Below are 57,671 nucleotides of genomic sequence, written 5' to 3' on the forward strand. Positions count from 1 at the left end.
TTTTCTAATTTACGAATTAATTAACTGAATTACAAATGTTTATTTACTTCTGAAAGTGCCTAAGATAATCCCTATTCGGATGCAACGGTGTCCTTTTTCTCAAGTTTTTTGATCTCCTCTATATATTTGTTCAGTGCCCTGCCGTATTTGGAGGCGGCAACTTCGGGAGATAAAGAGTTGTTTATGGTGTCCAGGTATTTTAACCTGGCATTGGGTGCATCTGCAAGTGCTATGTAAGGTGCTATATAAGAATCGCGGTTCCCCAGGGCAAAATTCAGGGTGTACAGGTAGCTCCTGGTAGTATTTTTGCTGGCTACTCCGGCCAGAGAATCCCTTCGGAGAGAATCGTTTCCGGCTCTTAACTGTGCTGCAACGAGTTCCAGGTTTTTCTGACGGAAACGCCGCATCATTTTTTCATATTCTTCGAGTTTCTCATGGGTCTCGGAACCTTCTACCCTGGCTTCGGCAGAAAAATAATCCCAGCTTGTCTGGATGTTGATCTCTCCCTTTTCTCCGAAAAATAAGAGGCTGGTATCTTTGTTCATACTGTTATGGCGATTGACGGAGAGGTAAAATACTTCAGGTTCGTCTATTTCCGTAGTGAAATCAAAATTACTGTTACCATCAATAATAAGAGAATCGAGGGTAACAAGGGTAGAATCCTGTATTTTCTGCAGGAATATTTTTCCTTTTTTCAACCCTTTTACCTGTCCGGTCAGGTGCATGATGTTTTCGTCGCGGTTACAGGAAAAGAGCAGCAGAAGGCCCGCTGCAACGGCTATGGTCTTGTTTACGGATATCATATTTTTTTTACAAGATTAGATTAGAGCTGCAAATATCTTTATTCTGTTTCATATACACTATACCGTAGAGGCAAATTCCATCAGCCATGCACATAACATGGCCCCGTATGTTCCCACAGCATATCCGAATACGGCCAGAAGTACTCCTACAGTGGTGAGGGAAGGATGAAATGCGGCTGCCACCACCGGAGCAGATGCCGCCCCTCCTACATTGGCCTGGCTGCCTACGGCCAGGAAAAAATATGGGGCCTTGATCCATTTGGCTACCAGGATAAGAAGTCCGGCATGTATGGACATCCATACCAGTCCTATAGCGAGTAATCCCGGATTGTCGAAAACAGTGCGGAGGTCCATTTTCATACCTATGGTAGCGACAAGGATATAAATACATATACTTCCCAGTTTACCCGCACCCGCGCCTTCATAATTTTTGGCCCTGGTGAAGGATAAACATATACCTATGGCAGTAGCTATGGTAATCATCCAGAAAAACTGAGACCCGAAAGAGGATAGGGCACTTTGTTTATCCCGGACTGCCTCGAAGGTAGAGGTGAGAAACGTTGATATTTCAGAAGCCCCCCAATGCGATATTCCCACTGCGGTGAAAGCTATGGCCAGTATGATCATCAGGTCGGTCAGTGAGGGAGTCCTGGATATTCTTTCCGCAAATGCGGAAACTTTATGCTTTAGTTCTTCAATGGCAGAATCATCTGCTTTGAACCATCGGTCTATTTGCTTGTTTTTTCCGATACCGAAAAGTATCACGGCCATCCAGAGATTGGCAACCACAATATCTACAAGTACCATGGCCCCGTATTTTTCGGGGTTGTAACGGAAAATTTCCAGCATAGCAGCCTGATTGGCTCCGCCACCTATCCAGCTTCCTGCAATGGTAGCCAGTCCTCTCCATGTTGCGTCAAACCCCGCACCGCCAACCGTTTCCGGAGACACCAGTGAAATAAGCAGGATGGCCAGGGGGCCGCCTATGACAATACCCAATGTTCCGGTGAAAAACATGATAAGTGCCTTTGGTCCGAGGTTAAAAACCGCTTTAAGGTCTATGCTCAATGTCATCAGTACCAAAGCGGCGGGGAGCAAATACCGGCTGGACATATAGTACAAACCGGAGACCCGGTAATCGATCAGTCCGGTGGAATTGAAAATGGCCGGAATGAGGTAACACATTAACAGCGAAGGAATAATTTTATAAAATTTATTCCAGAATCCCGCAGTCCGGGATGAGGTGTAAAAAACAAAACCAAGTGCCAGCATCAACAATGCAAATACTATGGTGTCGTCCGTAAAGACAGCAGTCTTTTCCATATAAGGTGTGGTTATTTCGCGGCAAAATACAAAAATACCACAGAATGAGGCCGAAGATTTATATTTTTTCCGGAGCTGTATGCCGGGGTGTAGGTTTATCCGGGACCGTTATCCCTCTTTTAACTTTTTTATTTAGAATAATTATAAGTAATGCCGTAATTTCGCTTTAAACCTTTGAAAAATATGGCAAGTATTAAAAATGAAGCTTTGAAAGGCGTGCTATCCGTAAAGAGAAAGGAATTTATAACCCCGCATTATATCAGGGTTGTACTTGAGGGAGAGGATGTTTCTCAATTTGCGGATACCACGGTAGGTGTCAATAATAAAATACTGATCCCACCTGAAGGGACCGGTGAAATTCACTTTCCCGTATACGATAGGGAAGAAAACCGGTGGATACATCCGGAAGCACATCTGCGTCCCATTGTGCGTACGTATACCCACCGGGGAATTGACCTGGAAAAGCAGGAAATGATAATAGACTTTGCATATCACGGTGATTCCGGCCCTGCATCACGGTGGGCGGGGAATGCAAAAGTAGGGGACAAACTCGGGATTCTGATGAAAGCAGGTAAAAAAGAGCTGTTCCCCTTGGCTGACTGGTACCTGCTGGTGGGGGATATGACAGCCATTCCCGTACTCGGAGCCATCCTGGAGCGTTTACCCGCCACGGCAAAGGTCATGGCACTACTGGAGGTCCCCGGCAGGGAAGATGAACAGGAACTGTATACCCCGGCCCGGCTGGAAATTCACTGGGTGCACAATTCGTTCCCGGAAAAGGGAGGAATGCTGGCCGATGCGGTTAAAAAAGTACAAATGCCGGAAACCGGTACCAAATTTGCTTACGTAGCCGCGGAATTTTCTGCTGTAAAGGAGATACGGCGCTTTTTGCGTAAGGACCTGGGATGGAATACGGATGAACTTTATGCGTATTCCTACTGGAAAGCGGGAATGGCCGAGGACCAGTCCGTCACGGACCGGCAACAGGAAAAGAGCAGTGTCTGAATGTTTTTCCCGTTGCAGCGGGAATCTCAGAACACCTTTCGGATATATTGGGCTACACCGTCCTCTTTGTGATGGACCGTTATTGCTTTTGCAACAGCCTTTACTTCGTCCCTGGCATTGGCTACGGCCACACCGTGACCGACTGCGGCGATCATTTCCGTATCGTTATAGTTGTCACCGAATGCAATGGCTTCTTCCAGGAGTATATTGAAATGCGCCAGCAGTTTTTGTATGCCGGTTAGTTTGGAGACCTGCTTGTTGGCGATCTCAATATAGGTGTCTTTGGAACGATAGAGATGCAGGTCTTCTCCGAGGTGCTCTTTAAAATACCGGTAGGCCTTTTCTATCAGCGCCGCATCTCCCATACACGTTATTTTGTGCGCTCCTTTTTGTATGGCTTCCCATTCCTTTATCACCTGCCTGTTGGATTTTATTTCCGGGCTTATCTTTGTATTGTTTTCCTCCCGTTGTGCCCAGTAATCATACGCTTCCACATACCATGAATTGGTGTTGAAAAGGTTGATGTGAAATTTTCCGTCCGGGTTGTTCTCATTAAAGTCCACAATCTGTTTTATGGCATTCAGCGGGATCTCTGTGGAATGAATGGGATTGTCATCCACCAGTACCAGGGCACCGTTATAGCAAATCAACGGTGTATTGCGTATTCCCAGTTTGTCCTGAAGGTGATACATCTGTTTGGGCATCCTTGCCGAAACGAGAATTACGGGTACCTGTTCACGAATCCTGCTGATCTCACTCACAGTGAGTTCGGATAAATCTCTTTCGGCATTCAGTAAAGTGCCGTCTATGTCAGAAAAAAGTATTTTGTAAGCCATATGGATAGGAATACTTGCAATTTTTGCGGCGCAAGAAAGTGAATATATCCCGGATATCAAACTTCCGGAATATGATTTTTATGATATTTTCCCTATGGCCATTGGTGTTTTTAATTTTTAATGAGCAATATTTCCTGCCCGTTTTGTTGCAGTGTGAGGCCTACTACAGTACCGTTTTCATCTGTTTCGAAAAACAGCCTTGCAAGGACGTTTTTATAAAAGAAATGATGATCCCCGTAATAATATACCGGAAGTTCAGGTTGTCCGGGGAGGCGGGCATGCAAGGTACCGTTCTTTACAGTGATCTGCATGTGCAGCCCGAGGCCATTGTTTTGATAGTTCCCCGCATATTCCTGTAACATTTCGGGATCTATGTCCCTGGCTTCCGGGGTGACCGGGGGCTTTTGTTTCTCAGGAGCTGCCAGATACATGCCCATATCGTCAACAGAATTACTGCCGGTATTGGTTATCATTACCACAACCCTTTTTCTTTCGGGGTTCAGGGCAATAAAGGAGCGAAAGCCGCCGGTACCCCCATTGTGATAGGCGATCCCTCCCGAGTAATGCCAGGCAAGGCCGTATTTTTTATGAGTTCTGTCCGTATAATGCGTTTGCAGGGTAAGCCCGGCAGCTTTTTTCAGGGGGCTTTCCGGGTCCAGATAAGATTTGCCGTAATGCAGCAGGTCGGTAATATTGGTTTTTAAAGCCCCGGCAGCTGCCATCGCCTTGAAATCCCATTGACTTACCGGACGGTTGCCCAGATAGCCGGTAGCTATGTCGGAAGCCTTTTCCTTGGGGATTTTTACATAAGTATATTCCAGTTTTAAGGGAGACAATATATGCTTCCGGAGGAGAGAAGCATAATCGGTTTTACCTTGCATAGCGAGTAGTTCCCCAAGCATACCCATTCCCAGGTTGGAGTATCCGTACCGTGCTCCTATATGTGTGGCCTGGTATTGTTTTAAAAATGTCAGAAGGTCTTGCCTGCTATAATCCCGGTAAGGGTTATCCGCAGATCCGGGGGCCATATTTCCCGGAAGGCGTGGTAAACCGGCTGTATGTGTGGCCAGCTGCTTCAGCCGTATCGGGTTCCCTTTGCGGTCTCTCAGCCGTATGCTGTCCGGGAGAAGTGTATCGGCAGGGAAATCAAGGGCCAGTTTCCCTTCCGTTACAAATTTTGCAAGGAGCAGTCCCGTATAGGTCTTGGTAATTGAACCTATTTCATACAAGGTGTTCCTGTCTGCTTTCTCTTTTCGCTCAGTATTTTTAAATCCGTAGGCGAAATAGCTTTCTTTTCCTTCTTCCCATACGCCGACAACTACGGAAGGGTAGACGCCGTTATTTACTCTTGTTTTTATTTCATTCTTTACAGGTTCCGGTATCTGGGCAAGACACCATTGCCCGGTGAGAGCCAATAGTGCAAAGGTGGACAGATGCCTCATCTTTTTTGTCCGTATCATGAATCATTGTTGTTGGTAGTAATCAGGTTTGCCGGCAAAGTTAAGAATGTTAAAGTTGTGTTGGAAATTCCGGTAACTTTATTTAGGGGCATATGGCAGGAATTCATTCATTTCGCCGGGATTTTCGTCTTTTAAGGGGCAAATCTCCCTGTTTTGTTCCGTTTTATGGCTTTTTCCGGGGTTATCCGGAAAGAACACTACGTGATTTTAACTCTTCCCTGTCTCTCTCCTTTGATAAAGATATCTTACTTTTGAAGTCTTTCAAACAACATATTTCAAACAACAGAACATTATGAGGAGAGCAGTTATCTTACTCTTATTATTTATAGGGAATATAGCCTGGGCAGATAATGTGGTCTGGGGGCCTACGGGGCACCGGGTGGTCGGTGAGATCGCAGAACAATATCTGAATGGCCGGACCAAAAGGAAGATAAATAAATTACTGAAAGGGGAGAGCCTGGCCGTTGTGGCAAACCATGCGGACGATATAAAATCGGATAGCCGTTTCCGGGAATACAATGCCTGGCATTATGTAAACATTACCCCGGGAAAACAATACGGGGAAGAACCTGCAACTGAATACGGGGACCTGGTCACTGCAATAGGAAAATGCGTTGCCGTAATAAAAGACGATAATGCCGATGAGAAAGATAAAGTGTTTTACCTGAAACTTCTGATCCATTTTATAGGGGATCTGCACCAGCCGTTGCATGTGGGCAGGGCGGAAGACAAAGGGGGGAACGATATACAGGTGCGCTGGTTTAACAGCGGTACCAACCTGCACAGTGTCTGGGACTCCAAAATGATAGATCATTATAAAATGAGTTATACGGAAATCGCAAACAGTTATCCGGATATTTCAAAACAGGAAATAAGGCATATACAACAGGGAACCGTTCTGGATTGGGTAAAAGAATCGCGAAGCCTTGTCGATGAGGTGTATGCTTCGGTTGAAACGGGGGAAAAGCTGGGTTACAGATATATGTATGACCATTTTCACACGGTGAAGGAGCAATTGCAAAAAGGCGGGCTTCGCCTGGCAAAGGTGCTGAATGAAATATTCGGGTGATCTCCCGGATTTAAAGGAAATTCCCGAAAACGATCGAAATCCCGGAAAGCGGTGTTTTGACTAAGAAAATGAGTGTAATCTCGACTTTGGCATGGAGATTGCATTATTATAGGTGAAGGCTAAAAGCAAGGAAATTAATACCGATATCCCGGTCGTATTAAAGGCAGTGATTAGTTTTCTTTTCCAGGGAATAAAACATACAACGTCCGCTTCCGGCGGACGGTTTTTTTATATTTTGGTGTTTCCGGGCACGAGGATATTTCTGAAAGTGAGGTTTATCCTCGGCTCCGTTTTTCTCATGGTTTTAGGGATCTGGTGCAGCCAGTGGTGCTGTGTACTTCCTTTCATAAGCAACAGGCTTCCGTTTTCCAGGAGAAGCTTATGCCGGAGTTCCTTTTCTTTTTTATGTTTAAAGTGAAAATAGCGTTCTCCTCCCAGGCTTACGGATGCTATTACAGGGTTTATACCGAGCTCGCGTTCATCGTCCGCATGCCATCCGTTACTGTCCTTTCCGTTGCGATAGAGGTTTAGCAGGCACGAAGTAAAACTTTCCCCGCATACGGACTCCACTTTTTTCCTGATCTCAGCCAGTTCCGGAAAAAAGGGATGTGGGTGCATGGTAATGCCCGAATAGGAGTAAGGGGCAAGGTTATCGGCATACAGGGCAGTGAGCCTGGGTTGCGGATAAGTCTTCCCGAAAAGTGTTATCTCGTCCTGTTGCCAAAGGGTTTTTTCCATCAGCGATCGATAGTAATCAAGAGATTCTTTCCCGGAGAAGATTCCCGGATAATACAACACTTCGGCATCTTTGAGCGGAAGTCGGTATGTGGAATTTTTATACAAAGCTACGGGTATGGGTTACATATTTTCTCATAATGTTTTACCAGCTGAACACAGCCTGGAGCTCATGCCTGTAGTCGGAAGGGCTCTTGCCGGTAAATTCCTTGAAAGACTTATTGAAGTGCGAAAAATTGTTAAACCCGCTTTCAAAACATATTTCTGTAATGCTCATGGGTTTTTCCGCCAGAAGTTTCGAGGCATGTACCAACCGGTATTCGTTGACAAACTTGGTAAATGTTTTATTATTTATTTTTTTGAAGTAACGGCAAAAGGAAGGTACGGTCATACTTACCAGTTCCGCGACTTCGTCCAGGGATATCTGTCGTTGATAGTTGTCTTTTACAAAGTTAAAGATCCGGTTTATTCTTTCGTTGTCCTGGACTTCGGTTTCCATGGAAAAACTTTCCGCATTGAGGATTTTGTATTCCTTGGAGTCCTGGAGGTCGTGCAGTACGCTCAGAATGGTTAGCAGCCTGTTGAATTGCGACTGCATGGACATGCTTTCTATTTTTTTTCCGATCTCTTTTTTCGTATCCCCGTAAAAAGCAATTCCTCCCTTGGCCCGGTCAAAAATGGTCTGTATGTTTTTTATCTCCGGCCTTTCCAGGAAATCATTGCCCAGGAAATTGGGCTTCATCTGTATTACGGTTTCGCTTTTGTTACCGGTAAGTTCATTCGTAAAACCACAATGGGGGAGATTACTCCCTATGAGTATGAGATCTCCTTCCGTATAATAGGATATATGGCTGCCTATCTGCCTTTTTCCGGCACCACCGTTTACATACACCAATTCTATCTCCGGATGGTAATGCCATATCCTGGCCTTGTTGTTTTTCTTCTGGCTATATCTGGTATAGGAAAAGGAATTCCCAAAAGACGGGTGTATAACCTCAAATGACGGTTTTAGATTCTTTAATTCCATAGTTATGCCTTTTTAGAGTGAAAATATACTAAAAATAAATCGCCGGTTTTGATGATTTCTATGCAAAGTTAACAATAATATATGAAATATTAACCTTAACATTGGCTTAACATTGGTATTGGGTTAAAATAGCGCATATATTGGAAAATTTAAGAGTAGTGAGATCATTGTGCCCATAGTACTTTTACATCGTCAACAAAACCTAATCTGTTTAATTAAAAAAAATTGCTGCTATGAAAAAATTAACCAAGATCAGTATCGTTGCCGCTTTAATGTTTATGGTGGTGACAGCCGGAGCTAAGACAGGAGAACTTGACTTCTCTTTGGAAGTAAAAGGATATGAGGGAAAAACTGTGAGTTTTGTTGTTAACAACGTGCAGAAATCCGTAGGACTCTCTCTTATCGACAAAGACAACAGGGTATTGTATGCAGAGAACATTGAAATTGACGGAGAATACAAAAGGACCTATAACTTCGACAGATTGCCCGAAGGACGGTATTTCCTGGAAGTGGAAAGTGCTACCAAGGTAAAAAGATATCCTATCGTAGTAGACGCTTACTCCGCCAGATTGTACTACAATGAAAACAACGAAATGTACAAGCCTATTGTGTCCGTAAGGAATAAAATGGTATATGTTAACCTTTTGAGCCTTGATAAATCCCCGCTTCATGTAGAGGTTTACGACGTTAACAGTAACCTTCTGTATGAGGAAACGCTAAAAGGCGGTTATGAGCTGGGCAAAATGTATGATTTCTCAAATGTAGGCAATGGTACATATACCCTGGTAATGACCCATAAAAACAAAACCTTTGTGGAGAAAGTAAAACCTGCAAAGTCCTAAAGAAACAGAAAAAGAAAAAGATTAATAATATTGGGTTTTTTAATAGATTGATTGATTTTAAAGCGAAAGGGGCTGCAAGTTATTGCGGCCTCTTTTCGTTTTAAGGAATTGTTACTCCAACTTTATGTAAGGATCAACTTTACCGATATAGAGTAAATACCGGGACAGCCACAGTAATAAATTTTTCTAAATGGTGAGCAATTAGGAGAAAATATGCCGGGAAAAAGAATATCCGGTTTTGCAACACACTTTTTAAGAAGTAGCGGAAGTGTCCGGCCGGATACCTTTGTCTTCCATTTTGGCAGCGTGGTGATTATTATGTCCGGAACGAATATATTCCAGTTTTCTGAAGCGCAGCGCCTCCCAGTCTTTATTGATTGTCAGGCTTTCCACACTGTCATACGAATTTCTGGTAAGCGGTGCCCAGTCATAGGCATTTGTAATGTCGGTCGAGTAATTTTTTGAAATGGTCCTGGGGTGTGCTACCCACAGCACAACATCATCTTTTAGTTTGGGTCCGAGAGTAAGCATCTGCTGCTCAAATTCTTTGATAGTAGTCACAAAAACCAGGGCGAATTCTACTTTATTCACCTGTATCAGGGATTCGTATACTTCAATATCCACCAGTTGAGCCAGTTGTTTCGCAAATCCTTTCGGTTCGTTCAATACCAGGATTTCCTTTTGGTTTTCCAGTTTTAATTTTTTAAACAGGTTTGTCATCTCTTTCGGAATTGCAGAAGTTTTCAGGTAAAAGACCGTGCCTTATAAAGATACGAAAAAATACGATTCCTGCAAGATGGTAAATAATACGCATGGCGTAAGGGAAGAGGATGTATTAAGATATTCTGGAAAATATACGGTCCAGGTCTTTTTTGCAGCTTTCCGCGAGTAAAGGGTGGGCTATGATCTGTGGAATATGGCCCGGAACCGGTTTGTAGAGCAGGGAGAATACTTCCTGCAGGCTAAACCGCTGTGTGTCCTGTTCTATAATTTCCACAGGGTCTCCTGCTTTAACGGCACCCGGCGTAAGAACACGCAGGTAAGCCCCGGGATGCTCATAGGTAATAAACTCTTTGAGCACTTTTTGATCACCGAATTTAATGCCCAGTTTGAAGCAGGGTTGCCTGGGTTGTGTAACCTGTACCGTAGCATTCCCTATTTTCAGGACATCCCCGATGTGTAAACGGGATTCATCCAAGCCTTCTATGGTGATGTTTTCCCCGAACATGCCCCAATTCCATTCCAGATCAGGGTAATGTTGCTTCCAGTACGGATAATGGTCTGCGGAAAAAGCATAACAGGCTTTGTCCGCACCGCCGTGATATTTCCGGTCGATCACCGCATCACCCCGGACATCTTCCTTTTCCAGGAATATCGATGAAGAGACCGGATATTTATAGATACCGGTAAGTACCTCTTTTCCTTTCCATCGAACAACTGTGGGTTTGGCGATATTAACGGCAATGACTTTCATACTGTAAAACTACGCTGAAAAAGTGAAAAAGCCTGGGAAATTTTCAGTGAATTTATCGTAATCGGGAAATACAAACAGCCGCTCCGGGAATCTCCCGGAGCGGCTGTTTGTGTGGGCGGCAAAAAAAGGAGCGCAGACCGGAAAATTCCCAACGGTCCGGCCCCGGTGGCTGCGTGTTTACTTTATCATCTCAAAACTTCTCCTGATGAAATTGGTAAGCTCTTCACCTTTCAGAAGCCCTTGGGACAACCGTGCCAGGTCCAGGGATTGCCTGATGAGCCTTTCCTGTTTCGGTTTGGTTTTGGTATTCAGTATCTGCGATACCAGTTCGTTATTAGTGTTCACTACAAGATTGTACATTTCGGGCATGTTGCTCATACCGAACATACCGCCTCCGCCGGTGGCACTCATTTCTTTCATTCTTCGCATAAACTCCGGCTGGGTGATAAGGAAAGGAGCAGCATTACTGTCCATGGTCTCCAATTGTACCGTGTATTTTTCTTTTGGAACAGCCCCGGTGATGATCTCTTTCAGCTTATCTTTTTCTTCATCCGAAAGCTTGGATATCTTTTCCTCGTCCTTTTTAATGATATTGTCAATAGGTTCGGCATCTACCCGTACAAAAGAAATATTCTCTTTCTCGGTTTCCAGTTTTTGTATCAGGTGTGCTACGATAGGCGAATCCAGGAGCAGGACTTCATATCCTTTCGCTTTGGCTTCTTCTATATATCCGTGTTGTTCTTCCTTGTTGTTGGTATAGAGGATAACCAGTTTGTCATCTTTGTCCGTCTGGTTGTCCTTAATCTTTTCACGCAGTTCTTCAAAAGTATGGAAGGTATCGTCTACCGTAGGGTACAGGGCAAATTTATCGGCTTTTTCGAAAAATTTTTCTTCGGAAAGCATACCGTATTCAATAACGATCTTGATATCGTTCCATTTTTTCTCAAAATCTTCCCGGTTGTCCTTGAACAGGGAATTGAGTTTGTCCGCAACCTTCCTGGTGATGTAGTTGGATATTTTCTTGACATTACCATCGGCCTGAAGGTAACTTCTCGATACGTTCAGCGGAATGTCCGGAGAATCGATAACTCCTTTGAGCATGGTGAGGAATTCCGGAACAATACCTTCTACATTGTCCGTAACAAAAACCTGGTTCTGGTAGAGTTGGATTTTATCTTTCTGAATGCTGATATCATTGGTCAGTTTCGGAAAAAAGAGGATACCGGTCAGGTTAAACGGGTAGTCCACATTGAGGTGGATATGGAAAAGTGGTTCTTCAAACTGCATCGGGTACAACTCGCGGTAGAAATTTTTATAATCTTCTTCCTTGAGGTCCGAAGGTTGTTTTGTCCAGGCGGGTTCCGTATTGTTTATAATGTTGTCTACTTCTTTGGTAGGTGCCGGATCGTCTTCTTTCGCATCTTCCGGTTTCGGCAGGGTTTCCGTCCTGGTACCGAACTTGATCGGGACAGGCATAAACTTGTTGTATTTAACCAGGAGTTCGCGTATTCTGCTCTCTTCGAGGAATTCGGTAGAGTCGTCCGCTATGTGCAGTATAATTTCGGTTCCCCTGTCTTTCTTGTCCGCTTCTTCCAGGGTGAATTGCGGGCTGCCGTCGCATGTCCAGTGTGCTGCGGGAGCATCGGTATACGACTTGGTTATGATCTCTACTTTTTTGGCAACCATAAAAGCAGAGTAGAACCCGAGACCGAAATGTCCTATGATCCCCGTGTCCTTGGAGTCTTTATATTTTTCCAGGAATTCTTCAGCCCCGGAAAAAGCTACTTCATTAATGTACTTCTGCACTTCGTCGGCGGTCATACCGATACCCTGGTCCAGGATGTGAAGCTTTTGACCTTCCTTGTCAATTTTAACTTCAATAACGGGATTGCCGTACTCTACCTTAGCTTCACCGATACTTGTAAGGTGTTTTAATTTTAAGGTAGCATCCGTGGCATTGGAAATAAGTTCCCTTAAAAAGATCTCATGGTCGCTGTACAAGAATTTCTTGATCAGCGGAAAAATGTTCTCTACAGATACATTGATATTTCCGGTTGTCATTTTGTAAGAATTTTAATAATGGTTTTCCTTAAACGGCAGTTTCAAAAAAAGTACCAAGACAGAAGGGGGTGACAAAGTGACATTTTAAAATAGAAAGTTAAAGGCCGGGGAATCGGATGGTATGATAATTTGATAATGAGTCGGTAAGTTGAAAACTGAAGCAGGATCAGAAGAAGGTCTGAAAAAAATTTTAACCACAAAGTCAGCAAAGAATATGCAGAGTTCACAAAGAAATAAATAGTTGATTACGACACATTCAATGCTTTGGTTCCTTTGTGCCTACTTTGTGCGCTTTGTGGTTTTGATAGAACTTCAAGATTTTTTTGACACCTTCATTCCCTTTTTTGGGAAATACCTTCTGAAACCGGGAACTCTCCGACTAAAAAACTAAACGACAGTAACCATGATTCCCTGGTCCCGTAATTTCTTGACCAGAGCTGGAGAAATGCTTTTGTCGGTAATGATGTGATCTACCTGGTCCAGTTCGCATATTTTCCCGAAGCCTTTCTTTCCGAATTTTGTAGCATCGGCAAGGACAATGACCTCCTGTGCGGAGCGTATCATCTTCTGGTTGAGGTGCGCTTCGGTAATATCAGTGGTCGTCAGCCCGAAATCCAGGTCTATGCCGTCCACACCGATAAAGAGTTTGTTACAGGAGGTTTCTTCCAGTATCATTTCCGCATAATGCCCGGTTACGGAAGAAGAACTGTGTCTGGTATATCCACCGAGCTGTAAGACTTCAATATTCGGGTGCCTCAGCAACTCCATGGCCACATTAAGTGCGGAAGTAATGACAATCAGTTTGTCTTTGGGTTGAATGGCCCTTGCAAAAGCAAGTACGGTAGTGCCCGACGCGATGATGATGGATTCGGCAGTATCCACCAGCCTGGCTGCTGCGGCCGCTATGGCATCCTTTTCTTCGGTTTGTACCTTTTCTTTTTCATGGACATGCCTGTCGTTCACGTACGGATTTTCGAGCGAAGCCCCTCCGTGGGTACGGAACAGAAGTCCCTTTTCCTCCAGCAGACGCAGATCCTTACGTATGGTTACGGCAGATGTTTGAAGTTCTTTGCTGAGTTCCAGAACTTCCACATGCTTTTCCTTTGCCAGTTTATCCAGTATCTGTTTGTGCCTGTTCATCATAAAAAGCCCGTTTGCAGCGGTAAAAATACATAAAAGTTTGATAAAACCGTAACATGAACAATAAATCGAAATGTAATATGAATTAAAATGAAATAAAAGGAAATAGTGACTGGAACACGATTTTATAGGCCTACAGGGCATAATCTTACTGAGAAATGAGGCTGATACTGCCTGTAAATATTTTGATGAATAAAAAGCAAAGGATTTTTTTGGGGAATTAATAAATATCGTTTACTTTTGAAAAGTTTCGTTTTTGTATAAATTTATGTATAACGAAACTTTTTTGTGAAAAATGAAAAGAAAAAGATGGGTAATGAAACTACACGGTTCCAAAGAGAAAAATTACTGAAGGAACTGGAAAAAAATGAAAAATGGGATGTTATTGTTATCGGCGGCGGAGCAACAGGACTTGGGGTCGCTCTGGACAGCGTAAGCCGTGGATACAAAACCCTGGTACTGGAGCAGGCAGATTTTGCCAAAGGAACATCCAGTCGCAGTACCAAACTCGTTCATGGCGGTGTCCGTTATCTCGCACAGGGGAATATAGGACTGGTTCGGGAAGCCCTGCACGAAAGGGGATTGTTGCTTAAGAACGCGCCGCACCTGGTGAAGAACCAGTCGTTTGTTATCCCTAATTACCGGTGGTGGGGAGGTGCCTTTTATACTATAGGACTGAAAGTATATGACCTTCTTGCCGGAGGCCTTAGCCTGGGCGCTTCGGTATATATCGGAAAGGACGAAGCGCTGCGGAGGGTGCCTACCATCAAAGAAAGAGGACTGCGAAGCGGTGTGCTTTATCACGACGGACAGTTCGACGATTCGCGCCTGGCGGTAAACCTGGCCCAAACCTGTGTAGAACACGGGGCAGTAGTGCTCAATTACACGGAAGTTAAGGGGTTGCTGAACAAGAAAGGTGAAATAGCCGGGGTTATAGCTATGGACAAGGAAAGCGGACAGGTACATAATCTCCGGGGGGACGTGGTGGTAAATGCCACGGGGATCTTTGTGGATAACATTCTGCGTATGGAGAAACCCGAAAGCAAAGACCTGGTGCGTCCCAGCCAGGGAGTACATCTCGTACTCGACAAGTCCTTTCTCCCCGGTGAGGACGCAATCATGATACCGAAAACGGATGATGGCAGGGTGCTTTTTGCCGTGCCGTGGCATAATAAAGTAGTGGTGGGGACTACGGATACCCCTCTGGATGAACATAGCTTGGAACCTCGTGCACTGGAAGAAGAAATAGTATTTATACTGAATACGGCCGGGCGGTATCTCACCAGAAAACCTGCCAGGGAAGATGTGTTTTCCGTGTTTGCAGGCCTAAGGCCACTTGCAGCTACCGAGGGAGGTCCCGATAACTATCGGGACGGGAAAACGAAGGAAATTTCCAGAAGCCATAAGATATTGGTGTCGGAAGCAGGGCTTATTACCATAACAGGGGGGAAATGGACAACTTTCCGGAGAATGGGAGAAGATACTATCGATAAGGCCGTGGCATTGGGGAGGTTGCCGAAACGTAGCAGTAAAAGCGATACAATGACTATCCACGGAGCGAAACCTTCGCCGGACTTTAATGATCCTTTGTATGTATACGGAAGTGACCGGGAAAATATTCTGGCGCTGATCAGGGAAAATCCCGCATTGGAGGAAAAACTCGATGATGCTCTTCCTTACCGGAAAGCCGAGGTAGTATGGGCTGCCCGCTATGAAATGGCCAGAACAATAGAAGATGTACTGGCCCGGCGTACCAGGGCACTCTTCCTGGATGCCAGGGCTGCGGTGCGAATGGCCGGGGAAACAGCAAGGTTACTCGCTGTTGAACTCGGAAAAAACGAAGAATGGCAGCAAGAACAGGTACAGGCTTTTGAAAAAGTAGCCCGAAATTATATTTTAGAATAAAGATCAATATAATCTATCCTAAATTACCCGATACTATGAAACAATATATTTTAGCTTTAGACCAGGGCACTACCAGTTCCAGGGCCATCCTGTTCGATGAGAAGGGACAGATCGTTTCCGTGGCACAGAAAGAATTTACCCAGATATTTCCCAAGCCGGGGTGGGTAGAGCACAATGCACTGGAAATATGGTCTACACAGGCCGGAGTAGCGGCAGAAGCAGTGACTAAAATAGGTCTGAACGGTAAGAGTATTGCTGCCATGGGTATTACCAATCAGCGGGAAACCGTGATCGTCTGGGACCGGAATACCGGTACTCCCGTGTACAATGCTATCGTATGGCAGGACCGGAGGACTGCCGGGTATTGTGCAGAACTGAAAAAACAGGGTAAAGAAGACCTCATACGCCGGAAAACCGGACTGATCATAGATTCGTATTTCTCCGCCACCAAAGTCAAATGGATACTGGACAATGTTCCCGGGGCAAGAGAAAAGGCAGAAGCGGGCGAGCTTGTATGCGGTACGGTGGATAGCTGGATCATCTGGAACTTTACCAAGGGTGAACTGCATATAACCGATGTGACCAATGCGTCCCGGACCCTGCTCTTTGATATCCATGATATGGAATGGGATGACGAACTACTGGAGTTGTTTACCATTCCGCGGAGCATGTTGCCCGAAGTAAAACAGTCCAGTGAAGTATACGGAAATTCCAAAACCACCGTATTTGCAACCCCTATTCCCATTGCCGGGATAGGAGGGGACCAGCAGGCGGCACTTTTCGGACAAATGTGCATTACCCCGGGTATGGTAAAGAACACTTACGGTACCGGGTGTTTTATGCTGATGAACATAGGAGATAAACCGAAACTTTCCGAAAACAACCTGTTGACTACCGTAGCATGGAAGATTAACGGTAAAACGGAATATGCCCTGGAAGGGAGTATTTTTATTGCCGGTGCCGTTGTGCAATGGCTCCGGGACGGTCTGAAGTTTATCCGGTCGTCAGATGAAATTGAACAGCTGGCCACACAGGTGAAAGATACTGACGGCGTATATTTTGTTCCTGCCTTTGCCGGACTGGGGGCACCGTACTGGGACCCGGATGCCCGGGGTACCATGGTAGGGCTGAGCCGGGGTACGACATCCGCCCATATAGCCCGTGCGGCACTGGAGTCCATAGCGTATCAGACGGCCGATGTGCTCAATGCCATGCAGGCCGATGCCGGACTGGAAATTCGGGAACTCCGCGTAGACGGTGGTGCCGCCATAAATAATTTGTTGATGCAGTTTCAGTCCGATCTCCTGCAATGCGAAGTCATAAGGCCTAATATTGTGGAAACAACGGCGCTGGGGGCTGCTTATCTGGCCGGACTGGCAACAGGATACTGGAAAGATGTCGATGAGATACAGCAATTATGGCAGGTGGAAAAAAGATTTACCCCTGATAAGGATAAAGATATGGAAGAGGGGATAGCAGGCTGGAAAAAAGCGATCAGGGCCACACGAAGCTGGAGCGAATGAAATACCCGTAACCGTGGCTGTTTATGTCTGTAATATATAAATAGTGTTTAACCCAATAATATAGTTGTAATATACATGACACCATTTGTGGCTGAATTTTTAGGGACCATGCTCCTTATCCTTTTAGGAGACGGAGTTGTTGCCAATGTAGTGCTGAAGAATACCAAAGGAAATAACGGGGGATGGATTGTCATTTCCACCGCCTGGGCACTGGCAGTTTTCGTAGGAGTAATGGTGGCAGCGCCCTACAGCGGTGCCCATATAAACCCTGCGGTGACCATTGCGCTTGCCGTCGCAGGACAATTTGCCTGGAGCAGTGTAGCATCTTATATAGTGGCCCAGATGTTAGGGGCTATGACCGGGGCTTTCCTGGTATGGCTTATGTATCGGGATCATTTTAACCAGACAGAAGATAAAGGAGCGGTACTTGCCGTTTTTTGTACCGGCCCGGCAATCAGGAGATATTCTTCTAATTTTATCAGTGAAGTGGTGGGGACCTTTGTTTTGCTTTTTACTATTTTTTATATCACCGGAGCGGAAATAACATCTTCCCGCGAACCCATAGGGCTGGGATCTGTCGGTGCTATCCCCGTTGCTTTTCTGGTATGGGCCATCGGTTTGTCGCTCGGAGGTACCACAGGCTATGCCATTAATCCGGCCAGGGATCTCGGGCCCAGGATTATGCATGCCCTGTTACCTATAAAAACAAAAGGAGGGAACGACTGGTCTTATGCCTGGGTCCCTGTGGTTGGTCCTGTGGTCGGATGTATCCTGGCCGCCGTTCTGTTTATGGGGCTTCAGTAAAAGCCGGAGCCCAGGAGATATACCGTTTGTCTTTGGTATATTCCCGGGCTCCGGCCGGAATGACAGGTCCATATTCCTGTTTACTCTTTATTCTTTACGTATTTTTCCAGCCACTGGTCCTGTTCCCATAAAATATGTAAAATAGATTCTATGGCAGCATAACCATGGCTTTCTTTAGGGAGCATTACCAGTCGGGCCGGGGCACCGAAGCCTTTAAGGGCATTGAAATAGCGCTCGCTCTGCATAGGGTAAGTACCGGAATTATTGTCTGCTTTCCCGTGAATGAGCAATAGGGGCGTTTTCATTTTGTCCGCATGCATAAAAGGGGACATACTGTTATAGATTTCCGGTGCTTCCCAGTAATTCCGTTCTTCGCTCTGGAAGCCAAACGGGGTGAGGGTACGGTTATAAGCTCCGCTACGTGCTATTCCTGCGGCGAACAGGTCAGAGTGTGCAAGCAGGTTGGCTGTCATAAAAGCACCATAAGAATGCCCGCCCACAGCAACTCTTTCCCGGTCCACATAGCCCAGGGCATCCACGGCATCTATGGCCGCCTTGGCATTGGCTACGAGTTGTTCCCGGAAGGTGTCGTTCGGCTGTTTGTCACCTTCTCCTATGATGGGAAAGGCAGCATCATCGAGAACAACATATCCTCGGGTCACCCAATATACGGGAGAACCATAGGAAGGGAAGGTAAAGGAGTTGGGATTGGATGTTGTCTGGCCTGCACTGCTCTTGTCCTTGTATTCCCTGGGATAGGCCCAGAGGATCATCGGCAGTTTTTCTTTTTTATTCATGTCGTAATCCGCCGGCAGGTACAGGGTGCCGCTGAGCTCCAGGCCGTCGTCCCTTTTGTAGGTGATAACTTCTTTATGTATATTTTCTATACTTTGAAAAGGATTCCGGAAATTGGTTACGGCTATGGGAGCTATCCGTTTTTTCAGGTTCCGGAGGTAATAGTTCGGGTATTCGTTTTTGGATTCGATACGCACCAGTATTTCTCCTTTTCCGGCATCGATTACGGAGTGAATGTTTTCCAGTTTGTCTGTGAATTGCGATTGGTACAGGCGGTTCTTTTTAAGACTGGCCAGGTTGATTTCGTCAAGAAAGGGGAACTGACCTTTGTCGGAGTACCCGTCACCGATAAGAAAGGCACTGTTACCATCCAGTTTCAGGGCATATTGCCCGTATTCGTTTTTCTCCGTTTCGAAGTTCCCGGGATCGCTGTACCGGTCCTGGTAGTTCCGGTCAAAGATGATTTTAGCTTCTTTTCCGGGTTGGGAAGGGGTAAATACATAGGTTTTCGTATTCCGGTTGTTCCACCACCTGTCTGTCAGTACGGCCACCCGGTCATTTCCCCAGATTATTCCCGAAAACCTGTTGATGGTCTTTACCAGGGATACCGGTTTTCCTTTAAAAGGTGCCTGTAAAGTGAATACTTCATCCCGGAAAGGAACTTCTTTTTCCGGATCGCCACCATCCAGGGCTTCCACCCATACTATCGTTGCGGGTTTATCTGCCCGCCACGAAATACTTCTCTTTCCCTTTTGTGTTGCCATAAAGCCTTTGGGAAGATCTTCTATAAGAGGGGTCTCTTCTACGGTTTTTATCAGGTTGCCGTTCAGGTCGTATATATTGGTAGTAGAAGGGAAGCGGTATAACGGCACTATATAGGAAAACGGACGGTGAAGCGTAGTTATCATTACATATGCTCCGTCCGGGGAGAAACGTTCGCCAGAGTACATGGCCTTTTCTTTCCAGAGAGACTTGTTGCCCTCCAGGTCTACTTTGTAGAGTTCTGAGGTAGTAAGTGTTTCAAAGTTGAATTCATCGTCCTTGCTTTTCAGCAGGTCCTGGTATGTCCGGTTCTGGGCAAGGATGCCGCTGCTCACTGTTACCGTAGGCCCGGTAGGCACTGCTTCTTCTGTGTCTACCAGTGCCGGCCTGTCTGTCGGGAGCATCCGCACCAGCAAGGATTTACCGTCTTTAAACCAGCTGAGGGGACTGCCCATATTGGCATTGACATTGGCACCTGTCAGTTTTTTTGCCGTTCCGCTTGCCATGTCCAGTACCCATACCTCCACGCCGGTATCGGTAGTGTTGGTAAAGGCTATTTTCTTTTCGTCCGGTGAAGGGGTGAAATACGATAAACGCGGATTTGACGGAAGGCCCGTAACCTGTTGCGGTTCCGGATCCTTTAGTTTCTTATACTTTATATTGTTGATAAATACGGCCCTGCTGGATATATTGGTTTTGGGATTGATACGCAGACCGGCAAGACGAAGTTCGTCTTCGGACAGCTCTGCTATGGTTTTATAACTGTTGCGGTATAGCAGCAGCATGTTTTCTTTGTTATTGTCCATCATTACGGAGGGAGGCCGTTGAATGTCTACCAGTTCCAGAATTTCTTTCGGAGGTTTTTGATACGTCAGGTTCTCCTGTGCCGGGGAGAAAAAGGAGAACCCGGCACAAAGAAGTGCAGAGAGGAATAGTTTTAGTTTCATTAGTGGAATTTTTAGAATTCCGGTAAAGTTGCTAAAAAAAGCCATAAATAAACTTAAATATTTCTTAAAAAGAAAGAAATATACTGGCCAGTAAAACAAAAAGAGGAGGATTGCCGTATTGATGTACTATGGCTTTGCTTTTTACAATTTCAAGCGAATCCCGATCTTGTACACTACTCTCGCGAAGTTTATCATAGCCAGCCGGATTATAGAACCGGTGACGGCAAGGGGCGGGGAATGTTCTTTTCTGTATATTACTAAAGAAAATAAATATAATGGTTTTTGGCAGATTGATTTATACCCCCGCAAACCCTACCATGAAATATGCTGTTTAAAGACGGGGCATTTTTCTAAGTTGTAAGTCATACATTTTCACTAAATTTAAGTTAAATTGCACGCCTGATCTTGATTTTAATAAAAAAAATACCTTAAAAACAGAAAAAATGTATAACTCCAAAATTTCCGGCCTTGGGTATTATGTACCGGCGAATGTGGTAACCAATGACGATCTTTCCAAAATGATGGATACTAATGATGAGTGGATACAGGAACGTACAGGGATACGGGAAAGACGTCATGTGGTACGGGGAGACGGGGACACTACGGCCACTATGGGAGTGAAGGCGGCGAAAGTGGCTATAGAAAGGGCCGGGATAGATAAAGAGGATATAGATTTTATTGTATTTGCTACCCTGAGTCCGGATTATTATTTTCCGGGCCCCGGCGTAATGGTACAGAAGGAGCTCGGCATAAAAACGGTTGGGGCCCTGGATGTAAGGAACCAGTGCTCCGGTTTTATATATGCCCTTTCCGTGGCCGATCAGTTTATAAAAACCGGAGTGTACCGGAATATCCTCGTTATCGGGTCCGAACTGCATTCTACGGGATTGGACATGACCACCCGGGGAAGGGCGGTGTCCGTGATCTTCGGGGACGGAGCGGGGGCTGCTGTAATCACCAGGGAAGAAGATAATACAAGGGGAATCCTGTCTACACATCTGCATTCCGAAGGAGAGCATGCGGAAGAGCTCGCACTTACCGCCCCGGGAATGGGAGGGCGTTGGGTAAAGGATATCCTCGAAGATAACGATCCGGACGATGTTTCGTATTATCCGCATATGAACGGCCAGTTCGTCTTTAAGAATGCTGTCGTGAGGTTTAGCGAAGTAATCATGGAAGGATTAAAGCAAAATAACCTGCAGCCGGGGGATATCAATATGTTGATCCCGCACCAGGCTAACCTGCGGATCTCGCAGTTTGTTCAGCAGAAATTCGGGCTGTCTGACGATCAGGTGTTTAATAATATCCAGAAATACGGCAATACCACTGCCGCCTCTATTCCGATTGCCCTTACCGAAGCATGGGAAGAAGGGAAGATAAAAGAAGGTGATATCGTAGTACTTGCGGCCTTCGGTAGCGGATTTACCTGGGGAAGTGCTGTTATCAGGTGGTAAAGTATCGGCCTTTGTCCCGACGGGATCAGATATAAAAGTTGAGATCCCTTCCTCCGGCGGATGAGCCCGTAACGGAAAACCGGCAATAAACTTCAAGACCAGCAAAGCGTATCAGGCAGATATAATTTGCGGAGCCTCTATAGTGTTGTTGCAATCCCGAAAAATCTTTGCTGTTAACCCTTTTTTAAAAGTTCCGTTGGCCGGTTTATAGTCCTTGTCAAGGAGTAGTTTCGCCGGTAGTTGCCGTGTATGTACCGAAAGCGGCACTTTGTCCGAGGAGCCTTTCTTCATTGGCATTTAACAGGATCATTTTCTGGAAGTTGATCTGGTGTGAAAAACCTGTTCTGTCGCTCGTTTCTGTCGTAGCGATGGTTATTTCACCCTGAATAGCTTCATATCTTGCTATTTGTACCGGGGTTTCCGGTTTTTCCTCCAGGCAGAAATAGTTGTCGGGTACTTCCCCGTCAAATACATAAAAGAATACTCGCGAACCTTCTTCCCCGATGGTGCTGATAATGGGGCTGTCCTCCTCTGTCTCTTCATTGAGGAACAGGCCTTCTTCGAGGTCGAGTACCAGGGCTATCCCCCTGTCCGTATTATCGGTACCCGCCCTGTACAGAAGAGTATCATTACAATGTATGACATTGCCCAGCTCGGCACCGATTGCGGCATTCGGAGGAGAAGTAGTGAATGTCCCCAGAGGAAACCTGTTCTCAATAACCCGTTCCCCGGCATCATTCATCAGTACCGCTCCGTGTATAACTATTCCGTGATTGAAACCACTTCCGTCCGATTTGGGAGTGGAGAGGGCGCGGATAACACCTCCTGTGGCTACGACCTCCTGTAGTACTGCGGGAGTTGAAGGAGGAACGGTATTACAGAAATAGGTATTTGTTACGGCATCGTCAAAAAAACGGTAATATAACTGGGAGTCTCCGGGGATGTTACTTTCAATACTGTCCGCAGTGACCCGGTTCCCTAGAAAATTGGATTCCAGCTGCAGTATGAGAGCCTCATTTTCTGCAATTTTGAATAAGAGCCCGGTATCTTCGAAATTAGTGCAACCTGTAATACTGCTTTCGGAAAAATCCACACGTTCTATTTCCAGGTCGCCGTCGTTACAACTGGCGAGTAATAAAATGGCGGGCAGTATTCCAAAGAAAGTATTTTTCATAAAAGTGGATTTCATGGTAATATTATCTCTTTCTGACAGGTCTGTATTTTTTAATAAATACGCATTCCTGTGTTTTCCGGGCAAAACGCTTAAATTTGCACCGGTATTTCCGGAACAAAAGTAGTGGAAATGTATGTATAACGGATAATATTCCATATAATTTTAACAGCCAATGGATAAGATATACCTGGATAATGCTGCGACCACAAGGACACGGGACGAGGTGCTGGAAGTGCTTAATGCATCCCTGAGGGAAAACTACGGCAATCCTTCTTCTACACATAGTTTCGGACGTTCGGCCCGGACATTGATCGAAAAAGCGCGTAAAACCATAGCAGGATATCTCAATGCCTCTCCGTCTGAGATCATTTTTACTTCGGGCGGTACCGAAGCAGATAACATGGTACTTCGCAGTGCCGTTCGGGATTTGGGGATACGTACTGTCATTACGTCTAAAACAGAGCATCATGCCGTGTTGCATACGGTAGGACAACTGCAAAAGGAATATGGTATTGCGGTAAAATATGTAGTGCCGGACCCGGATGGTACACCAAACAATGAACATCTGGAATGGTTGCTTCAGAATGACGACAGTAAAAAGCTGGTGAGCCTGATGCATGTGAACAACGAGATTGGGAACAAAATAGATATTGATGAGGTTGCACGGATATGCAAGGAGAATAATGCCTTGTTTCATTCGGATGCCGTACAGTCCATAGGGCATTGGGAATGGGATACTCAAAAGACCCGGGTAGATTTCCTTGCTGCTGCTGCACATAAATTCCATGGCCCGAAAGGGGTGGGTTTTGCATATATCCGCAAAAAATCCGGACTGGCTCCTCTTATTTTCGGAGGTGAGCAGGAAAGAGGATATCGTGCCGGGACCGAGAGTGTGCACAATATTGTGGGAATGGAAGAAGCCTTGAGATTAGCATATGGCCACCTGGAAGAAGAAAGAAAATATATAGGAGGACTTAAAAAATATTTTATAGAACAACTGCGGGAGAAAATACCTGGTGTGGAATTTAACGGAAGCTGTGCGGACGATAGCAGGAGTACCTATACGGTAGTGAACGTACGTTTACCATTCAGTAAGGAAAAAGCGCAAATGCTGCTGTTTCATCTCGATCTGAAAGGGATAGCCTGTTCCGAGGGCAGCGCCTGCCAGAGCGGTAGCCTTACCGGTTCGCATGTGCTCAGCGCCATACTCAGCGATGAGGAATTACAAAAACCTTCTCTGAGATTTTCATTTTCTTCCTTTAATACGAAAGAAGAACTGGATTACGTGGTAGAAACCCTGAAAGAATTCCGGGAAAGCTGATTTTCTTCCGGAGATCAGACAAAAATGGCATATATACCCGACGTCGTTATATATGCCATTTTTATTATTTATTTACATCCTGGTGAATATCACTATTTATCGTAAGGGAATTTCCTCGAAGCTTTTTTCATAATAGATTCTATGATGTCCTGCGTGTTTTTCCCGGATTTTCGCGTGATGGTTTTTTCGAATTTCCATAGTAATTTTCCCGTTTTTCCGTCACTGAGTTTTATGGCGATCCTGCCGTAATCGCTTTTACCGCTGATTATATCAAAAAGGCTCGGGCTTTCCACGCCTTTGGATATTAATTTGCGCAGCGTGAGGTTGCCGCTTATGATACCGTCAACACCCAGTATTTCCGACAATTCTTCTGAAGTATGAATGTCAAGGTTGTTAATGGAGATATTATTCTTATTGAGAATGGCGTTGGTGTTTTTGATATTCTGGAAGTTTACGCGAAACCCCTTTCGGCTTTTCTTTTTGGAAAAATAGCTTTCCAGGGCATTCTGCACCGCATATCCTTCTTTGGCCTCAAGTTTTTCCAGTTCCTCTTTTGAGAGACTTTCCATGTGTTCCAGTTCCAGGGTGGCCAGGAAAGGAAGGATAGCCAGGGTTTTGTGGTCTTTCGTCAATTCGTCAAATTTCTGACTCTCGTAAATAGTCTTTTGAGCCAGGACAGGGACCGAGCATATGACAAATAATAAAAACAGTGCTTTTTTCACTCCTAATATTTTTAAATGACTGACTCAATGTATGCCGCAAAACCGCGAAGGTATGCGGTCGTGCGGGACTTTTCCATGTGTTCGCCTCGTTGTTTGGGGTACGGGGTAACGGCGGTGCAAAGTTACTGTTTTTACTTTGTTGCCCTGTAAAATGTAGCGTTAAATGTGCTGCTGTTCCCTACGTTGTCCGTAACAGAAAGTTCCAGCTGATGTTTACTCTCGTTAAAGCGTATATCATTAAAATCATAGGTCAGGGTATTGTTCTTAGGTTCATATTCCATCAATATCCACCTGCCGTTTATCGTGGCCCGATAGGAAGCTATGCCGCTAAGATCGTCCGAGATTTTTACTTTCAGATAATGATAATTGGAAAGCCACTGGCCTTCTTTAAAATTGATCGGGGTTATTTTTGGGGCTGTGGTATCTTTTTCCAGTGTAAAAGTGCCGAGATTCCGGGTGTGTGTGGAAAATATGTCACCTCTTTTGTATGTGGTTTCATAGGAAGGCCGTTTCCTGCGATCGAGGTACGCGATAAAAAGTTGTTTCCGTTCTTCCTGGGGATAGTCGGAAACATCAAACGACAAAGTAAAATTCCTTTGGACAGGAACTTCGTCATTATGAACTTCATAAGTCCCGTTCCCGTTATCCCTCAGGTCAAAATAGAGGTCGTCGTAAAACGTATATGAAGGAAAAAATACGGTAATGTCGCCGGCAGCATATATATTGTCCCTGTTGGTGCGCAGGTAGTTCCGGGTGATCTTTTTTTCTTCTTTATGTACAATCTCCTGCTTCTTGCCTGTTACCGGGATTTGCAGGACGCTTTTGTTTCCGTCGAAGTCGCTCACTTCTATGATTACATTGTAGTCCGAATTGTCTTTTATGTCGATAATCCCTTCGTTGAGCCTTTTTCCATAAATACTCAGGTTATTTCCGGGAGTTATAAAACATTTTTGTATTCGCTGCCTTTCGCGGACATAATGGCCGTAATCGATCAGTGTATTTATACCTCTGCTTTCGGCAAAGGAAAAGGTTTCAAAATTGTAGTAGAGTTGTGTTGTTCCGTTAACGGACATCTGCATGGCATAGGCGCCGTTTTTGTTATAGGCAAGGTCCTGCCTGTCGTAAGCGCGGATACCGAACCCGATTGGCCCATAGGCATCGATTTTGCCAGCCAGCAGTGTACCGTCTGCCTGACGGGTAAATGGTATGGGGAGCGGCTCCCCCGACCGGTTTACCTGCGAACTGTCACTTAGCGGATATGCATAGAGTTCCTGTATCTCGGGAGGTTGGGAGTCTTTTACCGGGAGGCCGAAAAACAAGGGGTTTATAGGTTTCTCCGTTTTCGTATCCCGTATTTCAAAATGCAGGTGCGGACCGCCGCTGCCCCCGGTATTTCCTGTGTAGGCGATAACATCTCCTTTTTCTACCGGTAATTCTGCGGATGCCGGAAAAAGCTCTATGTCAAAAGCTTCCTCACGGTATTGCCTTTCTTTAATGTAAGCCTCTATTTCCGGGGCGAATTTCTGTAAATGAGCATATACCGACGTATAGCCGTTGGGGTGGGTAATATAGAGGGCCTTACCGTATCCCCAGGGAGAAATCTTTATCCGTGATATGTACCCTCCGGCCGTGGCATAGGCTTTTAATCCCTCCCGTTGCTGTGTTTTTATATCAGTGCCGGAATGAAAGTGATTGGAACGCAGTTCGCCAAAAGTGCCGGAAAGCAGGAGCGGAATGTCCAGCGGAGCACGAAAATAGTCTTTAGGATAAGTTGCCTGCCCGGAAACGGTGATGAATGTCAGGGAAGCAAAAAGGATGTGGAGTAAACGCATGAATCTTTTCAGTTATGTGGCGCTAAAATAAAGAATAAGTATTTACGAGGCAAAGGGCCCGTCACATGAAGTTCCGGTGTGTAGCCGGACGGTCTCCTTTCACGGCACCTTCCGCGATAAGCAGCGTTGGTCCGGGCTTTATGCGCAGTATCTTCCCCGGGGTAACAAGAGAGGGAGACATCTTAACGTAATTTTTAGAAACCGTACCGCAAAGAATTTTATCTTTACCCATTCAAAAATTCGTATTTAAACTATGCCCGCAGAGTGTCTTTCATTCAGGAAAACCGGATATTTTTCTAAACTGATATGCGATTATACGGAAAAAAACCAGGCTCTGACGCCTTTTTATAACCGTTTTCCGGAAATCAAAGCGTTCCGTGACCAGATCGAAGAAAAACATGTTTCTTTTTCCGCCGGAACACGGCGTGTGCTGGTTGAAGCTTTGGAAAGACAGTATGAAGGGGTAGATTCGTCAAGGGAGACCTTGTTTAACCTGCAGGCACTGTCCTCTGATAATACATTTACCGTCACCACAGGTCACCAGTTAAACCTGTTTACCGGCCCGGCCTATTTTATATACAAGATCATTACCACAATAAATCTGGCGGGGGCATTAAAAACCGAATATCCGGACTATCATTTTGTACCGGTGTACTGGATGGCGACGGAAGACCATGATTTCGAAGAGATCAACCATTTCAATTTGCACGGCAAAAACTTTCGCTGGAACAGATCGTCCGGAGGGGCAGTAGGTACATTTTCCACAGATGGGCTGGAAGAAGTATTCCGGCTGTTTGCCGCAGAACTAGGACCGGGAGAGCATGCGGAATATCTGAAAGACCTGTTTCGGCAGGCTTACCTGGAACATACCGGCCTGGCCGAAGCCACCAGGTTTCTGGTGAACAGGCTTTTCGGTGAATACGGGCTTGTTATTATAGACGGAAATGACCCGGCGCTTAAAAAGCTGTTTGTCCCGTATGCGGAAAATGACTTGTTTAAGAACACGGCCTATAACAGTGTCTCCGAAACTTCCGAAGCTCTCAAAAAAGCGGACGGTGATTACGGATTGCAGGTGAACCCCCGCGAGATCAATCTTTTTTATCTGGAGGAAGGCCTGAGGGAACGCATAGAGAAAAACGGGGATATATATACTGTACACGGTACGGATATAAAGTGGGGGAAAGACGAACTGCTGGAACATCTCCGCAACATGCCGCAGAAATTCTCCCCGAATGTTTTGCTCCGTCCGTTGTACCAGGAGGTGATACTGCCCAATCTTTGTTATATAGGTGGTGGCGGGGAAATAGCCTACTGGTTACAGTTAAAAGGCTTTTTTGAAGAGGAAAAAATACCCTTTCCCGTGTTGCTGGTGCGCAATTCCGTGCTGTTAATAGATGCTGTACAACAGGGAAAACTGGAAAAACTGAATATTACCCCGGCCACATTATTTCTGAAGCGGGATGCTTTTATCAATAAAAAGGTCCGTGAGATCAGTGATATCGATATCGATTTTTCGCCGCAAAAGAAATATCTTCAGGAGCAGTTCAAAGGCATGTATGAACTTGCTGCAAAAACCGACAAAACTTTTCTGAATGCGGTCAGAGCCCAGGAAGAAAAGCAGCTTAAAGGTTTGGAAAAACTGGAAAAACGTCTGTTAAAGGCACAAAAACGCAAATTATCGGACCAGGTGGTCCGGATGACCGATATACAGAACGAATTGTTTCCCGGGCAGTCCCTGCAGGAAAGGACCACAAACTTTTCGCAGTTTTATCTGGAATACGGCAGGAAACTTATTCCCGGGCTCATCCGGGAATTAAAACCACTTGAAGGAGATTTCTGCGTACTGACTTTCTGAAGGGGTCAAGGTACAAGATAGCAGCTGTCCCATGAATCGCCGTTCCGGGAAAACAATATCCGGAGATGGTTTATTTTTTGCAGTTTTACGTATTCTATCTTTTCCGGGACCAGTTTCAATACGGTAAAATAATGAATGTTTTCCTGGTGTCCCACTTCCGAAGGGTCCTGGATTATGGTCCCCGGAGGTAATTCGGTGATGTAGTCTTTCCTGGATCTCGGTTTGATCCGGTTCCAGAGTTCCAGTACGGTCTCTTCGTCTTTTTCTACCCTTACATTGGCGGTCATAGTCACCTGAATAAACTTTGAAGAATTAAAAAAAAGGAGGCTTACTTCGCTGTTTTCGCGGATATGCATCATTTTTTTGGAGCGGCTGTCCGTATATGCCGTGAGCGTAAAGTCGTCTGCCACATCACGAAGTACCAGTATACGTTGTCTTATATGGCCATGCAAACCACAGGTGGCCATAGAAAAATAACGAAACCGGTGCTTTGGTTTACCGATAGCTTTTCTAAGGTCGTTTTTTATGGAATCCAGAATATTCATAAGGTTGGAGTATGTTAAGAGCATTAATTTACGATATCTTTTTCATTTTTCATAATAACCTGTGTTTTCATATGGATACAGGACAAACACATTATATATGGGAGGAAAGGTAATTAGTAATCCGTTAGCGGTGATAGTGTTACAGTTCGGGGTTGAGGAGTCCCGATATATCGGGATGGAGTTGGAGGTGTTATTTTTTTGTTACAAGTTGCAGGTTGCAGGTCTCATTCAGGTCCCTGAGTCCTTCGATAAACTCAGGATACCCGCCTGCCGGACAGGCAGGAACTAAGGCTGAAGGGCGGCAGGTTGCGGGCTTACAGTTTAATTTATAGGCCAAACCTACAACCTGGAATTCTAAACCTGTAACATTGCAATCATAGTTTTTTGAATGCGTTTGCCCTGCATATTCATATTTTACAATTCAGTACTAAAGGGCCAATATGTATCTTTGTGTAAAAAGAAACCGAATATGCACAATATAGACATGGACGTGGTGGAAATGACACTGGACGTCATGAAGTATGCCATAAGCAGGATCACCCAGACGTCTCCGGAACTGGGGCACCCGAAAAAAGAAGAAGAGCTTCGCAGGCTGGTGGGAGAAACGGTTACCCCCGAAGGAATAGGAGGAGAAAAAGCTTTCCGGTTGTTCCGGGATGTGCTGGTAAAAGCAACGGTACCCATTGATCACCCGAGGCATCTCGCTTTTGTGCCCGCTTCGCCTACCCGTGCTGCCGTGATGTTCGACCTGGTTACTTCGGCCTCAAGCATCCACGGAGCTTACTGGATGGAGGGTGCGGGAGGCATTTACTGCGAAAACGAAGCGATGAAGTGGCTGGTGTCTCTTACAGGGCTTCCGGAAGGGGCTTTCGGGGTGTTTACCAGTGGAGGAACTGCCGCTAACCTGTCCGCCATGGTGACTGCCCGTGAAGCCTGGCGATCAGTTTCCGGAGAACACGGAAGGGACAGAGGGTTGGTAATAACCTCCATAGGCGCCCATTCGTCCATTAAAGCCATGGCCAAAGTGATCGATGCCGATGTCCACCTGGTGGATTCGGAAGACAGGCTCACAGGACGGGGCCTGCGGGAAACCATAGGACAACTGTCTCCGGAACAAAGAAACAGGCTGTTTGCGGTGGTCGCTACCGGAGGGACAACCAATGCCGGGATTATCGACGATCTGGAAGGGATAGCTAAGGTATGTGAAAAAGAAAAGTTGTGGTTTCACGTAGATGCCGCTTACGGAGGAGGTGCTCTGGCTGCTGATTCGGTAAGGCATTTGTTCTGTGGGATAGAGAAAGCCGACAGTATTACCATAGACCCGCATAAATGGCTTTTTTCACCATACGATTGCGGTGCGGTGATCTATAAGAACCCGGAGCTTGCCAAACAGGCCCATGCCCAGGAAGGTTCTTACCTGGACATTTTTAAAGATGAAGGGGCGCAGGGTTTTAATCCTGCCGATTACCAGATACAGCTTACAAGGAGGGTCCGGGGGCTGCCTCTTTGGTTTTCTTTGGCGATGCACGGTACCCGGATGTATAAGGAAGCAGTAGAACGGGGAATAGAACTGGCGCAAATAGCCGGAAGGCTTATCGAAGAAGATCCGGACCTGGAACTCGTTCGGGAGCCAAGCCTTTCCTGTGTGCTCTATCGCCGGAAAGGATGGGCACCGGATGATTATACCAACTGGACGTATAAAAATCATAAAGCGGGTCTGGCCCTCGTGACTCCCACCAAATGGAAAAACGGCGATACCTATGAGACTGTTTCCCGTTTTTGTTTCATCAATCCCGATACCACCGAGGAAGATATAAAAATGATCCTGGATACGATGAAATAGCCTGCAATAAGAGGCTTTGATCGCTTGTGGATAATTAAAACAGCGGAAATTGGGATTTGAGATTTGATTTTTGATATTTAGTAGTATTTTTGCGCATGCAACACGACGTACTTATTTTAGATTTCGGTTCGCAGTATACACAACTCATCGCTCGAAGGGTTCGCGAGCTTAATATTTACTGCGAAATTCACCCATTTAATCATTTGCCGGACGATATTTCACGCTATAAGGCAGTAATTCTTTCCGGAAGCCCGTTCTCAGTCAGGGCAGAAAATGCCCCGCATCCGGATTTATCTGCCATAAGGGGAAAAATACCACTATTGGGGGTATGTTACGGGGCACAGTATCTTGCGCATTTCGGAGGCGGCAGCGTAGAACCTTCCAATACCCGCGAATACGGCCGGGCAAATCTGTCCCACATCGTGGAGGGGGAACCTTTCTTCGAAGGGGTGTCGCCGGGAACACAGGTATGGATGAGCCATAGCGATACTATTAAAGCCTTACCCGATAATGCCAGAAAGCTGGCCAGTACTGCCGATGTGGAGAATGCGGCTTACAAGATAGAAGGAGAGACCACTTACGCCATACAATTCCACCCGGAAGTATACCATTCTACAGACGGGAAAAAAATACTCGAGAATTTTCTCGTGAAAATTGCCGGGGTCGCACAGACCTGGACACCGGACAATTTTGTGGACATGACAGTAGATGCTTTAAAAGAACAGCTTGGTAATGACAAGGTCGTACTTGCTTTATCGGGCGGCGTCGATTCTTCCGTAGCGGCCGTATTGCTGCACAAAGCCATAGGAGAAAACCTGCACTGTATCTTTGTCAATAACGGGCTGCTGCGCAAAAACGAATTTGAAAAAGTGCTGGAGCGTTACGAAGGCATGGATTTAAATGTGACCGGTGTGGATGCTTCGGAACGCTTTTTGAGCGCTCTTGCGGGAGTTGAAGATCCGGAGTTGAAGCGAAAAGCTATAGGGCGTACATTTATTGAGGTCTTTGATGATGAAGCCCACAAAATACAGGATGTAAAATGGCTCGGCCAGGGAACGATTTACCCGGATGTCATCGAATCTGTTTCGGTAAACGGCCCGTCTGCCACCATAAAAAGCCATCACAACGTAGGCGGTCTGCCGGATTTTATGAAACTCAAAGTGGTAGAACCTCTTCGTATGCTGTTCAAGGACGAAGTGAGAAGAGTAGGTGCCTCTATGGGGATAGATGCCGGTTTGTTGGGAAGACATCCTTTCCCCGGTCCGGGACTGGCAATCCGCATTCTGGGAGATATCACTGCGGAAAAAGTCCGTATTTTGCAGGAAGTAGATGATATTTTTATCAGTGGTTTAAAGAGTTGGGGGCTTTATGATAAAGTCTGGCAGGCAGGAGCTATACTGCTCCCGGTGAATTCCGTAGGAGTTATGGGAGATGAACGTACCTATGAGAAATGTGTGGCATTGAGGGCTGTAGAGAGTACGGACGGGATGACTGCCGATTGGGTAAACCTGCCTTATGATTTTCTGCAAAAGACCTCTAATGATATAATAAATAGAGTAAAAGGCGTTAATAGAGTAGTATATGATATAAGTTCCAAACCGCCGGCCACTATAGAATGGGAGTAATGTTTGTCTGCAGACCGGCCTTTTGGGAAGGATTACAGAGAAATTTCTAAGAAGAACAGGACCGGGCGTTTCATTGAAATTGCCCGTATCTTTGTTTCCGGAAGGATTCCCGACCCGAATGATTAAAATAAAAATAAATGAACAAATTTGTTGTTTTCTTACTGGTAGCATTCTTTGGTGTTTTTGTACATGCGCAGGACTTTGATACGCATGCCGTAAAAAAAGGAGAAACAGTAACAAGTATAGCCAGGAAATACCAGGTAAGCCCTTCAGATATCATCCGGTTGAATCCGGAAGTGAAAAACGGCCTTGCGGTAAATACCATTTTGATAATCCCCCTGTCCGATAAGGCAAAAACAGACGGGGAGGCCATGACCCAGGAGGTAGTATCCTTTATTACGCACAAGGTAAGGCGCAAAGAAACACTGTTTAGTATAGCACAGCTTTATAATGTCGGAGTGGATGATATAAAGAAATACAACAAAGAACTATACAGCAGGCAGCTCAAAAAAAGAGAAAAGATACGGATACCGAGATTTGAGTACAAGGCGGTAGAGGTCTTTAAAGATTCGGGGCCGGACAAAACGAAAACCTACGTGGTACAGGCAAAGGAAGGCAAGTGGCGGGTAGCTTACAAGCACGGAATCACTATTGAAGAACTGGAAGAACTGAACCCGGGTATCGGAGATGTGCTGCGTGAAGGGCAGGAAGTGCAGGTACCGGACCATCCGGATAATGAAGAAAAGCCCATAGATGATTCGCATAATTATTATGTGGTATTACCGAAAGAAGGGTTTTACAGGCTGAAAGTGAAACTCGGTGTCACCCGGGAAGAACTGGAAGAACTGAATCCCGAATTAAAGGAGGGAGGGCTTAAAGAAGGAATGGTGCTCAAACTGCCCAAATCCATATCTTCCGACCTGGAGATGGAAGACGGGGTGGTTACGGAAAAATTTAACCTGGTAGATAGTATTGATCGCAGGGCACAAACCAGTATAGCCCTGGTGCTTCCTTTTAAATTGAATGAAATAGAGGAAGGGGATAACTTTAAAGAAAAAGTAAAAAGCAGTAAGTTACTGAGCCGTTCTCTCGATTTTTATACCGGAGCCCTTGCCGCGCTGGATTCTGCAAAACAACTTGGTATCTCGGTTGATGTGAGGGTGCTGGACAGCAGGGCGAGTATCACAGGGACGGGCAGGCTGCTTACTGCAAATGATTTTAAGGATGTGGATGCGGTCATAGGACCATTCCTGACCACTCCTTTTAATGAAGTGGCCGGAGGTGTAAGGGGAGTCCCGGTATTTCTGCCTTTCTCCGGGAATGTAAAGCCTCTGAACAACATATTCCAGACGGTTCCGGATGACCAGGTGCTGCGGGACAAAATGATAACCTATATCAAATCACGTGCAGGGGACAAGCAGGTTATAGTTATTGCGGATTCCAAAAATGCAGGTGTGCGCGAAAAACTGCAACAAGAACTGCCGGGGGTAAAAGTACTGAATCCTACCGAAGATAAATTTATCAGGCTTGACGACCTGAAGAACATACTCAGTGAAATAAAAGAGAACTGGGTCATCGTAGAGACCGGGGATATCGTGATGCTGACCAATGTTACCGGCGTGCTGAATTCCGCCAGGTCAGACAAACGCAAAATCACCATGTTTACTACGAAAAAAGGAAATGCCTATGATTCCGAAAGTGTTTCCAATTTTCACCTCGCCAATCTGGATTTTCACTATCCTACCGTGGATAAGGCTTCTTCCGGTGACACTCCTTTTGTAAAAGCTTATGCCGAAAAGTTCGGTATTTCCCCGAACCGTTATGCCGCAAGGGGTTATGACCTGACGCTGGATGTGATCCTCAGGCTTGCTTATGATAAGGATCTTTACGAAACCACTTCGATTATAGGAGAGACTGAATACGTGGAAAACAAATTCAAGTATCACAAAAAGTCCCTGGGCGGATACTACAATAACGGGGCATACATTGTCAAATACACGGATAAACTCGAAATTGAAGAAGTAAAATGACTTCAAAAGTAATTTATAAAGGAGATCTGAGGACCGAATGTGAGCATTTGCAATCGGGAAACATATTTATAACTGATGCCCCTACCGATAATAATGGCAAAGGAGAAGCATTTTCCCCTACCGACACGGTCGCCACGGCGCTGGCCAGTTGCATGCTTACGGTAATGGGGATTAAGGCACGTGAGCTGGAGGTAGACCTCACCGGGACCACGGCAGAGGTTACCAAGACAATGGCTGCCGGACCAAGGCGTATTTCCGCGATAAAAGTGGTTTTTCGTTTTCCGTTGAATCCTGATGATAAAACCAGAAAGATACTGCAAAATACGGCAAACACCTGCCCCGTGCACTACAGCCTGCATCCTGATATAGAAAAAGAGATCGAATTCAACTGGGGGTAAACTGCAGGATAGAAAAGCATCAGGCCCGGGAGTTTCCCGGGTTTTTATATTATTTACATTCGGGTATTACCGCAGGAAAATCCCTTCTTATAGTGCGTAAAAGAAGATTCTCTGTCATAACCGCAATTTCCTGTGCTTAACAATCCCTTAAAATTTCGTTTGATTATTGTCCTATAAATAAAATCGATAGCTCGCTTTTACGGTATGCTTTATGAGTATATTAACAAATTTATATTTTGCTCATGCTGAAAATATCAATTATGTAAAATTCAGGGCGTTTTTGGAAGTTTTATTGTGAATTATGAGGCAAAGAAAAGGAGATATTAAAAACTTTAAAAAGTGTCGGCGATTTCGTATTTTTGCTGGACTTTCAAAATAAAAAACTTTATACACAATGGCTTTTGATATTGATATGATTCAAAAGGTCTACGCTGGAATCGCCGAGCGGGTGGACAAAGCTCGTGAAGTGGTAGGTAAGCCGCTGACCTTATCTGAAAAGATTTTATATGCCCACCTTTGGGATGGTAATCCCACAACGGCATTTAAGAGAGGTGCAGATTATGTGGACTTTGCCCCGGACAGAATAGCCTGCCAGGACGCTACGGCACAGATGGCGTTGTTGCAGTTTATGCGTGCCGGAAGGCCCCAGGTGGCTGTTCCTACTACTGTACACTGTGATCACCTGATCCAGGCCAAGGTAGGTGCGGACAAGGATCTTAAAAGAGCCAATGAAACCAGTAATGAGGTATTTGACTTTCTCGGGTCGGTATCTAACAAATACGGTATAGGCTTCTGGAAGCCGGGTGCCGGTATTATTCACCAGGTAGTGCTTGAAAACTACGCTTTCCCGGGAGGTATGATGATCGGAACGGATTCCCATACGGTAAATGCCGGGGGATTGGGAATGATAGCCATAGGTGTCGGTGGTGCCGATGCGGTGGATGTAATGGCCGGGATGCCATGGGAATTGAAATTCCCGAAACTGATCGGAGTGAAATTAACCGGTAAGCTTTCCGGGTGGACTGCTCCCAAAGATGTTATCCTTAAAGTAGCCGGGATCCTCACTGTAAAAGGAGGTACCGGTGCTATTGTAGAATATTTCGGAGAAGGTGCCAGGGCAATGTCCTGTACCGGTAAAGGTACTATCTGTAATATGGGTGCCGAAGTAGGTGCAACCACTTCTACCTTTGGTTACGACGAATCCATGGACAGGTATCTCCGTTCCACAGGACGTGAAGATGTTGCCGATGCAGCCAATAAAGTAAAAGAGTACCTTACTGCCGATCCGGATGTATATGCAAATCCGGAGCAGTATTTCGATCAGGTTATAGAGATTGATCTTTCCGAGCTGGAGCCCCACCTGAACGGGCCTTTTACTCCGGACCTTGCTACGCCGATATCCAAAATGAAAGAGGCGGCAAAAGAAAACGACTGGCCGCTGAAAGTTGAGTACGGACTAATAGGCTCCTGTACCAACTCTTCTTATGAAGATATTTCAAGGGCGGCATCGCTTGCCAGGCAGGTATCGGATAAGAAGTTAAAGACAAAATCAAACTTCACCATAACTCCAGGATCAGAGCAGGTGCGTTACACTATCGAAAGGGACGGGTTTATCGATACCTTCAACAAAATCGGTGCAACGGTATTCGCCAATGCATGCGGCCCTTGTATAGGTATGTGGGACCGTGCTGGTGCTGAAAAAGAAGAGCGTAATACCATCGTGCATTCCTTTAACAGGAACTTTGCTAAGAGAGCGGATGGTAATCCTAATACCCTCGCTTTTGTGGGGTCTCCCGAATTGGTAACTGCAATCGCTATCTCCGGAAGGCTTGATTTTAATCCTTTGAAAGATAAGCTTATTAACGAAGATGGAGAGGAAGTGATGCTGGATGAGCCAAGAGGGTACGAACTTCCGCCCGAAGGTTTTGCCGTGGAAGATGCAGGATATCAGGCCCCGGCAGAAGACGGAAGCGATGTGGAGGTTGTAGTGTCTCCTACATCGGAGCGTCTACAGCTGTTAACGCCGTTTGAGCCCTGGGACGGGAAAAATATTCTTGGTGCGAAGTTGCTTATCAAGGCTTACGGTAAATGTACCACAGACCATATTTCCATGGCGGGACCATGGTTGCGTTATCGCGGTCACCTCGATAATATATCCAATAACTGTCTTATCGGAGCTGTGAATGCATATAACATGAAGACAAACTTTGTGAAAAACCAGCTTACAGGCGAATATGGAGGGGTGCCGGATACACAAAGAGAGTATAAGGCGGCAGGAATGCCTACGGTAGTAGTTGGCGACCATAACTACGGGGAAGGTTCTTCCCGTGAGCATGCTGCAATGGAGCCCCGTCACCTCGGTGTTAAAGTAGTGCTTGTAAAATCGTTTGCACGTATTCACGAAACTAACCTTAAAAAACAGGGGATGCTTGGTCTTACATTTGCCAATGAGGCAGATTACGACCTGATACAGGAAGACGACACGTTCAACTTTGTGGATCTCGAAGAATTTGCGCCCAATAAGCCTGTAACCATCGAAGTGGTCCACGCTGACGGAAGTAAAGATACCGTTATTGCCAACCATAGCTATAACGAAGGGCAGATAGCCTGGTTTAAGGCAGGTTCCGCATTGAACCTTATTGCTGCCGGGAAGGCTTAAGCGATAAAGTTGAAATATATAATTCCAGAAAAACTCCCGGTTCCGGGAGTTTTTTATTTTTGTAGTGGGAGTTCCCTGAAAGGCAGAACGCCATTGTGATAATCCAAACAAAAGTTCAACTATGAAAAAACGAACGGTTAAAAATGTCCTGCTTATATTGTTGGTGCTGTCTTTCTTCGTTACCCCCCTCGGCTTTGAGAGTAAAGTTCTCCTCAGCCGGGTGTTTGCGCCGAAACCGGAAATTGTGGAACCCCAGGATCGCGAAAAGATTTCCGGATATGACTGGAGGCTGAAGGATGCGGATTGGAAAATATTTAACTTTAATCGGTCCGAGGGACGTGTCGTTTTTGTGAATTTCTGGGCTTCGTGGCGTATTCCTTCCATAGCGGAAAGGAAAAGTATTCAGAAGCTTTACGATACCTATAAGGGCAGGATGGACTTTTATATGATCACAAATGAAAAAAAGGAACCTGTCCTGGAGCTGATGGAGGAGAGGGGATATGCTTTCCCGGTAACCTATCTTATAATAGGTGAAAAAATGCCCCTGGATGCTACAAAAGTACCCTCCGGGTATATTATAGATAAAAACGGATATATAGTGGCAGAGAGCGAAGGAATAGCCGATTGGGACAATGCCGACATAAGGCAGTTGCTCGATACCCTGCTGCAATAATTCCGGATCCGGTGATTGTCTGTTAAGTGCTTGCGTCGTGAAAATCTCAAAAAATCAGATATACAATCTTTCCCTGCTGGTGTTCGCGGTCCTTGTATTATTTACTCCTGTGGGGACGGCCGTAAAAGTGTGGGTCAACCGGCTTGTGGCTGTCAGTCCTTTCCGGACTCCGGAAGAGCATCGGGAGAATATCGGCAGCTATCACTGGGACTTAAGAACACAGGATGGTGGAATTTATGATTTTAGCAATGCCAGGGATAAGGTGGTGCTGATCAATTTCTGGGCTACCTGGTGCCCTCCGTGTATTGCTGAAATGCCTGCCTTGCACCGGCTGTATAAAGATTACGGGAACAAGGTGGTTTTTCTCTTTGTGACCGGTGAAGATCCGGAAACCGTCCGGGAATTCCTTAGGCGGAAAGAATGGGATATCCCGGCTTATTTCCCGCTGACCAGTGCGCCGGAAAAGATATATTCTTCGAGCATTCCGGTAACCTGGGTGCTGAATAAAAAAGGGGATATTGTGATTGGGAAAAAAGGAGTCGCTGCCTGGGACAGTGATGAAGTTCGTGATATATTAGACGTGTTGATTGCCGAATAGGTGTAATGTATTTGCTGTGATCTCTTTTTGTCGGGGCAGAAAGAGAAAATATTATCCGGAACAGCTGATTATTGTGGAGTATAAGGAAGATTGAAATGTCTGAAAAAAAAGAAACCCCTAGGTAAACAGGGGCTCGAAATAAGAGTGCTCACGACTGGATTCGAACCAGCACGTCCTTGCGAACACCACCCCCTCAAGATGGCGTGTCTACCAATTTCACCACGTGAGCAAAAATTCGTGGTGACCTGGCTGGGGCTCGAACCCAGGACCCTCTCCTTAAAAGGGAGATGCTCTACCAGCTGAGCTACCAGGTCAATTAGATTAAATTATTTGTTGTATAATGTAAAGAACACTTACTGCGGTCTGTTTTCTTACGGGAGACCAAAAATTCAGATTTTACAGTGACCTGGCTGGGGCTCCCTTCGACAAGCTCAGGGTAAACCTTCTCGCCCGGATCATATAGTAATAATCGTGTGACCTGGCTGGGGCTCGAACCCAGGACCCTCTCCTTAAAAGGGAGATGCTCTACCAACTGAGCTACCAGGTCATTCAAAGAATCGCCTTTTCAGGCAGATTGCCCGCCGTTGCTGGCGGTAAGCCTCCTTCTCGGTAGGCGGGTGCAAATATAACATCAATAATTTATTTTTCAAGGCGATTTTAATATAAATTTGTCTTTTTTTTAGAAGTGAAGTATAATGTATTGTATTTAAATAGATTAAAGTTTTATGGTAATTGTATTGATTGGATATATGGGGAGCGGTAAAAGTGCCGTAGGAAGGAACCTCGCCGAAAAGTTGTCCCTGAAATTTGTGGATATGGACGATTTTATCGAAGAAAAGGAGCAAAAAAGTATCCCGGAGATTTTTCGGGACAAGGGAGAAATATATTTTCGCAAGGCAGAGAGTCATCACCTGGAAGCGCTTTTTGCCGGCTCCGGGGACATGGTTGTTGCTCTTGGTGGCGGTACGCCCTGTTACGGCAGTAATATGGAGTATATACAGGGAACTACGGATAAAGTTGTCTATCTGAGAGCATCTGTGGAGGAGCTTACTGCCCGTCTTGAGAAGGAAAAGGAACACAGGCCTTTAATAGAGCATCTTTCCGATAGCGAACTGGAAGAGTTTATACGAAAACACCTTTTCGAAAGAAACTTTTTCTACCTGAAGGCCAACTACAGTGTAAAAGTAGACGGACGCCCCGTGGAAACCATATCGGATGAAATTATATCGAGAGTGGTATAGATGTTATTGCAGGTAAGCAACATTTTCCTCTTCACCGAATTCCACACTGACGTGTTCCTGGAGAGAGGTGGAGAGGGAAATGCCCTTGAAGTCCGCTTTGATGGGGTAACGTTTGTGGTTCCTGTCTATGAGAACTGCGGTCTTTAATTTTTTAAGAGGTACGTTTAGGAAGTGCTTAACCCCGTATATTAATGTGGCACCCGAATTAAGGACATCGTCAATCAGTACGACGGCCTTGTCCCGGTAAGCGCTTTCCGGAAGGGAGGTTTTAACCGGGTTTGTTGGGTTTACCTTGTCTACCGTAACTTCACAGAGGGTTATGTTGATATCGGAGATATCGCCTAATACGGCAGCGATCTTTTCCGCAAAAGTCAGGCCGGCGGAAACAATACCAGCTACAACAATCTCGTCTTCATCTACAAAAGTTTCATATATCTGGTAAGCGATTCGTCGTATTTTGTGTTCTATTTCTTCGTGCCCGAGGATCTTATTCTCCGTAATGGTCATAACTTTTCTGTTTGATAGGAAACAACAAATTTACCGATTAAAATGACATGCACAGTATTCAGGCCGAAAAACTCTTTTGGTCTTCGGGACTGTTTTTGTGTTTTTTCGGACGGAGTATAAAGAAGAGTTCCCTGCCTTCTCTCGGTTTTATGGAGTTGTAGCAGTGTTCCATAACGACTATATTGAAATAGGGGGAAAAACAATCATAATATTCCTGTTTATCACCGCCGAAAGGAGGGCCTTCTCCGGTCAGTGGGAAATCGAACAGCAGTCCTGCCAGTTTTCCCTCCGGGTGAAGTAATTGATACATTTTTCGCGCATATTCCCGCCTGGCTTGCGGCGGAATAGCACAGAAGAAAGTCTGTTCCAGGATAAGGTCAAAAGACATGTCGAGGTCAAAGAAATCCCGATGGATCAGCTGGGTTTCCGGGAAGTCCGGGACACGTTCTTTAAACCGCAATAGCGGCGGTAAGGCAAAATCCAGGACATGGACGTTCTTAAAGCCGTTCCGGAAGAGATATTCCGCCTCATGGCCGTTTCCGGCACCCGGGATGAGTATTTTCCGGTCCTTGTCGTCCAGTTGGTCCACATAGGCCTTTATCGGGGCGGATATAGTACCGATATCCCAGCCATCCGAACCCGAATGGTAACGATCTTCCCAGTATTTGCCGGTGGTAATATCCATAGTACTATTCCAGGTCAAGATCATCCGGATCGTTCTCCACATAGTCGTCAATATCCCTCCGGTCTTTTTTGGTAGGCCTTCCCGTTCCTTTTTTGCGATAATGCTCCTTGGCATATTTCAGGAGTTCCGCATTCTCAAAAGCTTCCGGCGGGGTAGTATCTCTCCGGTAAATATCGGTGAGTTTTGCGCCGACCCGGCTTGCAGGGATATCCAGGACGATGAGTTCGTAGTTGATCTGGTTCTTCCGGAGTTTAATCTTATCAGCAGGGAAAACCTCCCTGGAAGGTTTGACGGTCTGGCCGTTTACTTCCACATGTCCTTTTTTACAGGCTTCGGTGGCAATATTTCTCGTCTTATAGTAGCGGACACACCACAAATACTTATCAATACGCATACGCTAACGGAAAATCTACGTTAATTAATAAAAACAAATTTACAGAAAATTGTATCTTGCGCATTCAATTTTTTAACAATGATGAAGATAAACAGACTAGGTTTGGTTGTAATGGGAGCGGTGGTTCTCTTGGGGGCATGTAGAAACGATGATAACGGAGGTGGTGTCGAAGTCCGGGACCCTGCCGAAGTGGCTGCGGAAAATGATGCGACTATAAGAGAATACCTGAGCACCCACTTTTATAACTATGAAGAGTTTGAAGCTTATAAAGACTCTGCGTATGTTGACAGCACAGATTTTGATTTTAAGATCGTTATTGATACCATTGCCGGGGAGAACAGTGACAAAACCCCGCTGATGGACCAGGTCACGGAAAAGACCATAGCAGTGGAGCTCTCGGCAGACGAGACGCTGGACCATAAAATGTACTATCTCGTGGCCAGACAGGGAGACAATGACAGTATTCCTGCTACCAAAAGTACGGACTCTACATTGGTAAGGTATAAGGGTTTTTTGCTGAATGATTTTATCTTTGATAACAGCAATACACCGGTATGGTTTAACCTGTCCAATAATATCCGAGGTTTCCGTGAATTTATGCCTGCATTGAAGTCAGGTGGAGAAATAAATATCAATGAAGAGGATGGCACTTATGTTATTAGTGGTAATTATGGCATAGGAATGGTATTTATGCCTGCCGGATTAGGGTATTATTCCGGTTCCGGTAGTATTCCGGCCTATACTCCCGTAGCTTTTACCGTTGATCTTTTGAGGGTGCGGGAAATAAAAGAGGAAGAAGAGGATTGATCCAGGTCCGGAAAAAAGAAAAATAAAAAACGGTCTGAAAATCCAATTCAGACCGTTTTTTTGTTTCTTATCAGACGGATATAGCCTCGTTAAAACTTATAAGACAGGCCAAAAATAACCTGATTGGGCCTGCTGTCTATTGTAATGTCACTGTTGGTATTGTTTCGTACAATTTTGGCTTCGGAATCGGAAAGTCCCCTTTCCCACCGGACATCGAGGCCGAGGCTGCCGAATTCCACACCGAGCCCCATCTGCATACCCAGGGTAAAACTATCTGTATCGATATCCTGAATATCTTCTGCATCAAAATCCGAGTCCACTACAAACTGGAAAGAAGGCCCGATAAAGGCATGCGCGAAACCGAGGAATTTTTTACCGATAAGGATCGGTACATCGAGTTTTTGCAGGTCAAAATTTCCTTTGTTACCCTGATATTCGTATTCGCTGCTGATCTGGGTATACATAAATTCCGGACGCAGGTACAGCCCTATGATAGGTACATCCCCGCGGAGCCATACTCCGGCGTGAAATCCGGCTTTTCCTTTTCCGCCATCCAGAATATCTTCTGCCTGATCTTTGAGGTCTCCTGTCTTGTTGTAGTTAAAACCGGCCTTTACACCAAAGTCGATTTGGGAAAACCCGGCAGCGCTTACAAAAAGCATAGCAATAATTAAAAGCGATCTTTTCATAGGTAGGATTTAATTCCCGGAGTATATAATTTTAACCCGGGATGGTTAATAAATAATTACCTTTTTCAGCAGACATATTCTTTTGCTAAAGAAAAGTCTACTTTCTCTTCAGTACCTTTTCAACGGCTTTTTCTATCGCTTTATTGTTCAGGCCGTATTTTTCCATGAGTTGGGCAGGTGTTCCGCTTTCTCCGAAAGTATCGTTCGTGGCTATGAATTCCTGGGGAGCCGGCTGGTTTTTGACCAGGACCCTTGCTACGCTTTCACCCAGTCCGCCATAGTAGTTGTGCTCTTCTGCCGTAACTACGCAACCGGTTTTGGCAACAGATGCCAGTATGGCCTCTTCGTCCAGCGGTTTTATGGTGTGTATATTGATAACTTCGGCAGAAATGCCTTTTGCTTCCAGGGCTTCGGCGGCAAGGAGGGACTCCCAGACCAGGTGACCGGTAGCAATGATGGTTACATCCGTACCTTCGTTGAGAAGAATGGCTTTTCCTACTTCGAATTTTTGATCTTCGGGTGTAAAGTTGGCTACGCTGGGTCTTCCGAAACGGAGGTAAACAGGTCCTTCGTGTTCTGCGATGGCTATGGTAGCGGCCTTGGTCTGGTTGTAATCACATGGATTTATTACGGTCATGCCCGGAAGCATTTTCATGAGTCCTATGTCTTCCAGGATCTGGTGTGTTGCCCCGTCTTCTCCCAGGGTAAGCCCCGCATGGGAAGCACATATTTTTACATTCTTACCGGAATAAGCAATAGACTGGCGGATCTGGTCATAAACCCTTCCGGTGGAAAAGTTGGCGAAAGTACCGGTGAACGGTATTTTACCGCCTATGGTAAGCCCTGCGGCCATTCCCATCATATTTGCTTCGGCAATACCAACCTGGAAAAAACGTTCCGGGTTCTCATCTATAAATTCCTGGATTTTTAAGGATCCTATAAGGTCGGCACAAAGAGCCACCACATTGGGATTGGTACGGCCAAGGACTGTCATCCCCGCTCCGAATCCGCTTCTGGTGTCTTTTTTTCCTGTATCTGTATATTTTTTCATTTTGGTTTTTCTGTTTAATGGATTTTAAGGAACAGTACATCATCATAGAGACGCATGGTCTCCTCTGATTGAGACGCACGGCCGTGCGTCCGTACACGGATCAATAATCCCCTAAAGTTTCCGGGTTTTGGGCCAGGGCTTTTTCTAATTGCTCGTCATTGGGTGCTTTACCGTGCCATGCGTGTGTGTACATCATGAAATCCACACCGTGGCCCATTACCGTATGAAGTAGCACACATACCGGTTTTCCTTTTCCGGTTCTGGTTCTGGCTTCTTTCATACCGTTTATTACGGCTTCTATATTATTGCCTTCTTTAATTTCCATGACATCCCATCCGAACGCTTCGAATTTGGTTTTGAGGTCGCCCATGGGAAGTACGTCATCTGTTGCTCCGTCTATTTGCTGACCGTTGTAATCTACGGTGGCAATATAATTGTCCACCTTATATGCAGCGGCATACATAATGGCTTCCCAGTTTTGTCCTTCCTGTAATTCACCATCACCGTGCAAGCTGTATACCAGGTGGTTGTCCTTGTTCAGTTTTTTGGCAAGGGCAGCCCCGATGGCCACGGACATTCCCTGTCCGAGAGAACCGGAAGCTACACGTATACCGGGAAGGCCTTCGTGCGTGGTAGGATGCCCCTGAAGGCGGGAATCTATCATCCGGAAGGTGCTGAGCTCTTCTACCGGGAAGTACCCTTTTCGTGCCAGTACGCTGTAGAATACCGGAGAAATGTGCCCGTTGGAAAGGAAGAAGAGGTCTTCACCTATACCATCCATATCAAATTCATCTTTCAGTTCCATGATCTCGTTGTACAGGCTTACGAAAAACTCCGTACAACCCAGAGACCCTCCGGGGTGGCCGGAATTTACCTTGTGGACCATCCGCAAAATATCCCTGCGAACCTGTGTTGATAAGTCGTTTAGTTGTTGAATATTAGACATTTTTAATAGTTGAAATTATTCCCTGGCAAAAATAAACTTAAAATAAGCTTCCCACAAAAGTTTTCCGTGTTAGTTTTCAGGGTTTCACAAATTATTTGTTGGATTTAGCCGGAAGCACGAAGTCCGAAGCCTGAAGTTGGAAGTTTGGAGTGCGAAGTCCCGTTATACAAACTCCTAACTTCGTGCTTCCGGCTTCAAGCTTCGTACTTTAAAATATTCCTATCTTTGCCGATTGATTGATATTGTTTTTATGAAGTTCGAGTTACAAGCAAACGATCCTGCCAGTAAAGCCAGGGCAGGGAAGATCAGTGCAGGGCACGGGGTGATCGAAACTCCTATTTTTATGCCAGTGGGTACCGTGGCATCCGTAAAGGGAGTGCACCAGAGAGAGTTACGGGAAGATATTAACCCGGACATCATCCTGGGGAATACCTACCATCTTTATCTCAGGCCTCAGACGGAGATCCTGGAAAAAGCAGGAGGCCTGCACAAGTTTATGGGATGGGAGAGGAACATACTTACCGATAGCGGCGGATACCAGGTATATTCCCTGTCAGCTAACAGAAAAATAAAGGAAGAAGGTGTGAAGTTCAAGTCACACATAGATGGTTCGTATCATTTTTTCTCTCCGGAAAGCGTAATGGAAATACAGCGGAGCATCGGGGCCGACATTATTATGGCCTTTGACGAATGCACCCCTTACCCGTGCGATTATCGTTATGCACAGCGCTCCATGCATATGACACACCGGTGGCTCGATCGCTGCGTGGAACACCTGAAAAAAGTACCCGCAAAATACGGGTATGAACAGTCTTTGTTCCCTATTGTTCAGGGATCGGTTTACAAAGACCTCCGGGAGCAGTCTGCGGAATACATTGCCGGGGTCGGGGCAGACGGCAATGCCATAGGGGGATTATCCGTAGGAGAACCGGCTGAAGAAATGTATGCCATGACCGAAGTGGTCTGCAAAATACTGCCTGAAGATAAGCCCCGCTACCTGATGGGGGTAGGGACCCCCGTGAATATTCTGGAGAATATTGCACTGGGAGTGGATATGTTCGACTGTGTGATGCCTACGCGGAATGCACGTAACGGAATGCTATTTACGGCAAATGGCATCATCAATATAAAGAACAAAAAGTGGGAAGATGATTTTTCGCCGGTAGATGAAATGGGGGTCACTTTTGTGGATACACAATATTCCAGGGCGTATTTGAGGCATCTTTTTGCAGCAAATGAGTATCTTGGCAAACAAATTGCTACCATACATAACCTCGGCTTTTATCTGTGGCTGGTGCGTGAGGCGCGGAAGCATATCCTGGCAGGGGATTTTTACGCCTGGAAAAATGCTATGGTACCGAAGTTGGGGCACAGGCTTTAGTAATGGAAAATAATATATAGATATAGTGAAAATATTAGATTGGTATATTATTAAAAGGTATCTCGGAACCTTTACGGTGATGCTCCTCCTTTTTATTCCTATAGGGATTATGATAGATCTCTCGGAAAAAGTCGGTAAAATGATCGAACAGGAAGCACCTACCTCGGAGATTGTCATATATTATATAAACTTCACCTTTTATTTTGCCAACCTGCTGTTCCCCATATTTCTCTTCCTGTCCATAATATGGTTCACTTCCAAGCTGGCCAATAATACGGAGATAACGGCCATATTGAGCTCGGGGGTACCTTATACCCGTTTTCTCCGGCCCTATATCGTAGGGGCGGCTCTCGTAGCCATAATGGCTTTTGTTATGGGGATGTTTATTGTGCCTTCGGCCAGTAAAGGCTATAAGGAATTTTATTATAAATACCTGAAAAAGGGGAAGCAGGACCGTGAGACCACCAATCTCTACAACCAGATCAACGATAACGATTATATCTATGTGAGTAGCTTTGACCCGCGAAATAAGATAGGGTATAATTTTACCCTGGAGCATTTTGAGGGCGAACAGCTCATATATAAAATATCTGCCCGCAATATCCGGTGGATAGAAAAGGACAGTACGTACCGGTTGTCTTCCTATATAAAGCGGAAAATAGGGGAAACCGATGATATACTGCAGAAGGAGAGCAGGCTGGATACCGTCTTTTCCTTTAATCTGGATGACCTGACGCCGGTATCGTACATAGCAGAGACCAAAAACCTTTTCGAACTGAATAAATTTATTGAAAAGGAGCGGAAGAAAGGATCGTCCAATATAAATACATATCTCCTGGTTAAGTACAAGAGGTGGGGGCTGCCGGTATCGGCATTCATACTTACCATCATTGCGGTAGCCGTATCCTCCAAGAAAAAACGGGGAGGAATGGGGATCAATCTTGCTCTTGGGATTGCCCTGGCCTTTATTTTTATATTTTTTGACAGGATATTCGGTACCATGGCAGAGCAATCGGGATTTTCTCCTCTGCTCGCAGCAGCCTTACCCAATATTTTATTCGGAATACTAGCCATCTATCTGCTGAACAATGCTAAACAATAATCAGAAGAACTACCTCCACCTGCATTTCATAGTGTTTATCTGGGGGTTTACGGCAGTGCTGGGGGCCCTGATCTCTGTCGAAGCCATTCCGCTGGTATGGTACAGGATGTTTATAGCCACCTTTTTTGTCGGTGGGTATATATGGTACAGCGGTTTTTCCCTGCGGGTACCGGGAAAAACAGTGCTCGCCTTTATCCTTGCGGGAATTGTACTGGCCCTGCACTGGGTAGCTTTTTTTAAGGCAGTTAAAGTCTCTAATGTATCCGTAACTTTGGCGATGATATCAACAGGGGCACTTTTTACCTCGATCCTGGAACCCATATGGTACAAACGAAAGGTCATATGGCATGAAATTGTTCTGGGGCTGGTGGTCATTCTGGGACTATACCTTATTTTTAAAGTAGAATCTTCCTATATCGAAGGCATTGTGCTTGCCCTTATTGCCGCTTTGCTGTCTTCGGTATTTTCGCTCCTGAACGGAAGGTTTGTAAGACAGTACCGTCCGTCTGTCATTTCTTTTTATGAATTGCTGAGCGGTGTCGGTTTTCTTTCCCTTTTTATGGGGGGAGAAGTCTTTACCGGGGAATTTTTCAGGCTTGCCTCCCGCGACTGGCTTTATCTCTTTGTGCTTGCTTCGGTATGTACGGCTTATGCCCTGATATCTTCTGTTAAGGTTATGAAATACATAAGCCCGTATACGGTGATGCTAACCATTAATATGGAACCGGTTTACGGCATATTGCTGGCCTTTATGGTCCTGGGGGACAGCGAGAAAATGAATCCCCAGTTCTATATCGGTGCCGTAGTTATTCTCGCTACCGTACTGGCCAACGGTATATTAAAACACCGGGAAGGTATAAAGAAAGGAAAAGCGGACGGACCGGGTAACGACGTAGGAGCTTCCCCGGATGTGGGAATGTGTTAAGGTGTATAAATAATGGTTTGCCCATAAATTGTACACAAAAAAATCCGTAAGTTTGTAGGCTGAATCGAATCAAAATTTAATTGATAATGGAATATTTGGATTTTGAATTACCTATCAAAGAACTAGAGGAACAACTATCCAAGTGCAGGGTTATCGGGGAAGAGAGCGATGTGGATGTCACCGAAACCTGTAAGCAAATAGACAAGAAGCTTACACAAACCAAAAAAGAAATATACAAGAACCTTACGGCATGGCAACGCGTTCAGTTGTCACGCCACCCTTCAAGGCCTTATACTCTCGATTATGTTAGGGCCATATGCGGGGATACTTTCCTGGAACTGCACGGAGACCGTACCGTAAAGGACGATAAGGCTATGATAGGAGGTCTTGGTAAGATCGACGGACAGAGCTTTATGATTATCGGCCAGCAAAAAGGTTACAATACCAAAACAAGGCAATACAGGAATTTTGGTATGGCCAATCCGGAAGGATACCGTAAAGCCCTGCGGCTTATGAAAATGGCAGAAAAGTTCGGAATTCCGGTCGTCTGTCTTGTAGATACTCCCGGTGCTTATCCCGGAATTGAAGCAGAAGAAAGAGGACAGGGAGAAGCTATCGCCCGGAATATCATGGAAATGACCCGCCTGAAAGTCCCTATCATTGTTGTTATCATCGGAGAAGGCGCCTCCGGTGGGGCACTCGGGATCGGTGTGGGAGACAGGGTGCTCATGCTGGAAAACACATGGTATTCGGTAATATCACCGGAATCCTGTTCGTCTATTTTGTGGAGAAGCTGGGAATATAAAGAACAGGCAGCCGAAGCTTTAAAACTTACGGCCAAGGATATGAAGAAACTACACCTGGTAGATGATATTATAAAAGAACCCCTCGGAGGTGCGCATTCCGACAGGGAAAGCACTTTCAAGACCGTTGCCCAGGTCATTCTGGAGAACTACGAAGAACTGAAAAAACTGAGCCCGGAAGAACTCGTGGAAGAGCGTATGGAAAAATATGCCAGCATGGGTGTGTTTAAAAATTAGTTCATCTAAAATATCAACCGCCATAATCCCTTTTCCGGGGGATAAGGATACAAACCGAAGTAAAGAACTTCGGTTTTTTTTACGTTATGAACATAAAGTCGTAACTTGTTAACAGCTTAAATGTTGACGAGGAGTGAATATTAAGTAGTCCTAATTATTTAATAGTTAAAACAGCATTTTCTACATTCGCGTTTATGGAAAAAACAGGCCCTGTGTCAGGAATTAAAATTGAAAAAGCGCCCGTAAGTTCGGGCAGATCGGGAATAATATCCCTGGAAAAAGGAAAAATACCTCCTCAGGCCCTGGAATTGGAAGAAGCGGTGCTCGGCGCCATGATGATCGATAAGAAGGGGGTGGACGAGGTGATAGATATTCTGCACCCGGATGCCTTTTATAAAGAAGCGCACCGGTTTATTTACGAGGCTATCGTAAAGCTGTTTGAAAATACGGAACCTATAGACCTGTTGACCGTATCTTCACAGTTAAAAAAAGACGGTAAACTTGAGCAGATAGGAGGAGATTACTACCTTATACAGCTCACCCAAAAAGTGTCTTCTTCTGCACATATTGAATTTCACGCACGTATTATCCTGCAAAAATTTATCCAGAGGAGCCTTATTAAAATTTCTTCGGAGATCATAGAGGAGGCTTACGATGAAACTACGGATGTCTTTGATCTCCTGGACAGTGCGGAAGCCAAGCTGTACGAGGTAACCCAGGGTAACATTAAAAAATCTTCCGAAACGGCGCAAAGCCTTGTTATGCAGGCCAAGAAGAAGATCGAGGAAATATCCAATAAAGAAGGTTTGAGCGGTATTCCTTCCGGGTTCGATAAACTCGATAAACTTACCTCCGGATGGCAGCCCAGTGACCTTATTATCGTTGCGGCGCGCCCGGGTATGGGTAAAACTGCGCTAACCCTGTCTATGGCCCGGAACATTGCGGTAAATTCCGATATTCCCGTGGCGTTCTTTTCCCTGGAGATGTCTTCCGTACAGTTGATTACCCGTCTTATTTCTTCCGAGACCGGCTTGTCTTCGGAGAAACTGCGTACGGGAAAACTCGAAAAACACGAGTGGGAACAGCTTAACGTAAAGGTGAAATCGCTCGAGAAAGCACCTTTGTTTATAGATGACACCCCTTCGCTATCCATATTCGACCTCAGGGCGAAAGCCAGGCGGCTTGCGTCGCAGCACGGTATCCGGATGATTATTATCGATTACCTTCAGCTGATGACTGCCGGGGGAACACAAAAAGGGGGGAACCGCGAACAGGAAATATCTACCATATCCAGGAACCTCAAAGCACTTGCAAAGGAACTGGATGTACCGGTTATAGCACTGTCCCAGCTTTCCCGCGCGGTGGAAACCCGTGGCGGAAGTAAACGCCCCCTGCTTTCCGACCTCAGGGAATCCGGAGCAATTGAACAGGATGCGGATATTGTTGCCTTTATTTACCGCCCGGAATATTATAAGATAGAGGAATGGGACGATGAGGAGCGTACTCCTACCCAGGGACAGGGTGAATTTATTGTGGCCAAACACCGTAACGGGGGATTGGAAAACATCCGTCTGAAGTTTATCGGGCACCTCGGTAAGTTCGATAACCTGGATGATTTTGACTCTCCGTTCGAATTCCAGTCCAAGATGAACGCTTCCGAAGATGACGGTTTTAATCCCGGGGCTCTCCCGAGTGCGGAAGATGCTTTCGGAAGTTCGATGAACGAAGGTCCGGCACCTGATGATGACAGTGACGTACCGTTCTAAAAAAAATATACATATAAAGAATAAAAACGGCGTGTTCCGGGGATTAATTGTAACTATACCCGGAACACGCTGTTTTTAATGCCGGGAATCTTCCCGGTATAATTTCCAAACGTTTTCCGTAACTTTGAAACTAAACCTTATTTATTATGCGTTTCGGCTTATCTGTTTACAGGTTGTTTTTTATCCTCGTCCTCCTATGCAGCATGTCTGTCCACGCTTCACGTATACTGATTCCTATGGATGCGGAATATCAGAAGAACCATCTCAAGGCATACGGAATGGCCTACTGGACACTGTCGGAGAATTTTAAAGTGCAGTGGCTGCTCAACTATCGCGGAGGTTCCTTTCTTATGCCCGACACGGAAGAGATACGGAAAGAATGTACTATACGCGGGGTGTCCTATGAGGTACTGTCCGATGCCAAGGCGGAAAGCATTCTCGGGGAAATAAGCAGTCCTGCCAAAAATCAGGAAGCTGTAGTATTGGAAAAAGCACCGAAAGTGGTGGTATATTCACCCAAAGATAACCCGCCATGGGACGACGCGGTGACTATGGTCCTTACCTATGCCGAAATTCCGTATGATGTGGTCTATGACGAAGAAGTGCTCGCGGACCAATTACCGATGTACGATTGGCTGCACCTGCATCACGAGGATTTTACCGGCCAGTACGGGAAATTTTACAGGGCATATAAAATGGCACCCTGGTACATCCAGCAAAAGAAGGAGGCGGAAGAACGTGCAGCCAAACTGGGCTTTGATAAAGTATCCGATTCCAAACTGGCCGTAGCCCTGAAAATACGCGATTTTGTTGTGGGGGGCGGATTTATGTTTGCCATGTGCTCTGCTACCGATAGTTTTGATATAGCGCTCTCGGCAGAAGGCGTAGATATATGTGAACCTATGTTTGACGGCGATCCTTCCGATCCTGATTACCAGTCTAAAATAGATTACGATAAGACCCTTGCTTTTACGGGCTTTACCCTGGAACGCGATCCGAATGTCTATGAATTCTCTTCCATCGATATGACAGACCGCCGCAGGATAGCCAAAGAGGTAGACTACTTTACGCTCATGGAATTTTCAGCCAAATGGGACCCGGTCCCCACTATGCTCTGCCAGAACCATACGGCGCTGATCAAGGGGTTTATGGGACAGACCACCAGTTTCAACGGAAACGAGATCAAGTCGCCCGTATTGATACTGGGTGAGAATAAGGCTAACGGTGAGGCCCGTTATATCCACGGGGTAAAAGGAAAAGGTTTTTTTACCTTTTACGGCGGACATGATCCGGAAGATTACCAGCACAGGGTAGGAGACCCCAAAACAGAACTGGAACTGCACCCGAATTCTCCCGGGTACCGGCTCATCCTTAATAATATCCTTTTCCCGGCAGCAAAGAAAAAGAAACAGAAGACCTGATCGGGGCGTACAGGCAAATTATTCACTCTTAAATTACCATACAGATATGTTTTTTTTGCAGGAAGAGATACAGCTTAAACCAAGGAAAAGGGGTTTTCATCTTATTACACAGGAAATACTGAATGCGATGCCCCGGATACGGGACATACAGAGGGGGCAGTTGCAGGTTTTCATAAAGCATACTTCCGCAGGACTGACCATCAATGAAAATGCCGATCCTTCCGTGCGGAAAGATTTTGAGAGTTTTATGAACGCTGCAGTACCGGAAAACGAACCTTATTATGTGCATACCCAGGAAGGGCCGGATGATATGCCTGCCCACATCAAAGCGTCGCTAATGGGAAGCTCCGTTGAGGTGCCTATAAGCGCAGGAAGGTTAAACCTGGGCGTATGGCAGGGAATTTACCTTTGTGAACATCGTAACCATGGAGGCAGCAGAAGCATTGTCATAACCGCTTTCGGAGTGTGATGAAGGCGCCTATTGGCCGGATATTGCCATTCTCTTCGCTTCCAGGAGTTTTTCCAGGATATGCTCTACACCGTTATTGTCGTTGCTGAGTGTTCTGTACCGGGCAGCATTCAATACGTTCTGGTGGGCATTTTCCATGGCATAACTGAAATATGCCTGCTCCATCATTTCCAGGTCATTGTTGTAGTCGCCGAAAACCAGTGTTTCTTCCCTGGTAACATTTAGTTTCTCCTGAATAAGTCTCAGAGCGTGGCCTTTGTTGGCATCCTGGCTGGAGATATCGAGCCAGTATTCTCCGGATACTTTTACCTGCAGGGTTTCTTCCAGGTGACGGACGTGGGGGTATATGTTCTTTTCGGAGCCCCCGAAGCTGTATACGGCTATTTTAAGGAACTCATCTCCTTCGATATTGTTGAGGTCGGGCACTTTAGTGAATTCGTGGTAATATTCGCGGAACATGTCGTGAAATGCAATATTCTCCGTTTCTATGTATGCCCTGTCTTTCCCGCATATCACAATATAGGCATCTTCCAAAGGCCGGATCAGGGTAATGGCATCCCGCACTACGGAGAGGGAAAGAGGCGTTACCAGGAGTTCTTTTCCCCGCTGTTTGGCTATGGCTCCGTTTTCCGCAATAATGGTGATATCGTCTGCAATAGAATGAAGTTTATCGGTTATACTGTGGTATTGGCGCCCGCTGGCAGCGACAAAATGAATATGGTGCTGCTTAAGCTCTTTGAATATTTTGAAGAACTTCTCGCTGACGTTGTTTTGCGAATTCAGTAAAGTGCCATCCATATCGGTGGCTATAAGTTTTATTTGTGATAAATCCATTGTATAGCAATTTTAAAGTATCAGATATAAAGTAGCGGGCTTTGAAGCCGGGAGCCCACGGTTATAAAATTCACTTATGGTGTTTGGTGTTTTCAAAGGTGGTTGTTTTTACATTCATGGGTATTGTCTGGCCGTTCTTTTGATATCAGCAGGGCAAAATATTCCCAATCGTATATAGTTGTCCGGGATTTAGAAATGGCTGAATTCCGGAACTGTAAACATATATTTTAAATGTGTTTTTGTATAATTTACAACTTTTGCAGCCGGCTTGTTTTAAACTCCAAAGGTAAGGATAATGTATGTTATGGTTGTTAAATGCTTGTTATTTCCGGTTTTGAAAATCAGCGGGATGAGCATATCCGAAACCACCAATAAAAAATCCGGCCTTTTTGGCCGGATTTCAATAAGCGAAATATGTTGTTAATAAACGTTTATTTTACTTTGTCTACGATTGCCTTGAAAGCTTCCGGGTGGTTCATGGCCAGATCGGCTAAAACCTTACGGTTTAGTTCGATGTCGTTGGCTTTTACTTTACCCATGAACTGAGAGTATGACAATCCGTGTAGTCTGGCCCCGGCATTGATACGGGTAATCCATAAAGCACGGAAAGTTCTCTTTTTGTTCCTGCGGTCTCTGTACGAGTACAGCATTGCTTTTTCAACCGCATTTTTGGCAACGGTCCAAACGTTTTTACGTCTTCCGTAGTAGCCTTTTGCCTGCTTCATTATTTTTTTTCTGCGGGCTCTCGATGCTACTGAATTTACTGATCTTGGCATAATTTTTTGTTTTTTGTAGCAGGCGTCCGGTAAACGGTACTTTTAAAATGGCTTCTGTACTTGGTATTCGAAACCTATTTTGCCTGACTCCAGGGTTATACAATAATACGAACCGTAAAGAACAATTATTTTAAACGTAACTGTTCTTTAATGTTGTTAACATCATTTTCATGTACCAGGGTACTATGCGTTAACGCAAGCTTACGCTTTTTGCTTTTCTTTGTCAGAATGTGGCTTTTAAAAGCGTGCTTTCTTTTGATTTTACCAGAACCGGTCAGCTTAAAACGCTTTTTGGCGCTGGATTTGGTTTTCATCTTAGGCATAATTCCTAAATTATTTTGATTATTTCGCTTATTTCTTACTCTTCTTCGGAGCGATAAACATGGTCATTCGTTTACCTTCCAGTTTGGGCATCTGTTCTACCTTTCCGTACTCTTCCAGGTCCTGGGCCAGCCGGAGAAGTAAAATTTCTCCCTGGTCCTTATACACGATAGATCGTCCCTTAAAGAAAACATACGCCTTTAGTTTGGCACCGTCTTTCAGGAATTTTTCCCCGTGTTTCTTTTTGAACTCGTAGTCGTGTTCGTCGGTTTGGGGGCCAAAACGAATTTCTTTAACTATTATCTTGGTAGCTTTTGCCTTTAAAGCCTTTTCGCGTTTTTTCTGTTCGTAAAGGAATTTTTTATAATCCGTAATCTTACAAACAGGAGGGGCAGCTTTAGGTGAAATTTCAACCAGGTCCAGTCCAAGCTCTTCTGCTTTGGCCAGGGCCACTTTGGTTGGATATATGCCTACTTCTACATTGTCTCCCACCAGGCGAACTTCCGGTACACGGATATCCCTGTTAGTCCGGTGCGGATTCTTGTCCTCTCTTTGGTTAGGACGGTTTCTGTTGAATCTTCTTTTAATTGCTATGGCTTACAGATTTTTAATTAAACTTCGTTTAAAATTGTTTTAAAGTTCGGTTTATTTCGTTTTCTACTATTTTGGCGAATGCATCCACCGTGATGGTCCCTATGTCACCTTCACCGTGCTTTCTAACCGAGATGGTGCCTTCTTTTTCTTCGTTTTCACCGACAATGAGCATATAAGGGATTTTCTTCATTTCAGCTTCCCTTATTTTCTTGCCGATAGTCTCATTTCGGTGATCTACCAGGGCGCGAATTTCGTAATTTTCTAATAAACTTAAAACTTTTTCGGCATATTTTTCATATTTCTCACTGATAGAGAGTAGGATAGCCTGTTCCGGCATCAGCCATAACGGGAAGTTCCCCGCCGTATGCTCCAAAAGTATGGCCACAAAGCGTTCTATACTTCCGAAAGGTGCCCTGTGTATCATTACCGGGCGGTGTAATTCGTTATCACTGCCCTTATAAGAAAGGTCGAAGCGTTCCGGCAGGTTGTAATCCACCTGTATGGTACCTAATTGCCAGCTTCTCCCGAGAGCGTCTTTAACCATAAAGTCCAGCTTCGGGCCGTAGAAAGCGGCTTCTCCTGTTTCTATTACGTAATTCAGCCCTTTTTCTTTGGCTGCATTCAGAATGGCGTTTTCAGCCTTTTCCCAGTTTTCGTCACTACCGATGTATTTCTCCGGATTTTCCGGATCGCGAAGCGACACCTGGGCGGTAAAATTCTCAAAACCGAGCGAACCGAAAACATACAGCACCAGGTCAATGACACTCTTGAATTCGTCATCGAGCTGATCCGGGGTACAGAAAATATGCGCATCGTCCTGGGTAAAACCCCTTACCCTGGTGAGACCGTGTAATTCACCGCTTTGTTCATAACGGTATACCGTACCGAACTCCGCATATCTTTTAGGGAGTTCTTTGTAACTCCACGGCCTTGCATTGTATATTTCGCAATGGTGAGGACAGTTCATCGGTTTCAACAAAAATTCCTCACCTTCATGCGGGGTGTGAATAGGCTGAAAACTGTCTTCCCCGTATTTGGCATAGTGCCCGGAAGTCACGTATAGTTCTTTTTGCCCGATATGCGGAGATACTACCTGCTCATATCCGGCCTTTTTCTGTGCTTTTTTGAGAAAGTTCTCCAGGCGCTCACGCAGTGCGGCACCTTTAGGTAACCACAAAGGTAATCCTTGGCCTACTTTCTGGGAAAAGGTGAACAGTTCCAGTTCTTTTCCCAGTTTTCTGTGGTCCCTCTTTTTGGCTTCTTCCAGTAAATGGAGATATTCCGTAAGGTCCTTTTGCTTCGGAAAGGAGATACCGTAGATCCTGGTCAGCTGTTTGTTGTTTTCGTCTCCTCTCCAGTATGCCCCGGCAGTATTAAGGAGCTTTACTGCCTTAATGATCCCGGTATTGGGAATATGCCCGCCGCGACAGAGGTCGGAAAATGTGGAGTGGTCACAGAAAGTAATGGTCCCGTCTTCCAGGT

Annotated in this window: 52 protein-coding genes and 3 tRNA genes (1 of these 55 running past the window's edge); 25 read left to right on the forward strand and 30 right to left on the reverse strand. The window is 45.4% G+C overall.

Annotated features, from left to right (window positions below; genetic code table 11):
• Positions 1 to 71: 71 nt before the first annotated feature.
• Both ED312_RS04940 and ED312_RS04945 read right to left on the reverse strand, forming a co-directional pair.
• Complete coding sequence (locus ED312_RS04940; protein WP_123214903.1) at positions 72 to 803, reverse strand: DUF4369 domain-containing protein; 732 nt, start codon at positions 801 to 803, stop codon at positions 72 to 74.
• A 57-nt stretch (positions 804 to 860) separates the two neighbouring features.
• Positions 861 to 2,126: a DUF819 family protein gene (locus tag ED312_RS04945; protein WP_123214904.1), complete on the reverse strand. Its 1,266-nt coding sequence runs from the start codon at positions 2,124 to 2,126 to the stop codon at positions 861 to 863.
• Positions 2,127 to 2,309: 183 nt separating this feature from the next.
• Between ED312_RS04945 and ED312_RS04950 the strand changes: the two genes are divergently transcribed.
• Positions 2,310 to 3,131, forward strand: a complete 822-nt coding sequence (locus ED312_RS04950; RefSeq protein ID WP_123214905.1) for a siderophore-interacting protein — start codon at positions 2,310 to 2,312, stop codon at positions 3,129 to 3,131.
• Positions 3,132 to 3,157: 26 nt separating this feature from the next.
• Here ED312_RS04950 and ED312_RS04955 read toward each other — a convergent pair whose 3' ends face one another.
• The gene (locus ED312_RS04955; protein WP_123214906.1) at positions 3,158 to 3,967 is read right to left on the reverse strand and encodes an HAD family hydrolase; all 810 of its coding nucleotides are present in this window, start codon (positions 3,965 to 3,967) and stop codon (positions 3,158 to 3,160) included.
• Positions 3,968 to 4,077: 110 nt separating this feature from the next.
• Positions 4,078 to 5,427 carry a serine hydrolase gene (locus ED312_RS04960; RefSeq protein WP_123214907.1) on the reverse strand — a complete coding sequence of 450 codons (1,350 nt, stop codon included), beginning with the start codon at positions 5,425 to 5,427 and terminating at the stop codon, positions 4,078 to 4,080.
• A gap of 292 nt (positions 5,428 to 5,719) precedes the next feature.
• On the opposite strand from ED312_RS04960, the gene ED312_RS04965 reads away from it, so the two are divergent.
• Positions 5,720 to 6,496 carry a S1/P1 nuclease gene (locus ED312_RS04965; protein ID WP_123214908.1) on the forward strand — a complete coding sequence of 259 codons (777 nt, stop codon included), beginning with the start codon at positions 5,720 to 5,722 and terminating at the stop codon, positions 6,494 to 6,496.
• Positions 6,497 to 6,724: 228 nt separating this feature from the next.
• Here ED312_RS04965 and ED312_RS04970 read toward each other — a convergent pair whose 3' ends face one another.
• Together ED312_RS04970 and ED312_RS04975 are read right to left on the reverse strand one after the other, a co-directional pair.
• Entirely contained in the window at positions 6,725 to 7,339 is a 615-nt protein-coding gene (locus ED312_RS04970; RefSeq protein WP_123214909.1) for an alpha-ketoglutarate-dependent dioxygenase AlkB family protein, read from the reverse strand.
• 37 nt (positions 7,340 to 7,376) lie between these two features.
• Entirely contained in the window at positions 7,377 to 8,258 is an 882-nt protein-coding gene (locus ED312_RS04975) for an AraC family transcriptional regulator (RefSeq protein ID WP_123214910.1), read from the reverse strand.
• Between the two features lie 233 nt (positions 8,259 to 8,491).
• Here ED312_RS04975 and ED312_RS04980 point away from each other — a divergent pair, with 233 nt between their 5' ends.
• Positions 8,492 to 9,100 carry a T9SS type A sorting domain-containing protein gene (locus ED312_RS04980; RefSeq protein ID WP_123214911.1) on the forward strand — a complete coding sequence of 203 codons (609 nt, stop codon included), beginning with the start codon at positions 8,492 to 8,494 and terminating at the stop codon, positions 9,098 to 9,100.
• Between the two features lie 252 nt (positions 9,101 to 9,352).
• Here ED312_RS04980 and ED312_RS04985 read toward each other — a convergent pair whose 3' ends face one another.
• From ED312_RS04985 to ED312_RS05000, 4 genes are all read right to left on the reverse strand, one after another.
• Entirely contained in the window at positions 9,353 to 9,820 is a 468-nt protein-coding gene (locus ED312_RS04985) for a hypothetical protein (RefSeq protein ID WP_240643029.1), read from the reverse strand.
• 115 nt (positions 9,821 to 9,935) lie between these two features.
• Positions 9,936 to 10,574, reverse strand: a complete 639-nt coding sequence (locus tag ED312_RS04990) for an MOSC domain-containing protein (protein WP_123214912.1) — start codon at positions 10,572 to 10,574, stop codon at positions 9,936 to 9,938.
• 177 nt (positions 10,575 to 10,751) lie between these two features.
• On the reverse strand, positions 10,752 to 12,635 hold the full coding sequence (gene htpG / locus ED312_RS04995) for a molecular chaperone HtpG (protein ID WP_123214913.1): 1,884 nt from the start codon (positions 12,633 to 12,635) through the stop codon (positions 10,752 to 10,754).
• Positions 12,636 to 13,022: 387 nt separating this feature from the next.
• Complete coding sequence (locus ED312_RS05000) at positions 13,023 to 13,778, reverse strand: DeoR/GlpR family DNA-binding transcription regulator (RefSeq protein ID WP_317125660.1); 756 nt, start codon at positions 13,776 to 13,778, stop codon at positions 13,023 to 13,025.
• A gap of 306 nt (positions 13,779 to 14,084) precedes the next feature.
• Between ED312_RS05000 and ED312_RS05005 the strand changes: the two genes are divergently transcribed.
• The 3 genes from ED312_RS05005 to ED312_RS05015 all read left to right on the forward strand — a co-directional run bounded on the left by ED312_RS05005 (position 14,085) and on the right by ED312_RS05015 (position 18,007).
• Positions 14,085 to 15,680 (forward strand): glycerol-3-phosphate dehydrogenase/oxidase, encoded by a 1,596-nt coding sequence (locus ED312_RS05005; protein WP_123214914.1) that lies wholly within the window; start codon positions 14,085 to 14,087, stop codon positions 15,678 to 15,680.
• 35 nt (positions 15,681 to 15,715) lie between these two features.
• Positions 15,716 to 17,203 (forward strand): glycerol kinase GlpK, encoded by a 1,488-nt coding sequence (gene glpK, locus ED312_RS05010; RefSeq protein ID WP_123214915.1) that lies wholly within the window; start codon positions 15,716 to 15,718, stop codon positions 17,201 to 17,203.
• 75 nt (positions 17,204 to 17,278) lie between these two features.
• On the forward strand, positions 17,279 to 18,007 hold the full coding sequence (locus ED312_RS05015) for an MIP/aquaporin family protein (protein ID WP_123214916.1): 729 nt from the start codon (positions 17,279 to 17,281) through the stop codon (positions 18,005 to 18,007).
• A gap of 80 nt (positions 18,008 to 18,087) precedes the next feature.
• On the opposite strand, the gene ED312_RS05020 is transcribed toward ED312_RS05015, so the two are convergent.
• A complete protein-coding gene (locus ED312_RS05020; RefSeq protein ID WP_123214917.1) occupies positions 18,088 to 20,511 on the reverse strand; it encodes a prolyl oligopeptidase family serine peptidase in 2,424 nt (807 codons plus the stop codon).
• Between the two features lie 443 nt (positions 20,512 to 20,954).
• On the opposite strand from ED312_RS05020, the gene ED312_RS05030 reads away from it, so the two are divergent.
• Positions 20,955 to 21,965: a 3-oxoacyl-ACP synthase III family protein gene (locus tag ED312_RS05030; protein ID WP_123214919.1), complete on the forward strand. Its 1,011-nt coding sequence runs from the start codon at positions 20,955 to 20,957 to the stop codon at positions 21,963 to 21,965.
• A 217-nt stretch (positions 21,966 to 22,182) separates the two neighbouring features.
• Here the strand turns inward: ED312_RS05030 and ED312_RS05035 are convergent, their stop codons facing one another.
• Positions 22,183 to 23,139: a hypothetical protein gene (locus tag ED312_RS05035; protein ID WP_148044219.1), complete on the reverse strand. Its 957-nt coding sequence runs from the start codon at positions 23,137 to 23,139 to the stop codon at positions 22,183 to 22,185.
• A 172-nt stretch (positions 23,140 to 23,311) separates the two neighbouring features.
• On the opposite strand from ED312_RS05035, the gene ED312_RS05040 reads away from it, so the two are divergent.
• Positions 23,312 to 24,460, forward strand: coding sequence for a cysteine desulfurase family protein (locus tag ED312_RS05040; RefSeq protein WP_123214921.1), 1,149 nt, complete (start codon positions 23,312 to 23,314; stop codon positions 24,458 to 24,460).
• A 92-nt stretch (positions 24,461 to 24,552) separates the two neighbouring features.
• Here the strand turns inward: ED312_RS05040 and ED312_RS05045 are convergent, their stop codons facing one another.
• From ED312_RS05045 to ED312_RS23690, 3 genes are all read right to left on the reverse strand, one after another.
• Entirely contained in the window at positions 24,553 to 25,182 is a 630-nt protein-coding gene (locus tag ED312_RS05045) for a hypothetical protein (RefSeq protein WP_123214922.1), read from the reverse strand.
• A 131-nt stretch (positions 25,183 to 25,313) separates the two neighbouring features.
• Positions 25,314 to 27,014: a M23 family metallopeptidase gene (locus tag ED312_RS05050; RefSeq protein WP_123214923.1), complete on the reverse strand. Its 1,701-nt coding sequence runs from the start codon at positions 27,012 to 27,014 to the stop codon at positions 25,314 to 25,316.
• A gap of 61 nt (positions 27,015 to 27,075) precedes the next feature.
• Positions 27,076 to 27,246 carry a hypothetical protein gene (locus tag ED312_RS23690; RefSeq protein ID WP_170164445.1) on the reverse strand — a complete coding sequence of 57 codons (171 nt, stop codon included), beginning with the start codon at positions 27,244 to 27,246 and terminating at the stop codon, positions 27,076 to 27,078.
• Between the two features lie 21 nt (positions 27,247 to 27,267).
• Between ED312_RS23690 and bshC the strand changes: the two genes are divergently transcribed.
• On the forward strand, positions 27,268 to 28,869 hold the full coding sequence (gene bshC / locus ED312_RS05055; RefSeq protein WP_123214924.1) for a bacillithiol biosynthesis cysteine-adding enzyme BshC: 1,602 nt from the start codon (positions 27,268 to 27,270) through the stop codon (positions 28,867 to 28,869).
• Positions 28,870 to 28,874: 5 nt separating this feature from the next.
• On the opposite strand, the gene ED312_RS05060 is transcribed toward bshC, so the two are convergent.
• Positions 28,875 to 29,414, reverse strand: a complete 540-nt coding sequence (locus tag ED312_RS05060) for a pyridoxamine 5'-phosphate oxidase family protein (RefSeq protein WP_170164446.1) — start codon at positions 29,412 to 29,414, stop codon at positions 28,875 to 28,877.
• A 469-nt stretch (positions 29,415 to 29,883) separates the two neighbouring features.
• On the opposite strand from ED312_RS05060, the gene ED312_RS05070 reads away from it, so the two are divergent.
• The 7 genes from ED312_RS05070 to ED312_RS05100 all read left to right on the forward strand — a co-directional run bounded on the left by ED312_RS05070 (position 29,884) and on the right by ED312_RS05100 (position 39,240).
• On the forward strand, positions 29,884 to 31,257 hold the full coding sequence (locus tag ED312_RS05070) for a pyridoxal phosphate-dependent decarboxylase family protein (protein ID WP_123214927.1): 1,374 nt from the start codon (positions 29,884 to 29,886) through the stop codon (positions 31,255 to 31,257).
• 95 nt (positions 31,258 to 31,352) lie between these two features.
• A complete protein-coding gene (guaA, locus tag ED312_RS05075) occupies positions 31,353 to 32,882 on the forward strand; it encodes a glutamine-hydrolyzing GMP synthase (protein WP_123214928.1) in 1,530 nt (509 codons plus the stop codon).
• Between the two features lie 137 nt (positions 32,883 to 33,019).
• The gene (locus ED312_RS05080) at positions 33,020 to 34,912 is read left to right on the forward strand and encodes a PBP1 and LysM peptidoglycan-binding domain-containing protein (RefSeq protein ID WP_123214929.1); all 1,893 of its coding nucleotides are present in this window, start codon (positions 33,020 to 33,022) and stop codon (positions 34,910 to 34,912) included.
• Positions 34,909 to 35,310, forward strand: a complete 402-nt coding sequence (locus tag ED312_RS05085; protein ID WP_123214930.1) for an OsmC family protein — start codon at positions 34,909 to 34,911, stop codon at positions 35,308 to 35,310. Before ED312_RS05080 ends, ED312_RS05085 begins: the two co-directional genes overlap by 4 nt.
• Positions 35,311 to 35,704: 394 nt before the next feature.
• Positions 35,705 to 37,969 carry an aconitate hydratase gene (locus tag ED312_RS05090; RefSeq protein ID WP_123214931.1) on the forward strand — a complete coding sequence of 755 codons (2,265 nt, stop codon included), beginning with the start codon at positions 35,705 to 35,707 and terminating at the stop codon, positions 37,967 to 37,969.
• A gap of 121 nt (positions 37,970 to 38,090) precedes the next feature.
• Complete coding sequence (locus tag ED312_RS05095; protein WP_123214932.1) at positions 38,091 to 38,642, forward strand: TlpA family protein disulfide reductase; 552 nt, start codon at positions 38,091 to 38,093, stop codon at positions 38,640 to 38,642.
• Between the two features lie 37 nt (positions 38,643 to 38,679).
• Complete coding sequence (locus tag ED312_RS05100) at positions 38,680 to 39,240, forward strand: TlpA family protein disulfide reductase (RefSeq protein WP_170164447.1); 561 nt, start codon at positions 38,680 to 38,682, stop codon at positions 39,238 to 39,240.
• A gap of 145 nt (positions 39,241 to 39,385) precedes the next feature.
• Here the strand turns inward: ED312_RS05100 and ED312_RS05105 are convergent.
• The 3 genes from ED312_RS05105 to ED312_RS05115 form a co-directional block, all read right to left on the reverse strand.
• Positions 39,386 to 39,469 (reverse strand) — tRNA-Leu (locus ED312_RS05105).
• A 9-nt stretch (positions 39,470 to 39,478) separates the two neighbouring features.
• Positions 39,479 to 39,554, reverse strand: a tRNA-Lys gene (locus tag ED312_RS05110).
• Between the two features lie 160 nt (positions 39,555 to 39,714).
• Positions 39,715 to 39,787, reverse strand: a tRNA-Lys gene (locus ED312_RS05115).
• A gap of 178 nt (positions 39,788 to 39,965) precedes the next feature.
• Between ED312_RS05115 and ED312_RS05120 the strand changes: the two genes are divergently transcribed.
• Entirely contained in the window at positions 39,966 to 40,481 is a 516-nt protein-coding gene (locus ED312_RS05120) for a shikimate kinase (RefSeq protein WP_123214934.1), read from the forward strand.
• Between the two features lie 3 nt (positions 40,482 to 40,484).
• Here ED312_RS05120 and ED312_RS05125 read toward each other — a convergent pair whose 3' ends face one another.
• The 3 genes from ED312_RS05125 to ED312_RS05135 all read right to left on the reverse strand — a co-directional run bounded on the left by ED312_RS05125 (position 40,485) and on the right by ED312_RS05135 (position 42,067).
• Complete coding sequence (locus ED312_RS05125; protein ID WP_123214976.1) at positions 40,485 to 40,982, reverse strand: phosphoribosyltransferase family protein; 498 nt, start codon at positions 40,980 to 40,982, stop codon at positions 40,485 to 40,487.
• 64 nt (positions 40,983 to 41,046) lie between these two features.
• On the reverse strand, positions 41,047 to 41,715 hold the full coding sequence (locus tag ED312_RS05130; protein WP_317125661.1) for a methyltransferase domain-containing protein: 669 nt from the start codon (positions 41,713 to 41,715) through the stop codon (positions 41,047 to 41,049).
• On the reverse strand, positions 41,678 to 42,067 hold the full coding sequence (locus ED312_RS05135; RefSeq protein ID WP_123214936.1) for an RNA-binding S4 domain-containing protein: 390 nt from the start codon (positions 42,065 to 42,067) through the stop codon (positions 41,678 to 41,680). Before ED312_RS05135 ends, ED312_RS05130 begins: the two co-directional genes overlap by 38 nt.
• 78 nt (positions 42,068 to 42,145) lie before the next feature.
• On the opposite strand from ED312_RS05135, the gene ED312_RS05140 reads away from it, so the two are divergent.
• Entirely contained in the window at positions 42,146 to 42,874 is a 729-nt protein-coding gene (locus ED312_RS05140) for an FKBP-type peptidyl-prolyl cis-trans isomerase (protein WP_123214937.1), read from the forward strand.
• 89 nt (positions 42,875 to 42,963) lie between these two features.
• Here ED312_RS05140 and ED312_RS05145 read toward each other — a convergent pair whose 3' ends face one another.
• The 3 genes from ED312_RS05145 to ED312_RS05155 all read right to left on the reverse strand — a co-directional run bounded on the left by ED312_RS05145 (position 42,964) and on the right by ED312_RS05155 (position 45,560).
• Entirely contained in the window at positions 42,964 to 43,563 is a 600-nt protein-coding gene (locus ED312_RS05145) for an outer membrane beta-barrel protein (RefSeq protein WP_123214938.1), read from the reverse strand.
• 97 nt (positions 43,564 to 43,660) lie between these two features.
• Complete coding sequence (locus ED312_RS05150) at positions 43,661 to 44,614, reverse strand: transketolase family protein (protein ID WP_123214939.1); 954 nt, start codon at positions 44,612 to 44,614, stop codon at positions 43,661 to 43,663.
• Positions 44,615 to 44,714: 100 nt separating this feature from the next.
• Entirely contained in the window at positions 44,715 to 45,560 is an 846-nt protein-coding gene (locus ED312_RS05155; protein WP_123214940.1) for a transketolase, read from the reverse strand.
• A 250-nt stretch (positions 45,561 to 45,810) separates the two neighbouring features.
• On the opposite strand from ED312_RS05155, the gene tgt reads away from it, so the two are divergent.
• The 7 genes from tgt to ED312_RS05190 all read left to right on the forward strand — a co-directional run bounded on the left by tgt (position 45,811) and on the right by ED312_RS05190 (position 53,664).
• Positions 45,811 to 46,941 (forward strand): tRNA guanosine(34) transglycosylase Tgt, encoded by a 1,131-nt coding sequence (tgt, locus tag ED312_RS05160; RefSeq protein WP_123214977.1) that lies wholly within the window; start codon positions 45,811 to 45,813, stop codon positions 46,939 to 46,941.
• Between the two features lie 25 nt (positions 46,942 to 46,966).
• Positions 46,967 to 48,043 carry an LptF/LptG family permease gene (locus tag ED312_RS05165; protein ID WP_123214941.1) on the forward strand — a complete coding sequence of 359 codons (1,077 nt, stop codon included), beginning with the start codon at positions 46,967 to 46,969 and terminating at the stop codon, positions 48,041 to 48,043.
• The gene (locus ED312_RS05170; RefSeq protein WP_123214942.1) at positions 48,030 to 48,968 is read left to right on the forward strand and encodes a DMT family transporter; all 939 of its coding nucleotides are present in this window, start codon (positions 48,030 to 48,032) and stop codon (positions 48,966 to 48,968) included. The genes ED312_RS05165 and ED312_RS05170 overlap by 14 nt, the downstream gene beginning before the upstream one ends.
• Positions 48,969 to 49,054: 86 nt before the next feature.
• Positions 49,055 to 50,008 (forward strand): acetyl-CoA carboxylase carboxyltransferase subunit alpha, encoded by a 954-nt coding sequence (locus ED312_RS05175; RefSeq protein WP_123214943.1) that lies wholly within the window; start codon positions 49,055 to 49,057, stop codon positions 50,006 to 50,008.
• Between the two features lie 194 nt (positions 50,009 to 50,202).
• Complete coding sequence (gene dnaB, locus ED312_RS05180) at positions 50,203 to 51,774, forward strand: replicative DNA helicase (RefSeq protein ID WP_123214944.1); 1,572 nt, start codon at positions 50,203 to 50,205, stop codon at positions 51,772 to 51,774.
• Positions 51,775 to 51,977: 203 nt separating this feature from the next.
• Positions 51,978 to 53,195, forward strand: a complete 1,218-nt coding sequence (locus tag ED312_RS05185; RefSeq protein ID WP_394342849.1) for an asparagine synthetase B — start codon at positions 51,978 to 51,980, stop codon at positions 53,193 to 53,195.
• 46 nt (positions 53,196 to 53,241) lie between these two features.
• Positions 53,242 to 53,664 (forward strand): secondary thiamine-phosphate synthase enzyme YjbQ, encoded by a 423-nt coding sequence (locus ED312_RS05190; protein ID WP_123214946.1) that lies wholly within the window; start codon positions 53,242 to 53,244, stop codon positions 53,662 to 53,664.
• A 9-nt stretch (positions 53,665 to 53,673) separates the two neighbouring features.
• Here ED312_RS05190 and ED312_RS05195 read toward each other — a convergent pair whose 3' ends face one another.
• From ED312_RS05195 to thrS, 5 genes are all read right to left on the reverse strand, one after another.
• Positions 53,674 to 54,498, reverse strand: a complete 825-nt coding sequence (locus tag ED312_RS05195; RefSeq protein ID WP_123214947.1) for an HAD family hydrolase — start codon at positions 54,496 to 54,498, stop codon at positions 53,674 to 53,676.
• A 431-nt stretch (positions 54,499 to 54,929) separates the two neighbouring features.
• On the reverse strand, positions 54,930 to 55,274 hold the full coding sequence (gene rplT, locus ED312_RS05200; RefSeq protein ID WP_123214948.1) for a 50S ribosomal protein L20: 345 nt from the start codon (positions 55,272 to 55,274) through the stop codon (positions 54,930 to 54,932).
• Positions 55,275 to 55,399: 125 nt separating this feature from the next.
• Positions 55,400 to 55,597: a 50S ribosomal protein L35 gene (rpmI, locus tag ED312_RS05205; protein ID WP_123214949.1), complete on the reverse strand. Its 198-nt coding sequence runs from the start codon at positions 55,595 to 55,597 to the stop codon at positions 55,400 to 55,402.
• A 28-nt stretch (positions 55,598 to 55,625) separates the two neighbouring features.
• Positions 55,626 to 56,189, reverse strand: coding sequence for a translation initiation factor IF-3 (gene infC, locus ED312_RS05210; RefSeq protein WP_123214950.1), 564 nt, complete (start codon positions 56,187 to 56,189; stop codon positions 55,626 to 55,628).
• 28 nt (positions 56,190 to 56,217) lie between these two features.
• Positions 56,218 to 57,671 carry the 3' portion of a threonine--tRNA ligase gene (thrS, locus tag ED312_RS05215; protein ID WP_123214951.1) on the reverse strand. It continues 487 nt past the right edge of the window, so 1,454 of the gene's 1,941 nt are visible here — the last part of the coding sequence; the start codon falls outside the window, past its right edge; its stop codon occupies positions 56,218 to 56,220.

The organism is Sinomicrobium pectinilyticum, from assembly GCF_003725735.1.
In the GTDB taxonomy this organism is placed as follows: Bacteria; Bacteroidota; Bacteroidia; order Flavobacteriales; family Flavobacteriaceae; genus Sinomicrobium; species Sinomicrobium pectinilyticum.

Excerpts from the sequence above, each read along its gene's own strand:
- ED312_RS04940 (WP_123214903.1), bottom strand. The coding sequence starts at position 803 with ATGATATCCGTAAACAAGACCATAGCCGTTGCAGCGGGCCTTCTGCTG.
- ED312_RS05030 (WP_123214919.1), top strand. The coding sequence starts at position 20,955 with ATGTATAACTCCAAAATTTCCGGCCTTGGGTATTATGTACCGGCGAAT.
- ED312_RS04965 (WP_123214908.1), top strand. The coding sequence starts at position 5,720 with ATGAGGAGAGCAGTTATCTTACTCTTATTATTTATAGGGAATATAGCC.
- ED312_RS05085 (WP_123214930.1), top strand. The coding sequence starts at position 34,909 with ATGACTTCAAAAGTAATTTATAAAGGAGATCTGAGGACCGAATGTGAG.
- ED312_RS05190 (WP_123214946.1), top strand. The coding sequence starts at position 53,242 with ATGTTTTTTTTGCAGGAAGAGATACAGCTTAAACCAAGGAAAAGGGGT.
- htpG (WP_123214913.1), bottom strand. The coding sequence starts at position 12,635 with ATGACAACCGGAAATATCAATGTATCTGTAGAGAACATTTTTCCGCTG.
- guaA (WP_123214928.1), top strand. The coding sequence starts at position 31,353 with ATGCAACACGACGTACTTATTTTAGATTTCGGTTCGCAGTATACACAA.
- ED312_RS05060 (WP_170164446.1), bottom strand. The coding sequence starts at position 29,414 with ATGAATATTCTGGATTCCATAAAAAACGACCTTAGAAAAGCTATCGGT.
- ED312_RS05120 (WP_123214934.1), top strand. The coding sequence starts at position 39,966 with ATGGTAATTGTATTGATTGGATATATGGGGAGCGGTAAAAGTGCCGTA.
- ED312_RS05000 (WP_317125660.1), bottom strand. The coding sequence starts at position 13,778 with ATGATGAACAGGCACAAACAGATACTGGATAAACTGGCAAAGGAAAAG.
- ED312_RS23690 (WP_170164445.1), bottom strand. The coding sequence starts at position 27,246 with ATGGGTAAAGATAAAATTCTTTGCGGTACGGTTTCTAAAAATTACGTT.
- ED312_RS04980 (WP_123214911.1), top strand. The coding sequence starts at position 8,492 with ATGAAAAAATTAACCAAGATCAGTATCGTTGCCGCTTTAATGTTTATG.
- ED312_RS05080 (WP_123214929.1), top strand. The coding sequence starts at position 33,020 with ATGAACAAATTTGTTGTTTTCTTACTGGTAGCATTCTTTGGTGTTTTT.
- ED312_RS05150 (WP_123214939.1), bottom strand. The coding sequence starts at position 44,614 with ATGAAAAAATATACAGATACAGGAAAAAAAGACACCAGAAGCGGATTC.
- ED312_RS05015 (WP_123214916.1), top strand. The coding sequence starts at position 17,279 with ATGACACCATTTGTGGCTGAATTTTTAGGGACCATGCTCCTTATCCTT.
- ED312_RS05040 (WP_123214921.1), top strand. The coding sequence starts at position 23,312 with ATGGATAAGATATACCTGGATAATGCTGCGACCACAAGGACACGGGAC.
- ED312_RS05175 (WP_123214943.1), top strand. The coding sequence starts at position 49,055 with ATGGAATATTTGGATTTTGAATTACCTATCAAAGAACTAGAGGAACAA.
- ED312_RS05140 (WP_123214937.1), top strand. The coding sequence starts at position 42,146 with ATGATGAAGATAAACAGACTAGGTTTGGTTGTAATGGGAGCGGTGGTT.
- dnaB (WP_123214944.1), top strand. The coding sequence starts at position 50,203 with ATGGAAAAAACAGGCCCTGTGTCAGGAATTAAAATTGAAAAAGCGCCC.
- ED312_RS05020 (WP_123214917.1), bottom strand. The coding sequence starts at position 20,511 with ATGAAACTAAAACTATTCCTCTCTGCACTTCTTTGTGCCGGGTTCTCC.
- ED312_RS05130 (WP_317125661.1), bottom strand. The coding sequence starts at position 41,715 with ATGTGGAGAACGATCCGGATGATCTTGACCTGGAATAGTACTATGGAT.
- ED312_RS05035 (WP_148044219.1), bottom strand. The coding sequence starts at position 23,139 with ATGAAAAATACTTTCTTTGGAATACTGCCCGCCATTTTATTACTCGCC.
- ED312_RS05195 (WP_123214947.1), bottom strand. The coding sequence starts at position 54,498 with ATGGATTTATCACAAATAAAACTTATAGCCACCGATATGGATGGCACT.
- ED312_RS05155 (WP_123214940.1), bottom strand. The coding sequence starts at position 45,560 with ATGTCTAATATTCAACAACTAAACGACTTATCAACACAGGTTCGCAGG.
- ED312_RS04950 (WP_123214905.1), top strand. The coding sequence starts at position 2,310 with ATGGCAAGTATTAAAAATGAAGCTTTGAAAGGCGTGCTATCCGTAAAG.
- ED312_RS05095 (WP_123214932.1), top strand. The coding sequence starts at position 38,091 with ATGAAAAAACGAACGGTTAAAAATGTCCTGCTTATATTGTTGGTGCTG.
- ED312_RS05185 (WP_394342849.1), top strand. The coding sequence starts at position 51,978 with ATGTCTGTCCACGCTTCACGTATACTGATTCCTATGGATGCGGAATAT.
- ED312_RS04955 (WP_123214906.1), bottom strand. The coding sequence starts at position 3,967 with ATGGCTTACAAAATACTTTTTTCTGACATAGACGGCACTTTACTGAAT.
- ED312_RS05070 (WP_123214927.1), top strand. The coding sequence starts at position 29,884 with ATGCACAATATAGACATGGACGTGGTGGAAATGACACTGGACGTCATG.
- bshC (WP_123214924.1), top strand. The coding sequence starts at position 27,268 with ATGCCCGCAGAGTGTCTTTCATTCAGGAAAACCGGATATTTTTCTAAA.
- ED312_RS04945 (WP_123214904.1), bottom strand. The coding sequence starts at position 2,126 with ATGGAAAAGACTGCTGTCTTTACGGACGACACCATAGTATTTGCATTG.
- ED312_RS05145 (WP_123214938.1), bottom strand. The coding sequence starts at position 43,563 with ATGAAAAGATCGCTTTTAATTATTGCTATGCTTTTTGTAAGCGCTGCC.
- tgt (WP_123214977.1), top strand. The coding sequence starts at position 45,811 with ATGAAGTTCGAGTTACAAGCAAACGATCCTGCCAGTAAAGCCAGGGCA.
- rplT (WP_123214948.1), bottom strand. The coding sequence starts at position 55,274 with ATGCCAAGATCAGTAAATTCAGTAGCATCGAGAGCCCGCAGAAAAAAA.
- rpmI (WP_123214949.1), bottom strand. The coding sequence starts at position 55,597 with ATGCCTAAGATGAAAACCAAATCCAGCGCCAAAAAGCGTTTTAAGCTG.
- ED312_RS05005 (WP_123214914.1), top strand. The coding sequence starts at position 14,085 with ATGGGTAATGAAACTACACGGTTCCAAAGAGAAAAATTACTGAAGGAA.
- ED312_RS04985 (WP_240643029.1), bottom strand. The coding sequence starts at position 9,820 with ATGACAAACCTGTTTAAAAAATTAAAACTGGAAAACCAAAAGGAAATC.
- ED312_RS04960 (WP_123214907.1), bottom strand. The coding sequence starts at position 5,427 with ATGATACGGACAAAAAAGATGAGGCATCTGTCCACCTTTGCACTATTG.
- ED312_RS05050 (WP_123214923.1), bottom strand. The coding sequence starts at position 27,014 with ATGCGTTTACTCCACATCCTTTTTGCTTCCCTGACATTCATCACCGTT.
- glpK (WP_123214915.1), top strand. The coding sequence starts at position 15,716 with ATGAAACAATATATTTTAGCTTTAGACCAGGGCACTACCAGTTCCAGG.
- ED312_RS05090 (WP_123214931.1), top strand. The coding sequence starts at position 35,705 with ATGGCTTTTGATATTGATATGATTCAAAAGGTCTACGCTGGAATCGCC.
- ED312_RS05135 (WP_123214936.1), bottom strand. The coding sequence starts at position 42,067 with ATGCGTATTGATAAGTATTTGTGGTGTGTCCGCTACTATAAGACGAGA.
- ED312_RS05170 (WP_123214942.1), top strand. The coding sequence starts at position 48,030 with ATGCTAAACAATAATCAGAAGAACTACCTCCACCTGCATTTCATAGTG.
- ED312_RS04975 (WP_123214910.1), bottom strand. The coding sequence starts at position 8,258 with ATGGAATTAAAGAATCTAAAACCGTCATTTGAGGTTATACACCCGTCT.
- ED312_RS04990 (WP_123214912.1), bottom strand. The coding sequence starts at position 10,574 with ATGAAAGTCATTGCCGTTAATATCGCCAAACCCACAGTTGTTCGATGG.